This is a genomic window from Quyinboa mangrovi (genome assembly GCF_042219825.1).
In the GTDB taxonomy this organism is placed as follows: Bacteria; Bacteroidota; Bacteroidia; order Bacteroidales; family UBA5342; genus JBHJHP01.
Genome location: NZ_JBHJHQ010000002.1, coordinates 57672 through 115342, shown reverse-complemented (window position 1 = coordinate 115342; position 57671 = coordinate 57672). Strand labels below are relative to the sequence as shown.

Genomic DNA, 57671 nt, shown 5'->3' with positions numbered 1-57671 from the left:
GTGTAACATATTATTACTGTCTTCTCCGGGATTAACATTCATTTCTTTATGTATAATAATATTATCTTTATCGAGTACAAATGTCCAGCGACCGGCCGTTACCTTTCGGGTTAGCTCAACCTCATTCCCATCAATCTTCCTTGTTATGCTTCCTCCGTCTCCTGTTGGCACACCAAACATAGCAGCAACCTTTCCTTCCGGATCTGACAGTAGCGGAAAATTCAGGTCGTATGCCGTTTTAAAGATTTTCAGGTTTTTCACTGCATCTCCACTGATACCAACGACTTGCGCACTATCCTTTTTCAGATCATCTGAAACATCCCTGTACGAGCAGGCCTGTGTTGTACATCCTCCTGTCATGGCAGCGGGATAAAAGTAAACGATCAGATATTTGGCTGTAAAATCTTTAGATAAATCCCAGGTCTTTCCATTGTCCTCTTTGAGAGAAAAACCGGATATAGTATCTCCTACTTCAACCTGGGCATTTAATGCCAGGCTGATGAACGTTAACACTACGATATAAACAGCTCTGGAAAACATCATTGAGATTTTACTACATCAATCAAACAACGGGTATATAAAAAAGGTTCAACCCGTTTTTACTAAATCTTATTAAAACTCCAAAAACGCCAAACAACGCTTTTTATAAGCGATTCGAAGTAATTCAGGAACCTTGCTGCCATAGCATTTGCTATTTTGAATTTCCATTCGGAGTTATATTATTCCCGCCCTTCAAAAACTGAATTACGTGAAACGAATTCTTTCAAATTTCAAACGATAAACTCACAATAACTTACAGCCCCTTTTTCCCAATCAGACCAAATATAGTAAAATATATACATATTTAAAATTATATAATGCCAATTACAAAAAGAAAAGCACCTGTGAGAATTCCCACAGGTGCCCGAAATTAAATATTAATATATCCTAAGCTCAATTCATATTCAATCGTTAAATTTTAATATGCACAATTAATAATCCTCCCTATTATTCTTTCACAATTCTATGTATCTCTGTATTACCATCAGAAATAATTTTCACCAAATAAATTCCCTGAGGGAATCTGTCAAAACTTATTGCAAGAGTTTTATCATTTACGGCTACGGAATTATAAACAACCCTGCCGGATAAATCAACAATCGAAATATCTGCATTTTTCCAGGGCCGGTTAAAGTCCACATATAATGTTCCTTTTACTGGATTTGGATAGAAATTTGTAGTCGGCTCAGAAATATTGTTGATTGAAGTTGGTATATCTGTGACACGTAAAGTTCCGCCAGTTTTCATTCCGCTTATGTCCCAGTACAATCCTTCTCCCGGAGAAGCAGGATAAACGCCTGAAAACTCCCCTGTTTTTGATACTGATTGCATTACTATGAAGCTATCACCTTTTTTAAATGCAGAACCAAGGTTATTTATATAAAGCGTACCATTAAGGTTAACGGTACCAGTAGTGTTTAGCTTGTCACAAGTTCCATTATCACTATTGACCGTTACAAAGAAAGTTGATCCAGGGAAAAAGGTTACGTCATTATTTACCTGAATAGCAGTTCCCGTTGTACCTACGCCAGCCATCAAATATCCGCCTGTTTCAATGCTTACATCACCACTGATTATTCCTTTTCCGCTTAGCATGCCCCTGTTGTTGACCTTGACCTCTCCGGTTCCTGTTCCACTACCTGAAGTATTGTTAACTGTTAAACTTCCTCTTTCAACTACAGTACCTCCAGAGTAGGTATTGCTGTTTGTAATTGTCATTCTTCCTGAACCTGCTTTGATCAAAGCAGCTTTTGCCCCACTGTTTTTATACTGATCGTTACAAATTACACCATCAAAAGTAAAACTAGTATTATTTGCACCGATTCGCCATGTTATGGTATTGGATCCTTCTCCTCCCGCTCCAAGTCTGGAAGTTGACATACCAGTCAGCTCTCCTATGTCAAGTGTGATGTCCTCAGAATTAGCACGTATCACAGAAACTTTATCTCCAAGATCTATGGATGCCTTACCGTATCCGTTGCCATTATTCAGAATTAACATACCTCCATCATTGTCTGATGTTACACTTATCTTGCCTTCAAATTCAGACCAGTCTCCATCAATTTGTGATCTTAAATACGGAACATATAAGTTTAGTATTCCTGAACCAGTAAGTTTACTGTATATATTACAGCGGCCATCAAGCATCCAGGTGGCATTGAATGTTGAAGGAACTTCAATATCGTTAGTAAAATCGTTGTATGAACTATTATTATCGTACATGCTTAGTGTTGCAGACTTAAGTGTAATTTTTCCTGCCCCCAGTCCACTGGTATTAGCATTATCAGTAATAAGACTCAGAGTTCCTTCCTGAATGATAGTACCTCCCTGGTATGAATTAGCCCCAGATATTTTTAATGTCGCACTCCCTCTTTTAGTAAGAGAGCCTAACCCTGTCACCGTCCCATCTAAAGTTAGTGATAAAGCAGATGTTTCTATTATGGCTCCGTTTGATCCTAAGGTAAGTCCACGATTTGTTGATGCATCCGCACCGGAATATCTTAATATTCCACCATCAATAATCCAGTTTGCCGGATCAGATGATGCTGCCCCCAAACCTCCGGGATCACCGGCATTGGATACAGATGTTACATCCAAATAACCGGAATTAATTACAAGCGGACCTGTAAATGTATTTTTAGTCGCAATTTTCAAATAACCACTGCCATTTTTAGTAATTCCACCTGGCCCGCTGATTGTTCCACCACCGGAAAACACATAGGTTTGAGATGCATTAACTTCCATGTTTCCAATCGGCACATCATCGGAAACATTCACGTTTGCATTTCCAGAATCATCAAACAATACGTCATCATTTACTACAAAAATATCACTGGTGCCTGCATTCAGCCAGTTTGATGTCTTCAGTAAATCCCATGCATTGCTGCTTTCACCATCCCAAATCAGGGATACCGGATCTCTTGGTTTTGTGATTACCAAAACCAGTTTATTGTTATCAATCTGAAGCTCATACAGTAACTCGCGAATACCTGTTACCTCTACATTATTTAAATTGCCTGTAAAACTGCCTGTATACGAAATCAAAAAATACGTTCCTTCCAATAATTCACCGTCCGTTTTATTTACAGCAACTGTGGTTTTTCCCTGCAATACAAAATCTCCATCAATTTTCAGGGAGTCATTGCTTCCGGTTGTACCGTCTGGATCATTGGACAAATCAAAACTTAAGGTCACATCATCTAACGCCTGCATTCCCCCAATTACTGCAGTTGTTCCTGCTTCGCCCTTATGCCCGGCATAAAACAAAGCCCCCTCGGATAACTCAAGACCATTGCCGAATGTTCCGGTTCCACTTATTACACCATTACTCTCTGCAATAACTTTACTTGCAGAAAGTTCTCCATCCAGTTGAAATTCTCCCTGTGAAATCTCAGTTTTGCCGGTGTAGGCATTACTATTTGCTACAATCAGACTTCCTGTACCACTTTTAATTAATTCCATAGCACCGGACAAATCACCTGTACCAGAGAAGGTATAATCACCAGGACTTACAACAGAAACCTTCCCGGGAGTAACTGTTCCTGATATATTTATAGCGTTGCTGTTATTACCGGTTAATGAAAACAGCACTTCATCTCCGTTATTAAAAACAGAAACATCGCCATCCTTATTCTGCCAGTTTGCAGAAGAAGCAATGTTCCAGTCTGAGCCATCATTTCCATCCCAAGTAAGATCAGCTTGTACAATTGGAGCTACAGGCGGTTGTTTCATGCCATTACCCAGATAAAAGCCCGGATGAGGTGGTTGATTGTATCCTACATTTTGCCATGCAATAGCCAGGCGGTATTGCGGATCGTGCATCAGTGTTCTTATTTTAACATCTGTGGGATAAGGTGTCGTATAAATCCTTAATTTCTTATTGTCGGTTGTTCTCCATATAACCTCTTCACGCCAGTCACCAAAAAGATCTGCCTGTAAACAGGGCGTCCCTTTAGTATAGTTATTAGAATAGGTTCCATTAGCTGTCAATAGCCTGGTATCGGAGGAATGTTCATTATATTTTGTAATATTTCCGATTCCCAACCCCTGATTTGAATTCCAGTCTTTATCCAGTAGTTCACGGGATAAATCCCCATCCCACCAAATAAGGAAGTTCATGGATGGTTTATCACCAACCATTTGCTTATTGATATTATATGTTCCTGATCCGGCACCGCTCCACATCTCTGCACCATAATAGTTGGGATCAATATCACCGGCCACACCCCGGCCATTATCAAAACCTGCTTTAATCTGAAACAAAATCCGGCCATCTTCTGCAGCACGGAATGTCATACCGTCAACTGAGTTTTCATGTACGGCAAAAACTTCCAGACCTGGTCTTTCTGGATCAAAATCAGATACATGTAACGCATCACCATGACCGAGACCTGTATTATACAAACCTGAACCATCATCGTCGACAGTCATTGATCCATAAATAATTTCATCCTTGCCATCAAAGTCCACATCTGCCACACTCACCTGGTGATTTCCCTGATGTTGCCATGTGGAATAACCACTGTTATTGGTATCAAAGACCCAGCGCTGTTTCAGGTTGGTACCATCCCAATCCCAAGCTGCAAGTACAGTTCTTGTATAATAGCCACGGCACATTACTAAACTGGGATGAACACCATCAAGATAAGCTACACATGCAAGGAACCTGTCTACCCGGTTTCCGTAACTGTCTCCCCAGCTGCTCACACTTCCTCTTGGCGGTGTATAATTGACCGTAGCCATCTCGGCTCCTGTTTCACCGTTGAAAATGGTCAAATATTCTTCACCTGACAGGATATAACCACTTGAATTCCGGTAATCTGCTGCGTCATTATCACTGGCAGCCGGACCTTTACTAAGGTAAGCTCCTGTACCGTCTTTAGTGCCGGGCGCGGTTTTACATGCAAATTCAGCTTTTCCGTCTCCATCGAAGTCATAAACCATAAACTGCGTATAATGTGCTCCAGCTCTAATATTTCTGCCAAGATCAACCCGCCACAGAAATGTTCCATCCAGTTTATAACCGTCAATATACACATTACCGGTATAACCAGAGTTGGAATTATCTTTGGAATTTGAAGGATCCCATTTAAGTACTAAATCATACTGACCATCACCGTCAAGATCACCGGCAGATGCATCATTTGGAGAATACGTATAAGTCACATTATCCGGTGTTGTTCCGCCTGCCGGACGTTGCAAGGGAATATCCTTATAATTCGTACTCCAAACATCTACAGGATCAGACTTTTCCTGTTCAACACCATTGAGAACCGCCGCTACCTGATATGTATCATTTGAAGCTGTATTATCTGTATAATTGGTTAAAGCTACAGGACTATCATTCAGTTTTGTAGTACCTCTGTAAATATTAAACAAAATACTATCAGATTCATTACCAAGCCAACGCCAACTTATAAATACCTGGCTGGCTGATTTTCTTACTGCTACAATCCCTCTGTCCAGTGACTCAATCTGACGTTGAGCCTGCAACTGTGTACCTGTTGCAAAAACAATCAAAACCCAAATCCAAAACCTGAGTAAAATTCTTCCATTCATCCTTTTATCCTTGTACGTTCTAAACTCCAAATCTAATACTTTGTTCAGTTGATTACTAAGCTGTTAACTAACTTTTGATCACCAAACTGTATTTTTAACATATATATACCTTTATCTACGTTTCTTAAATCAACGGAACGCGATTCACCTCCATTCACCAAAGCAGAGTATACAACCTGACCGGTCAGCGTTTCAACCGTTAAATATCCTGTTTTACTATAACCGCTTAAGTCTACAGAAACCATACCTTTTGAGGGATTCGGAAATACCAATGCAGGCATGTTGGTAGCATTCTGAACTGCCAGGGTATTGGTTACTTTAACAATACCAAGATTGATAGATGAAAGGTCCCAGTACAATCCATCGCCAGGTGAAGCCGGCACTACTCCTGAAATTGTGCCGGTAATTTTTGTACATTGCAGTAATTTAAAATTGTTCCCGGCCGAATACGATCCGCTTATTTTATTCAGATATATTTTTGCACCGTTTAAATTTACTGTTCCGGCAACCGCTACAATATCAGAAGTATTATTTGTTGCGTCAACTTTAGCCAAAATATAGCCTCCTGATTCAACTGTCAGATTACCTCCAACAACCAGACTTCCGATACCTGTTGTATTACCCGGCGAAATATAAGCGTTTACATCTACATTCACATCACCAGAAACATATCCTGTTCCGCCTAACAAACCACCAGATTTTATCTCAACCTTTCCTGATCCGGTTGCACTTCCGCTACTGTTTTCTGCCAGAACAGAACCTTTTTCAATCACCGTTCCTCCGGTATAGGTATTGCTGTTTGTAAGAGTCATTCTGCCTGATCCGGTTTTTATGACAGCTGCCTGAGAGCCTAAGTTCTTATACTGATCATTATTAATCCTTCCATCAAAGGTAAAACTGGTGTTCTTTCCACCAATTTTCCATGTAATGGTATTGCTGCCCTGACCACCGGATCCCAGAACCGCTGCTGAGGTACCGGTTAATTCACCAATCTCAATAACGGCATCTTCGGAATTTGCATATAATGCTGTAACTTTGTCCTCCAAATGGATGCTTGTTTGCTTATATCCTAATGCATTGCCCATAATAAGCCAGCCACCATCATTATCTGTATTAACATTTACCAGACCGGAAAATTCTGACCAGTCACCAAACAAATCGGATCGAATGTAAGGTGTATAAATATTTAGAGTACCTCTACCTGTTAAATCTCCATACCAGCCACATCGGCCATCAAGATTTAGGGTAGCATTAAATCCGGCAGGAACTTCAAGATCCCAGTACATTTTTGTATCTGATCCTGTATTATTGAACATCTGTAGGGTTGCATTTTTCAATGTGACCTGACCTGACCCAAGCCCCTCAATTGTAGCCGTTTCTGAAGCCAGCTCAAGTATGCCATTATTGATAACAGTACCTCCTGCATGTGAACAGGCATTATAAAGCGACAATGTTCCGTCACCATCTTTAATTACTGCACCTTCACCTGTTATTGGACCTGTCATTTCAAGATGTGCAAGCGCATTAATAAATAACGTCCCATTTTTTGGGCCAAAGGTCATCCCTCTGTCTGTTGTTGAATTCAGACCGTTAATTCTCAATATAGAACCATTAATCACGAGATTTGATGGATCTGCGGAAGCAGCTCCCAGCGGACTTTCTTTACCGGAACCCGCAAGTTGTGCAACTTCGGTCATTCCTCCGTTGAGTACTGTTGGGCCTTCGTAGGTATTTAACAGTTTTATAAACAATTTTCCTGATCCGTTTTTAACTAATCCACCACTACCCGAAATTTTTCCGGGACCTGAAAAAGTATAACTGGATGTACCATCAACTACGATGCCGCTAACCGGAACATCTTCTGTTATATTTATACTATTCTGATTTTCACCTGTTTCATTAAATATCACTGTATCATTACCAAGAAACCAATCCTGCTGATCATCATTTAACCAGTTTTTATCACCAGCAAAATCCCAGACGTCGCTAACAGCACCTTTCCAGATCAATTCTGTTGGTGGTCTTACATCAAGAACTTCAAGAATCAAACTTCCATTATCTATTTTAATCAGACATGCAACATCCGGAATTCCGTTGATCGTAAAACTATCTGCTGTACCAATGAAAGTACCACTGAAGTTAATAAGCTTGTATAAGCCAGGATTCAGCTTACCATCCAAACGACTGAAATACAGATTGCTAATGCCGTTAACTACCATGTCTCCTGTAACATTAATCTGATCGTTTATTTTCGTGTTTCCGCTCGGATCATCGCTCAAATCAAAATATAAGCCTGACCCATTCTCTAACGATAATGTTTTATTTAAATCAATAGCAGCCGTATTTGCCTTTCCTGTCCCCGGACTGAATTTTCCATCGGTTTTAACCCAAAGTCCATTGCCAAGGTTTCCACTAGCGAAAAGCGAACCAAATTTACAAACAGTTACATGACTGGAATCAAGGTCAGAGTTTAGGATCATTGTACCGTAATAAACCATTGTTTCACCTGAATAATCATTTTTCGCATTAGAAATTTTCAGTGTCCCGGTTCCGGCTTTTAACAGTTCCATGGAACCACTCAATTTCCCGGTTCCATTAAACTCATAATCATTTTGAGATTGTACCCTTACACTATGCGGTTTTAATATTGTACTTAAATTAACGGGGACAGAATTGTCACCATTATAATCAAACAGAACATCAACACCGTCTGCATAAACCTGAGATGTTTCGTTTTCATCCTGCCAGTTAGCTGTTACCATATCCCAGTCTGAACCTGTTTTCCATGCCATTTCTCCATTGCTAAAAGGATATGGAGGAATATCCTGTGTTTCTGAGCCTAAATATATCCCGGGATGAGGCGGTTGATTATACGCATTATTCTGCCACGAGATTGCGATTCTGTACTGAGGTTCATGCATTAAAGTCGGAATTCTCTGATTCGTTGGCAGTGTTGTTGTATATAATCTCATGGCTTTATCATCAGTGGTCCTCGCAATAATCTCTTCGCGCCAGTCACCAATCACATCTGCCTGTAGACAAGGTGTCCCTTTTGTCCAGTTATTGGTTGCACTACCATTAGCTCTGAAAATGGAATAATTATCCTTTATTTCAGGATCATATTTTGAAATGTCCGGTACACCATATCCCAAATCCGAGGAAAAGTTTGCATCCGTCAAAAACTCCCTTGACAAGTCTCCATCCCACCAGATCATAAAGTTTTGCGGAACATTATTCGTACCCACCACATGTCCCGCAACATCGTACATGGGACACTCTGTAGCGGCCCATATCTCATATCCCCTGGAATCAGGATTGATATCACCAGCTGCGCATCTACCACAATCTCTGTTGGAATGATACCTTATGAGAATCTCACCTGTGCGTGCATCTCTGAAAGTTGCCCCCCAATCTGAGCTGTTTTCAAGACAATCCCATATTTCAAGACCCGGTCGGTCCGGATCCATATCCCCCACATGAAGTGCATCACCATGTCCGGTACGCACAGAATAAAGCCCTGTTCCATCGTTGTCTACTGTCATTGATCCGTATATGATCTCATCACACCCATCATCATCCACATCGGCACAACTGAGCTGGTGATTTCCCTGGCCTGTATAAGCTGTTATCGCACCACCAGGATTACTATCCCAGGCCCAACGTTTACTCAGATTTGTTCCATCCCAATCCCATGCTTCCAGTTTTATTCTGTGGTAAATACCACGGCTATTTACCATACTGGGATGTTTCCCGTCCAGATAAGCCACCGTCCACATACATTTAGTGGCACGGTGAGCCAATTGACCATCGTTCATCCCAGGAGTCCCCCACTGAACCAATGGATCACGTTCTATATAATTACCCCAGGCCAGTTCCTTTCCGGTTTCACCATCGAAAACAGAGATATAATCAGGTCCTGCAATTCTATAGTATGTTGAATTTAATTTTAGAGAGTATCTGTAATTAACTGTTCCGTCGTTGTCCCTGTCGCCAATGTTTACGCCAGTGCCGTCAATCATTCCGTCGGACGTGCGGGTAACTACTTCCGCTTTTCCATCTTCATCAAAATCATACACCAAAAAATTTGTTTCTACCGCATTGGCAATATTGGGTCCAAGATTAATCCGCCAAAGCATGGTGCCGTCCAGTTTGTAAGCTTCCAACAAATTATAATCTGTAGCCTCAGGCGCCGTATTTTTAGGAAGACGTTTTACAACAATTTCATATTCTCCGTCACCATCCAGATCACCAACAGAAGCATCATTAATCGTATATGTATCCCATCGCCCTCCTATGGAGCTAACAGGAATTTGAAGATACTGGCTTCCCCATACCGCAACTTCCTGTGATTTCATCTGTTCAATATTATCCTTTACAGCTGCAACAGCATAGTGTGCATCGGTAGTTCCATCAGCATCCGAAAAATTCGATGAATCATATATGGGTTCGCTATTAATTTTTGTTCCGTCCCTGTAAATATTAAACCCTACATTTCTGAGTTCATTTGCAGAAATCCTCCAGCTAAGGTAAACTCCGTTTCCCTTTTTAACAGCCACTACGCCGCGATCCAGCACTTCCATCTTACGTTGTGCAGGAAGTGTTATGGCTGTTAGAAAAAGAAATATCAGAGCAGAATACTTAAAAATTAATTTAGTTTTCATATTCAGAAATTGAGAAAATGTAAAAGCGAAAAAAACGGGAAAGCAAAAACAGTATTATTAAGAAAAAATGTCAAAAAGCAATCGAAGATAAGCCCACCCTAAACCAAAAACTGATTAAAAAATAAAGGAAAGCCCGACGGGCTTTCCTTTATAAGTTATTATTCGATGACCAGACTACCGACTTTAACGCCTTCGTCAGCCACGAGTTTTATGAGATAATAACCAGATTTATTGAAATCCACTTTCTGTGGTCCGTCAACCTGATTGTAAGATTTATTAAATACTACTGCTCCCTGCAGATTAACAACCTGTAATTCATAAGATTTCAGGCTTCCTCCATCCACAAAGAATGCATTTCTGGCAGGGTTCGGATAAACCGATACATTACCAAGATTTACTTTATCAATAGCAGTATAACCAACATTGAGTTGTACCTCATTACTATATATCACTACATCCTGACCATTATCATCTGTTGTAAGTGCTTCAAAAATTAAATAGTATGATGTTCCGTCAGCGTAATCCTCAGGAGAAGTAAATGGGGTATATGTTAAGTCTGATTGTGGAACAAAGAACGGAACATACCCTGAACCAGAAGTCTCAGAAAACTTCCATCCCTGACCGGTTACGCCTTCAGGCAACTCTACCGTCAATGTACTATTTGACCCAGTTGGTGAAACATACACTGGTCCTGCAGGAGTTACTTTTACTGAAATTGTATTTATGGCAATCGCATTACTTGATGCAACTGAACCATCAGCCAGACATCTTACAAATACAACTCCGGCAGTATCAAATGCAAATGTAGCAGTTTCACCAGTCTTAGGAGTTTCAAATGAAGACCACGGTCCGGCAGCACTTTTACTGTATTGCCACTCAAATGACGTATATGCAGACGAGTTAATCAGAGTTAAAGGATTAGTTTCCTGATTAAGGCCAACAATTTGTGTAATAGTCTGCTCAATAGCTAAAGCACTTAAATCACGTGCAGTAATCGTTGTAATGTCCTCCACAGGATCATACACCAGGTAAGGCTCAAATCCTTCAGGAGTCACAAACTTCTGATGGAATGTCGTATCTACCACAGTTGAGTCATTGCCATTTATATCAGGAACCGTTGAAACTGTAACCTGTGGTCTTAACATTGGCGTACCTGCACTTCTGTAATCACCCGCAAAAACATACTTTGCATTACCACTTAAGCGCATTTCACTGTAACCTTTGTTTGCAGAAATACGACCCGGCCATGCATTAAAGTAAACAATAGCATTATCTTCAATGATCATATTGGCTCCGTTTGCAGGATTATCGCTACCTCCTAATAGTATAGCAGTACCGTTTAATATTGCAACAGCATTATTTTTAACAGTAAAGGTTGTATTAAGATCATACAAACGGAAATAACTCTGTGTCTTTACAAAAACACCACCTTCAATCAGGTAAGAACCTGCAGAACTACCATGGTCAGCAGTATAAAACAATGTATCATTCAGACTTGGTTTATTAATAATAAACGTACTGTTTAAACCAACATTGAAATTGTGAACTGACTCATTTCCAGCAGTAGACAATACAGGATTCATATCAGAAGGTACTATTAAGTTATTACCATCTATATAAGCAGCCGGATCCCAGTTAAACATTACACCTGCATCGTCAGAAACAGTTCCGGTAAAAGTCAGGTTCATTGCCCCTTCGGTGGAAGCTAAGATATTAAACTGAACCTCCTTGGTTGTTGCAGTCTCTCCATCAACAGTAGATATACAAACAACGAAATAAGTACCCACTTCAGCAAAATCAGGTGTAAATTCAGTACCTGTAATAGCCGGATCAAATGATGTGTATGGACCACCGGGAGTTGTTGAATACTTCCATTCCCTGCCGGTAGAAGTACCATCTTCAGTAACTGTTAGCATTTCTGCCTGCTGCCCTAAACGGATATTCTGTGTGGTTTCAGGTGAAACTATAGCTTTATTTGACGCAACACCAATACTTACTTCATTTGTATAATATTGAGTACCACCTTTGGTACCTTCGAGAACCAAATAATATTCACCGGAAACAGGGAAATTAGGTACAATAGTATCACCGGTTTGTGCTGGTGTAAAGGTTTGGTCGTATGGTCCACCTGAAGTAGTACCATATTTCCACTCCAGACTTTCCATGCTGGCAAATCCGTCATTTTGAATGGCACGTATTACCTGACCATCTTCTCCGGCATTTAATATCTGTCTGTCAATTGGTTCAATAACGAATGCCGTTTTCAAACGTGTGTTAATATACGTCTTTGCCTCAACAGGATCATAATAAATTACAACATCTCTGTCTGGAGTTGATGTCAACAGGCCTGAATCCTTTGGTGTTTGAAGAAAATCATAGGCATCCCTGAAAATTACCATTTCTGCATCGTCTTCAATAATTAAACTTGGCCTTCCGGTAACCGCTGCGGATGTATTGACAGGAAAACGATCAATTCCGGTATAGGCAGGATACTCAAGTGTTGCATAAGTATGACCGCTTAATGTCCATGTAACACACATTTGTGAACTATTCTTTTTACCCAAAAGCGGATAACCTCTCATTCGGAATGTATCACAATCCACATTTAACCGGACATTGGCATTATCCATGTAATAGTTTTTGTTTCTGTTGTACAGATAATTTCCCCCGGTAATATTAATAATTCCCCGTACGTATTTGCTACTCCCCGGATCATTTTCGGTAAACCACTTACCTGTTGCCATATGAATGGTAACTTCTCCCGGAGCATGCTGAATAGTATCCGCTTCCGGAGTATCCGGATTTAAAATTTCCTGCGTAGCATCAGAAACAGTCAAACTGTTAACCGAAACGTCTACATCGGCATCAATAATACATGGATATGTATAACTGTCTGCATGACCGATCACCACATCATTCCCATCTATGTTTCCCTGCGGATCCCAGTTGGTCGGGTCAGAATAATCTGAACTGTTCGCACCAGTCCACGTAATTGTACTTTGAGCAAATAAGCCCACAGAAATGAACAACGCCATTACCGTTGTAACCATTTTTAACTTGCTAAAATAGAAATTCTTCATACTCTTTAATTTTGATTAATAATTAGCTTTCAAACTCTTACCCTTCTATCCCGGGCCAGGAATTCACTTTATTGTTTTGTGTTATTTATTATTCGTCAATGGCAACCACCAGTTTTCCTCATTACTTAATTTTACCCGCACAGCTTCTGCATCAGCATTACCCTCAGCAGCAAGTTTATCTGCTACTTTGTCTGCCAGATACGAGGGATCATTTCTGCGCAAAGCAATCCTAACCAAATCGCCCCAGCGTTGTCCTTCAAAAGCAAGTTCAAGTGCATCCTCTTCAATAATCTTGTCTTCGAGATAATCAATCAACCCTACAGAATCTATATTTTCCGGATAATAAGGAACATTATCCAGATAAGCTCTGTTACGTATTCCTTCGTTCCTGTACCACAGAGCACGTACCGCCGGTGGATTATCATTTATACTTGTGCTACGGGCATCGAAATCGAAAGGAAAAGGTAAATGCGTCTGGTGTCTCTGCGTAAAATCGTTCGACGGATCGTCCGTTTCAAAATTCGGTCTGAAACTGTTATTGAGTAAAGCATATGATACTTTGTACAAAGCCAGTGCTTCATTTGTTTGCCAGTTATCTGCTTCCAGGCTGTCAACAGTTAGGTTATCTGCTCCCATTTCCTGCGCATACCTGTTAGTTGCTTCACAAAACCTCAGGTGTAACCCTGCAGAACGCCACAGGAACCATTTCCCGTTTTTCTCATATGGATTACTTGGATCAAAATCTGAAATATACTTTGTAATCACCGGTTGTCCGTTAATGGTTTTATATGATCCGGAGTTTCCATCCTCATCCTCTATATCTCCCCTGAAATCACCCGGAAATCCGTTTTGTTGTATTTGTCCTTTCCAATCACTTACAATCAGATTAGATGGTTTAAAATAATAATTTCCATAGGTATTCGAGAACAGATCAATAAAAGGACTCGGGGTATAGGTACTGCTGTAATACATCACCCATATCCACTCATCATAATAATCTCCACTTCCATAAGTTGAAAACAATGTTCCCCAGTGATTAACCACACTATTCAGGTCATGTTCATAATACCGAATATAACCACAATGATAATGACTGAATGTAAAAAAGTCGGTTCCTACTTTATAGCGGTCAAAATTACCGACAGAACGTTCCATTATTCTTTTATAGTACTCTGCAGCCTGAAGATAATCGTTATTCCAAAGGTGTAGCTCCCCTAACAGAAATTCCTTGTCAATATAACTTATCTGCGGACTAAAACCATTATTTGATAACAATAGGTTCTGATCAGTGTACAACCCTTTATACGGAATTGATTCCATAAAGTTGACAAGTGTATCAACCATTACCTCAAGCGATAAAAACGGATACTCGCCCTGATCTATCTTAGAAATATCACTCAGCTGATCAATGGGCTCAGTGATATAAGGTACATGCCCATAGTGTATTGCGAGCTGAAGATACGTCCAGCTTCTTACCGCAGCAATATCAGAATATCTTGGATTAAACTCTTCTTTGGAAATCTTATGCTCATCAACCATTATTTTAAGATTTTTCATCACATCATTACAATTTAAAATCAGTGAGAAAAACGGTTGGGGATCAACCCAGGGATTATCGGCCGTTACATTATGGTTGGCAACTTCGCGCATGTAATGATCCGCATTTACTGTTACTGCCATTAAGTCTGCACGTAACTCATTCAGAACGACATATTGCGGGGCCAGTTCCTGAAGTTTACCATATACACCAATTACAGATGAATTTGCATCAAAAATGTCCCTGTAATTCTGATCCGGAGTCAGTACATCACTCGGATTAACCTCCAGCACATCTGAACAGGACCATGTGCCCAAAACCATGAGCATGATTCCTGCAGCTCCAAGTATATTTATAATTCGTTTTTTCATCGAGCCTGATATTACTTTATATTCCGAAACCAGAGTTAAATATGCTGAACCATGTTTAAATTCCGGGTTTTTCATAACGATCTTTTGTTTCATAACCTGTTTACTAAATCAATTTATTACAGTTTAACTCTTACCCCTACAAAAAATGATTGAACCTGAGGAGTCATTCCCACATCAATCCCCCGGGTTAGAGGTGAGTTGGACAAACTAAATTCAGGATCAAGTCCTTTATAGTCAGACAACGTCAGAAGGTTTAAACCTGTAACATAAACCTCTGAACCTTTAAGGAAATTAGCCTTAAACGGCAGTTTGTAAGTCAGTGTCACATCTCTCAGTCGTACATATGAACCATCCTCAATCCAACGATCAGAGAAACGGCTGTTTCCTATGGGATCAGCAAATTCAGCTTTCGGAATATCCGTCACCTGACCATCATAGGTCCATCTGTTTATAACCGCCTGGGTCTGGTTATTGAAATTCTGCATTGATTCCAGCTGATAACGCAAATAATTAAATACATCGTTACCATAGCTGAACGCCAGGGAAGCATCCAGTGTAAAAGCCTTCCATTGCAAACGTGTATTCACGCTGCCAAAGAAATCCGGCGTAGGATCACCAATAACCTGCATATCCTGATTATCTATTATCCCATCTGCCTTGTAATCTTCAAAAATAACATCTCCTGCTCTGAAAGCCATCGTACTTGTATTAGGCAACAGTGCTTCCAGACCGGCTGATTCTGCAGCTGACTGAGTAGCATAAACGCCGTTTGTCTTAAAGCCGTAGAAGACCCCAAGCGGCTGGCCTACCTCAGTTAAAATATTGGCACCATAAACTCCTGTTACATTGCGTCCGTCATTAACTGCTGTAACCTCTGTCTGGTATTTTGAATATGTTATGCCTAAATCCCATTTCAGTTTTGAATTGATGATGCGGGCATTTAATGTCAGATCCATACCTTTTGTGTTGAAACTTCCATTGTTGGCCAACACGTAATCAAAACCGGTAAAGTATTCAACCGGAATATACTCCAGCATATCATCAGTTGTATTCATGTAGTAATCAGCACTTAAAGAAACACGGTTTCTCAAAAATGCCAGATCAACCCCGAGATTTGTCTTTTTATTGGTTTCCCATTTCAGTTCCGGATTCCAGATATTTCCACGAACGAGGCCTTTGGCCGCCAACAATCTTTGTGTGGTATAATACTTTTTAGTGGCATAAAAGCCAATGTCATCATTGCCTGTAATACCGTAACTTGCACGAAGTTTAAACAAATCTAGCAGTGTCACATTTTTCATAAAAGGTTCTGACGTTATAAGCCATGCACCTGCAACAGATGGAAAGAAACCAAACTGATGGTTATGGAGCTTGATACCATCTGCCTGTGAACCAAACTTTGAAGATCCGTCCAGTGCCATGTTAACAGAGACAAAATATTTTTTCTTAAACGCATATTCGCCCAAAGCATAGTAAGTAATGTTATTCCAGTCTCCCATATAACCACCGTTATTTCTGAATTTTGCAGTACCTTGTCCGATGGTTCTGAACTGATCACTTGCCGAGTTAAAATCACTTCCCCAGTCTTCTTCGGTCTGATTCATATTAAGGCGTGCACCTACCACAGCAAGCAGTGAATGGTAACCATTAAAATCGTTGTTATATCTTATTCTGAAGTCATTGTTCACAGCAGAATGCTTCAGAACACGTTCCATCATTTTATTATATACTATACCAATCTCTGTAATTTCAGGTGAAATACCGTAACCGGGAATAAAAACCTTTTCCCTGCTTTTATTGAATGAAAGACCAATCAGATCACTAATGGTAAGGTGGTCGCTCAGTTTAACATTAAAATTAAATGAACCGAAAATTCTGTAATCCAGACTTTGCTGCTCCATCTCATTCACTATGGCAACGGGGTTACTTACACCAAGTGCATCATAATCAGCCAATACCGGTGTAATAATACCCCCGTCTATCTGGTTAGGATAGAAAAAGGGCGATTTTATCCGGGCTGTGAATAACGGATTATCACTTGCTGTAATACCAGAACCGCTTTTTAATTTCCGGTCATTATAATTAAAGCTGATATTGGCATTTAGCGTAAATATTTTGGAAATATTAATATCCGAATTAAACCGCATACTAAAACGCGAAAAGTCAGTATTTTTTAAGGTGCCATTGTAGTCCATATAATTAACCGACAAGGCATAAAGTGCTACATCATCACCACCCTTAATCAACACACCGTAGTTGCTGCTGTAGCTGTTTGCAAAAACTTCCTTCTGCCAATCCGTATTGTTATGGTATTTTGCATAATCATAATTCGAGAGATCGTTATTCATGAAAGGTAAACGGGATACTGAGTCTGTGCTAAGGCCTGATGACAATAACATTTCATTCAGGTAAATTCTATAATCATCGGATTCCATTACCGGGATATTCTTCGGGGCAATGTTTAGTCCACCATTCATGCTGAACGTAATCTGGTTGACCTGCTCAGTAGCATGATTTGTTGTAATGAGAATTACGCCATTACTTGCTTTAGCACCATAAATGGCTGCCGCATCTTTTATAACTGTTATATTTTCAATATCGTCTGCATCAATACCTGCGAATGCATTTGATCTGTCACCGCTGATTAGTGGTGTGCCGTACTCACCAATATCGTAAATCATACCATCCACAATCACCAGAGGTTTATTTGTAGCATTCAGTGACGAATACCCCCTTAAAAAAAGATCTGAGCCGGAACCCGGATTACCATCCCTGGTGAGCACGTTCAAACCGGCTATTTTACCATCAAATGTAGCTTCGGCAGATGTTGCTCCTTTTTTTGAGGCATCAAAATAGGATGTTTTATTTTCAACTATGCCAAGTGCATGAGTGGAATATGCCAGTGGTTTATTGTAATCCATAAGTCTTACTTCCTGATCAAATGAACGAAAACCTGTTTCATACATATAGATGTCAACAGATTCTCTTCCCCCCAGAATGATCTCTCTGGTTTGAAATCCTTCAGATGTAACGGTTAAAATATCATCATAGGATTTAACTTTTATTGAAAAGGAACCATCCCCCTTTGTTATTGCAGATGAGTAGTTTGCATCGTTTATGGATGCCACCTGTATGGGTTGCATTGTTTCTCCGTTAAACACCGTTCCGGTAACAGTAAAGGATTCCTGCGTATCTTTATTCTGGGCGGAAATACATAGTACGCCGAACATTACAAATAAAATAGATAGAATATTTCTTAAGTGTGTCATAATTACGGGTTATTTTTTAATTGAACACAGGAACCATTTTAATATAATCAACCACGACGGCCTGACCATTATTATTTCCAACAACCTGCAAAAAGCAATCACGTATGGTACTGAATTTAGTTGATCCAACCAATTGTTCTTTTGCTGTTACATATGCTGTATCGGTAACTAAAATAGTATCAGCACCATTTACCAGAGCCGGAGGACCAAAAACGGGACTACTTCCGTTATAACCTTGCAGAACTACAGTTCCCAAACCTTCGGATAAAATTCTTGATGAATTTGGATAGCGAAATCCGGAGTTAAAATCATTGATGGCATTGATATAAAAGTCATATTTAACAGAAGCCACTTCTCCGGCATATAAAATTAAACCGCCTAATTTTGATCCGGTACTAAAATTATCAAGTACATAATCGTAGCCACCCGAAGCGTGCTCCTTTATTCTTAAGTTTCCGGCAGGAGAACCACCTTCGGCAAACCATTTAAATTCGGTTTCGCCTTCAATAATTAGTGGTTGTATTTTATCGGAAAGTTCTATGGCGCAGTCACTCATCACAAACACATTCCCATTACTTACTTTGTAGGTTGATACTATGGCTGAAGGATTAACCGGAATTCTGACATTATCAGGCGAATATACTTCAGCAGGAATATTGTCCTTATTGTATGTTGTCGTCACAACGTAATCCTTCAGGACTTTCATTTTGGCTACTGCTACATTTTTAAGACTGTCGGTTACAGTTGAACCGGAAAACGCTTTAAAATAAGGTTTAAACTTATTATATTCTGAATCAAATACCTGGTCTTCCACAATAAACACAGTAAATGTTGAATCTTCACTTCTTAAGTCTGTGACAGTTTCCAGAAAAGGGTTCTGCCACACCAGACCTGAAATGGTATCATAAACCGGTCGCCCGTCATCCGTCCATCCAGTCTGTGTAGCCACATCGGGGTTGAAATATACCCCTGATAACGAATTGAGGTAAGCGGTTTGTTTGTATGTGGCACCTAACATTTCAATATACTGCCAGGCATTTAACCTTAGTTTTATCGGTTGATTAATGATATGCAGTACACCGTTCCTGGCCGGAATATTTTTATCACCTGATACAATCACGTCATCAATCATATCGTTTTCCTGATCGAGAAATAAAACCTTTCCTCCAAACATTTTCACTCTTTCTGAAGCATTACCACTATCATATACATATTTACCTAGGGTAAAATGGTTGCTCAGGAAAGATCGAAGACTGTCTGCATCACCTGTAACAGCCGGATCGGCCATTGCCATGGCATCGTTATCCGGTGCCCAAACAGTCATAATCTGCATTTTGGCTAATTCCTGATCCAGTCCTGTACTTTTTAATGCTGCCACAAAAGATGAAAAACGTGACTGGCCTTCTAAAATTTCAACTATTGTTTGTTTTGCTGTACTGTCGTTAACTTTAACATGACTTTCCCATGCATCTGTACATGCCCAGATACCGAGGATGAAAAGTAGCAGCAATGATTTTAACCTAAAGTTCATATTCTGTGTTTATTTAATGAATAAATAATTGAAATTTAAACTATTCGAATGTTCCCTGAGGTGGTAAATCTTCTTTATACACCATAGAGTTATCATCAGTATTTGGTTTTGGCCAAACCTGGTCTTCCTCGACCGGAATAATATGTATTTGATCCAGCCATAATTCATTGCCTGCATAGGCACTGATGGCAACAAACTTAATCCAGTGTCTTCCTGTTGTACGGAAATCGATCGTTCCTGCAAGCTGCCCCGTGTAACGTTGAGCTATAGTATGACGGGTATAATTTTGTTCCAGTGAATCTGCCGGATTATAGGGGTAACGTTTGAAACCTCTCAATTCCAGTTCACCATCGGATTCATTCTCATTTAATGTTTCACTGTTGTCGATTATAATTGGCAGTTTTTCATCATCCACATAGACAAAGAAAATTGGTTTTCTTCTTCCTGAAGCCGGATATACATTCCTTGTGCAAATCCATACTTTGTAGGTTCCTTTCACAACAATTGGTGTTCTGAACTGAATCCATTTGATAACTTCCGGTCGGATATAAGCCTGTAACCTGTCGTTAAGTACATTTCCATAATAATCACCGGCAGGAGCATTATAGTATATGGTATAATTCTCCGGATACCACTGAATGTCAGCTAATTGTCCCATTTCAAGATTTACGCCTTGTTTTCTGTATACCCCCGGAATTTTTTTAATTTCAAACTGGTCTGTAACCTCCCAATGTATCCTTGAAGGAAATCTGACCTTAATAAAAAAGTCAGCCGTCATCGAGTGAAAGACACCGTTATTGGCTGTATTATCCGAAGCGTCCCGATCTATGGCAAATCCTTTTTCCACTACCCCCCTGAATTCATCTTCGTTAACCAGTACCTCTGAACCATCAACTTTTATCGTTATCACCTCTAAAGGTGCCTTTGTAAAATAACCTGCAGTGGAATTTATGGATGCAAAATCAGAAACATACATTAATGTACTATCCAGAATGTGATAAGCCATATGAAGGTAGAGACTATCCTTGGGATTGGTTGGATCTCCGGTATCACTGTATTTGGCTTTTAAATCATCGTAACTGTTAATGCCTGATGCAGCAAAAGCATTGTTGGAAACAGCCATAACCGTGAACCAACGAGTCACTTTTATCTCGTCTCCCTGTTCATAATTAAAATTAAAATCATCTTCTGTTAATCGAAGGTTTAGCGTATCAAACCAGTTTGTTGCCTTCAAAGCTTCTGTAAAAATGCTGAAATCAGGATTGGCATCCAATTGCTCTGCAATTGTAGGTGTTATCGGATCAAGTACTGACTCAACAGAATGAACGATACCATTCAGCATTCTGTTATCTGCACTTTTTATGGTTGCATATTTATTAACCTTGTAAACTGACGATCCTCCCTCCAGGTATGTCTTTGTAGTTAAATATTGACCATACATATTTGCAGTCTGTAAACGGCCATCCACAAAATCAGTTGTCGGTATAGTATCAATAATGATGTGATAACGCACCAGATCCCTCATTTCCTGTGCAGTAAAATCATCAATTGACGACACCCCTTTTTCCTGAAAATATTTCTCGAATGCAGCATTGGTAGGTGCAAAACAAGTGTATGTACCATACGCCTTTAAAAAAGCAATGGTATTAGATTTTTCCAGTAAATCATAAAATGTGGAAAATTCACCGGGATTCTGCTCCAGATATTCACCAATTAGAATCTGATAATTCGTTCTGGTATTGTATTCAGGAAGACCGCAACTATTAAATATAGCCCCAGCTGCCAATGCTACCAGTAAAACTCCTATGCTGAACCAATTTTTAGTTTTCATTTCGTTTATATTTTGATTCATTTAATTATTGATCTTGATAAAATTTATTCTGCTCCAATATTGGATAACCCGCATCAATTTCCTTTTGAGCTATTGGAAAGTAATGGCTCAGCGTATCTCCGTATTTAGTTAGGATATTCAACATTCTCTCAGCCGGCGCACTTACTGATACCATTGTTCTTATCAGATCCATTCGAGCATAATTATCACGTCTTGCGTTTCTTAAAATATCAAACCAGCGTTTCCCTTCAAACGCAAATTCTCTTGCTCTTTCATTTAAAATGTAATTCACTAATGCATTCTTATCTGTAGGATTTCCTTCATCGGATTCCCTGGTTGCATGGGCTCTCTTCCTTATTTCTTTTATCAAAGCCAGCGATTCACTACCTCTGTCAACCTGTGCCAACGCCTCTGCCTTAAGTAAGAGAACATCAGCATAGCGGTAAACCATAAAATTATTCGTTGCTTCTTCCCTTTCCTTTGCCTCATACTTATTGCGCCCAATATATTTCCACAACGAAAAATTTCTGGAGGATTTGTAAGAACATCCGTCACCTCTGATATCTGCGCTATCAGGACTAGCATAAATATCTACAGGAAAGTAAACCTCCATCATATCACTGTTAGCCTTCAACTGGCCAACAGTCTCAAATAAATTAAAGAATGGATTAAGCTTGTCATCAGCAAACTGTAATTCAAAAATTCCCTCACTACTGTTACCCTTCACATATAAATCTTCAAACCAGAAATCATCTCGTGGAACTAATCCATATTTTCCAGAATCGATCACCTTATCACAAGCTTCAATGCTTTGCTGGTATTGTTCAGTCCATAAATATGCATCTGCCTGAATAGCATTTACTGCATATTTTGTCATTCGCCCTTTATTCAGTGCATTTATTCCATAGTCTTCACTGATCCACTGTTCTGCCTGATTCAGATCAGCAAAAATCTGGTTAAATATTTCAGTTCTTGTACTCTTGGCTTTTCTGAATGTTTGCGCATCACTTAAAGTCGCTTCAAGCACCAGCGGAACCTCATCGAAAGCACGTACCAGGTAAAAATACATCAGGGCCCTTACGGCAAGAGCCTCACCTTTATATGCATTTAAGGCACTTTCGGTAAAAGAATCATCAATATTCAATACTTCCGGCGCTTTAGCCAATAAAACATTACAATAGTTAATAGTTGTGTAAAATGCATCCCAGTACACAACCCTATTGGTTGGCAGAATATCTCCGTTCCTTATGTAAGTGAAATTGTCGAAACTTGAACGGTAAGGGCTTATCATCTCTGCACGTAGTTCACCCCAGTAGAACATACACTCCGGAATACTGTACGAACCACCCTGTGTGTTACCCAGCATTGAGGCATAAATCCCCATCATAGCCGAATGTACATCTTCCTTGGACTGCCAGAACTCTTCAACGATAATACCGTTTTCAGGTTCTACGTATAACCAGTCTTTACAGGAACTCACCGTTAGCAAAACTGTTAATATGAGTATTATGGATTTTATTTTATTCATGATTATTGCCTTTTTATTATATCCCGTAATTTAAAATACTACATTCAGGTTAAACGTAAACTGTCTTGATACCGGTGTATTGGAATCATCATACCCTACCGTGTAAATTGTTCCATCCTTGGAATTGATATTAATCTCAGGATCCTGCCCGCTGTAATTTGTAAATGTTAGTAAATTGTTCAACGTTGCTGATACCCTCATACTCTGTGCTCCCAACTTTTTAGCAAAATCTTTTGGCAGGTTATAGGATAATGAAACGTACTTAAGCCTCAAAAATGAACCATCTTCCACATAACGGTCTGAGCCTAACCAGTTGTAACCATAACCAATTAAAGAGCGGGGAATATCTGTCTGATCACCAGGCTTTCTCCATCGTCTAAGCACTGCCTTGGTCTGGTTATCATAAGAATACATGTTTTCACCTAACATTTTTGTGCGGTTGATGATCTCATTTCCTACCCTGAAGTAGAAGTTGTACCTGAAAGAGAAATTCTTATAACCGTATTCCTGTCCAAAGCCACCAAAGAAATCCGGATTAGCATTGCCCAGAAGTACAACATCACTTGCATTGATATTACCGTCATGGTTTATGTCTTCATACATGGCGTCACCCAACTGGAATTCATAATTGACCTTGTTGAAATTATAGACCATGTTAATGGGTTTTCCGTTAGGGTCATAGATTTTATTATCGTTTTTATCACGTGCAATAAGATCATCCTGTGTCGTATAGACCCCTTTATATTTATAGCCATAAAATGCTCCTGCAGGGTTATCAATCTGAATAATATTCATATATTCTCCATTTCCCGGAGATATATTCCTAACCAAAGGGAATTTATCATTCACTTCTCTAAGAATATTATAGTTTTTAGCCACATTCATATCAAATGATATCCGCCACTTTTTATTTCTTAAAGGCCAGGATCTGAAATTAAAGTCCCATCCATAATTATCCATAGTACCCGCATTCAAGACACTGGTTGTTGCGAAGCCCGAGGATGACTGAATGGATACGTTATATGCAAACATATCCTCTGTCCGGTTCTTATAGTAGTCAAAATCTACATGCAACCTGTTTTTATACAGTTCCACAGTTGCACCGACATTCGTTGTTTTTAACTGTTCCCATTTCAGGTTAACCAGCTTCATATCTGTTGTATAAACCGCCGGATCCCCCAAATATCCCCACGCTACAGTATTGTAATTATTAAAAAACATACCTGTATTTCTTGGCGCATGTCCGTTCTCTCCGTAGCTGTACCTGATCCTCAGATCATCCAGAAATGTAAATTGTTGCATAAACTCCTCTCCCGACAAACGCCACATCAGTGAAATACTGGGGAAGGTTCCCCACCGGTTATTGGCGTCAAATCGTGAATTACCTTCCCTGCGCAACCCTGCCATAACAATATATCTGTCCAGTAAAGAATAATGCATCATAGCCGTCAAACCTAGAGACCTGTCAATTCCTTTTGTAGAGCTGTTACCTAAACCACTTCCCTGAATATTGGACTCAACGGACGGATCCTGAAATAAAGATGAAGCAGAATTAGCTGTAGTTGCATTATAGCCATAACCTATGCCTTCCGTTGTCATAGCACTCAAAGATGCTGTAATCACATGAATATCATTGAAAGTCCTGTGATAACGTGCGATGGTATTAGTAAAAATATTATAGGAATCGTTATCATAGTCACCTGCCCGGTTTACATAAGTATTAGTCCAGCTTAAACCTGTGGCAATCTGTGGCAAAAAGATCTTTACTTTATTTGAATTCACATCCAGTGAAAGATCTGATGAAATTCTCAAATATTTATTTAAATCATAATATATTCCAAACTTGGATTGAATCCTGTCATTAATCGTAGTTTTTTGACCCACCAGTGCCATTGCAACCGGATTGTATGTACTCATTGCCGATCCCTGAATATTACGTTCCGGTGAAAAATAGTTACCTGTTAAATTGCCATATACATCATATTCATAGATAGACATATTTGGCATCTTCCTATACGCAACACTTCTGATATCAGAATAATTTCCATCTGTTACACCATGGGCATATGAAAAGTCTGCTTTTAAACGTAACTTATCTGAAATAAAATAATCCAGGTTAAGGCGTGTTGTTAATCGATTAAGTCCTGTTCCGATAGTTACCCCTTGCTGTGTCTGGTAGTTAGTTGAAAATCGGTAAGTTGCCTTAGATCCACCACCATCCAGCGCAAAGTCCATATTATGAATATAGCCATTGTGCTGAATAGCATCCATCCAGTCTGTGTTCTGTCCATAATTATAGTAATAATACGGATCTGTAGGTTGATACAGGAATTCTTTATGCAGTTGAACGTCCAGCGGCACATTATTGGTATTCATAACAGCCTCTTTAATTAAAGTAGAATATTCATCTCCTGTCAAAAGCGGTAATGCTTTAATTTCAGGAATATATGTCCCTCTGTAAGTTAAACTAACTCTAGGGGGCCTGCTTCTCACTCCACGTTTTGTAGTGATGAGTAATACACCATTTGCCGCTTTGGTTCCCCACATTGCTGTTGCTGCAGCATCTTTCAGTACGGTAATTTCCTTAATATCATCCATGGAGATATTCAGCATTTGTGAATACCCCTCTTCATTTGCTGTAGCAAAATTAAAATTCGGATCTATGTTGATTTCCAAAGGTACTCCATCCACAACAATCATTGGTTTGTTATCGGCTGATAAGGTACTCACACCTCTGATTCGAATAGACATCCCCGCTCCGGGATCACCTGAGTTTGCAGCGATATCAACCCCAGCCAATCGTCCCTGGATGGCTTCATCTATTGTTGAAGCCTGTACGTTTTCAAATTCCTCTGTTGAAATTTTTGAAATCGGTATTCCCAGATCCCTGTCCGGAATACTCATCAATCCCATATCCGTTCTCTTTTCTGCAATTACGTCGACACCGGTAAGTTCCTTAGCGCTGATTTCAAGAACAATGTTGATGGTATTACGGTCATTAATATCTATAGTCTGCTGCTTGTATCCGATAAATGAGAACTGCAACCTGTCGGTTTTATCCAGTACCTCTATGACATACTCTCCATCAAAATTTGATATGGATCCTTTCCTAATACGGTTATTGGCATCAATCTCCACAACGGTTACACCAGGTACGCCATTCGGTTCATCAGTAGACGTAATTTTACCCCTGATAAGAAATCCATCCTGTGCATTTACAATCTGGGATAGAAAAGCAACCTGAAATACTATTAACAATCTGATAAATTTCATCGTATAATTAATTTTGTGGATATCTTAAATAATTATCAATTTGATGGATAACCGCTCTGTTAGCCAGAATATTACTGTAACGGCTTACCGTGTTTGCTTCCCTGGTTTGTGAATCGATGATGGTAAGATCAGTGCCATCACTGGATATTGTAACATACGTATCGCCATCGGTATTTTTATATAAAGTCACTGCACCATCCTTAAAACCTTCCTGAGGCACAATAATTCGTTTCGGTAAAATGTGATAATTTATAAATGCAGCAACCTTTTCCTGCTCTGCCTGTGTGAAGTCGGCAATTGTAATGGGTGGTAAAAATCCGTCTTCAACTGCCTGATCTATAGCTTCATTGGTTGGGATCAAAATTGTGTTATTGTTTGTATTGGCAACATCCGTAATTACCTTCGTCTCTGTATCATACAGATAGCCCTGCATAGAGGCCCCTATTTCACTTAAAGAAGTAGCAGACTTTTCCAGGTAGCGGTAAAAATTACGAAATACAGAATTACTTTCAATTTGAACGCCAATATTATCAACCGAAAATTTTAACGGAGTGGATAATTTATAAGACTGCCCATTTGAAGGCTCACTATCCACAGCTCCGGCAATTCTTGAAAGCGCAGTCCCGTTTCCACTTGCCCATACATAATCTCTACGATAACGAATATATTCTCCCCTGTCATCAATACCCGTTCGAACAATGCCCTGTCCGCTAAAGTCCACATTTTCACCTTCAATCATATGCAAATACAATAACCTTTCCAGTGCATTGGTTGCATTGTCTCCCAAAGAACCATCATAATTTTCGGTGAATTCCCAGCGATTTAGATCCCCGTTCCAGAAAAAACCCATATTTGTCATCTGGTCATTATTTATGAGAAACAGTTGAAGATCCACCTCTGTATTTTTCAACAGACTTAAAATAGTTGGGAATGAACGGATTGCCTGAAGCATGATCACATAATCCGGATTAAGATTTATATCTCCCAGTACTGTATAGTAGAGATCAGTAGCCTGAACCTTATTCACACCGTAAAACATACCGTTACTGCATACCTTTTTATCCACCACGTCTGCAGATGGATCAAACCTGGCTTCCTCACCATATATATTCTGAGCCATGTTAAATTTTGAGGGCCATACAGTAGTCAGCCATAAATGAGCATTAACAAAGTCTGCAATCTGACTGGTAGTCATCTGGTCCAGCGAAGAATAGTACTTTAAGAATTTATTATCAAAAAACTGCTGAACGGCTTCATTTGTAGGAGCAAACATGGTCCAGCCATTTTTCTGATTATCATAATCCTCACCGCCTTCACCATACCTTAGAAAGTTTTCACAGTTAGGTGCAAATGCCATACCGGAGTATCCTTTAACATAAATATTCTGTGTTGAACCTGTAGCCTGTTCATAAAGAGAAGAAACCCACGACGGTGCAATGGTGTAATTTCTTAAATATCGGTTTATAATATCCCGGAACATGCTGTATTCTTCTTTCCCTGCGAGAAATTCCTCAAGATTCTGCAGAGGACTAAGCACTTTGTCGATGACATGAATTACTCCATTCTCTGCATAAATGTCACCTTCCGTAAGATGAGCATCTACAACATTAAAACTGTCAAGTGAAACACCCGGAAAAAAGTATTCATAATCGTAATCCGAAAGATTTTGTTCTGCGAGGTAATCACGTGTAAAATATGGAATATTCTTATAATTATAATCATCTGTTGCAGAATAATTACTATTGGATTCACCACCCGCTACTGCATTAACATCCAGCACTTTCTCCATCACACCATCTACAGTATCTTCGTAAATCCATTTGTAATAATTGGTCTGTCGTTTGAATGCTTCATTTTCGATCCATAATTCCTGAGCAGATGACTGGTAGTCATCAAGCTGGTCTTCGGAATACGCATTCTGTAACAGCAGATACTGCACAATATTCCGTGCTTTCACAGAATCCAAATCGCTTACTGAGGCATAGCCGTTGGCCGCAAAATACTGGTTAAAAGCTTCATCAGTTGGTGCGAATAAAGTGAAATATCCTGCAGCACCCAACGATTTTGTATAGCCGGCTTTTTCAATACATGCCAGCAGGGAGGTAAAATTACCCCGTTGTTCCAACTGCGTTAAAATCGGTGGTTCGAGCCATTCCGGACGTTCATAGTATTTTGCCTTCCTATCTTCACATCCACTGAACAACACCAACAGATTCAAAATAATAAAAGAAAATACAAAAAACTGTTTTTTCATAAGATACTGAATTTGATATAATTACAGATATACTGCATTCGTTTTTTCAAAATTTGTAAGTTATCTGTATAAACAACAACTGATAACTACAGTTAATAATCAGCGAATAATCAAAATTATGTAATGCAGGAATGACTTACGTATCAAATCCTGCCATAATTTATCATAAACTGACAAAACAAACCAAATCCAGATGAATGTATACTGCAGTGATTACTGCAATATTTAAGAAATAACCATTTCTTATTCAGAATTGCTGGGTTGGTTTTTTTCATAATATTCCTGATCAATTTAAAAGTTAGCGATTGACATTGATCTGACTCAGTATTTTTTAATGATTAAATTTAAGAATTTTTGATTATAAAACTTAATTATTTCTTGCTTTAAATACCCTAATATTCTTATTGACAAGAAATTAAATTAACATTTTAACTCAATACAATTATCAACCAAATCATAAAAAATGCTAATTTCAAAATTATGAATGTTAACAAGCATTTACAATACACAAACTGTTCAATTATTTACACATTATGACACAATTAATAAGTGTTCACTTTACACAATCAATCAAAACTATATGAAAATAAAAATCTCTATATCAAATATTTGCAGAACAAATTATTATTTGTAAACGATTTCATACATTCAGAAAAATTCATTTTATGACTATTTACACTTATTTCAAATAAAAAATAATTTTGCCATTCAGTATGGTAATACTTTCTATCCTTTTTATATTTTTGCACAATTGACAAAACAGGTAGTACAATGTTTGAAAATTTAACAGACAGATTAGAGAAATCCTTTCAGCTTTTAAAAGGACAGGGAAAGATAACGGAAATAAATATTGCTGAAACATTAAAAGATGTCAGACGTGCATTGCTTGATGCCGACGTCAACTTTAAAACAGCAAAGACTTTCAGCAACACGGTTAAAGAAAAGGCACTTGGTCAAAACGTACTGACGGCGGTAAAACCAGGACAGATGCTGGTAAAAATCGTCCATGACGAACTGGCCGAATTAATGGGCGGCGAAAGTGTTGATATTAATATTAAAGGAAGCCCGGCTGTAATACTTATTGCCGGTTTACAAGGTTCCGGTAAAACAACATTCTCAGGTAAGCTGGCGAATCAACTTAAACGGAAAAGAGGAAAGCAACCGATGCTTGTGGCAGGAGATGTGTATCGTCCGGCTGCAATTGAACAGTTAAAAGTGTTGGGATCACAAATTGATGTACCTGTTTTTTCAAATCTTGAGAGCAAAGAACCGGTTAAAATTGCAAAAGAAGCTATCAGAGAGGCAAAAATGAAAGGCAACGATGTTGTGATCATCGATACTGCAGGACGTTTAGCCATTGATGAACAAATGATGGATGAAATTGCTGCCATTAAATCAGCCGTAAATCCACACGAAATTCTGTTTGTTGTGGATTCAATGACAGGTCAGGATGCTGTAAATACAGCAAAAGAATTTAATGACAGACTTGATTTTGATGGTGTTGTCCTAACAAAACTCGATGGTGATACCCGTGGTGGTGCCGCTCTGTCTATACGTTCTGTTGTAGATAAGCCAATAAAATTTGTTGGAATGGGAGAAAAAATGGAAGCACTTGATGTGTTCCATCCTACCCGAATGGCAGACAGAATACTTGGAATGGGTGACATAGTTTCGCTGGTTGAGAAAGCACAGGAGAACTATGATGCTGACGAGGCACGTAAGCTTCAGAAAAAGATTGCCAAGAACCAGTTTAATTTTAATGATTTTCTTTCGCAAATCAACCAAATCAAAAAAATGGGGAACCTGAAAGATCTTGCATCCATGATTCCAGGTGTCGGTAAAGCCATGAAAAATATTGACATTGACGATGACGCTTTTAAACATATTGAAGCCATTATTCATTCAATGACACCTGAAGAAAGAGAATCACCACAAATACTTAACGGAAGCAGGCGGAACAGAATCGCACATGGCTCAGGAACAAATATTCAGGAAGTCAACAAACTCATCAAACAATTTGATGAGACCCGCAAAATGATGCGTATGATGACACAAGGTAAAAATGTGTCCCGAATGATGAATTCCATGAAATTCAAATAAAAAGATTATGACATTAATTGACGGTAAAGCAACCTCAGAACAAATAAAAACCGAAATAGTCGAAGAAGTAAAAAATATGCTGGCTGCAGGACATAAAGCACCTCATCTGGCAGCAGTACTTGTTGGACATGATGGTGGCAGCGAATCTTATGTAGCTCACAAAATAAAAGATTGCGAAACGGTAGGCTTTAAGTCTTCACTTATCAGGTATGAGGATGATGTTACCGAAAATGAATTATTGGAGAAAGTTGAAGAGCTTAACAATGATCCGAATCTTGACGGATTTATAGTACAGTTACCTTTACCGGATCATATTAATGAACAAAAAATAATTGAAGCCATCAATCCAAATAAAGATGTAGACGGTTTTCATCCTGAAAATGTGGGAAGAATGGTTGTGGGTTTACCAGGCTTTGTTTCTGCAACGCCTTATGGCATTGTTGAACTTTTAAAACGTTACAAAATTGAAACTTCGGGGAAACACTGTGTTGTAATTGGAAGAAGCAATATAGTTGGCAGACCGTTAAGCATATTAATGTCTCAAAAAGAGATGAATGCTACAGTTACCGTGGTTCACAGCCGTACAGAAAAGCTTAAGGAAATTTGTGCTGATGCTGATATTTTAATTGCGGCACTTGGCAGACCCGGATTCGTTACTGCTGATATGGTAAAAGATGGAGCTACGATAATTGATGTGGGCACAACACGTGTAAAATCCGATAAAACCAAATCGGGCTGGAAACTAAAAGGAGATGTCGATTTTGAAAATGTTGCGGAGAAATGCGCATTTATCACACCTGTTCCAGGAGGTGTCGGGCCAATGACAAGAGTAGCATTGCTTAAAAACACTTTACTTGCCGCAAAAAACAGGTAGAAGATTATACAATCAAAATATACATAATAAAAAACGGGATGAAATTTCATCCCGTTTTTTATTATACTGTCAACTAAATCAATCTTCAAGATTTATAGCGTAATATGCTTTCTTGCCGTTCGGATATACACCCGAAATGAATAATCCACCTCTTACGCGTTCCATTGCAGCACTGATATCGTCTACTTCATTAATCTGACGATCATTGATTTTTGTGATGACAAATCCGTCAGAAATACCTATTTCACTGAATTTTCCATCTCCTGCATCAGTAACCTGTACGCCATGGCTTAATCCAAGTTGCTGCAACAATTTCTGATCAGCCTTTTCAAATTCAGCACCAAGAATCAGATCAGCTGATCCATTCTGTATAATACTAGTGTCACCATGCCTGTTTTTAAGCGTCACTGTGAATTCCTTCTTGGTTCCTTTCCTGTTAACATCTACCGTAATTTTATCACCCGGTCTGTACCTGCTCAACTGTTCAAGCAACTGTGATCCGGAGTTCACTTCAGCACCATTAATTCCTACAATAACGTCTCCAGCTTTAATACCGGCTTCTTTGGCACCACCATCTTCTACCAGCTCATTTACGTAAACACCTTTCATATCCAACAAGTGGTTTTCTTCGGCAAAATCAGCATCAATGTCACGCATCATCACACCAAGAAATGCCCGTTGTACTTCCCCGTATTCCATGAGATCGGCAACCACCTTCTTTACAATACTTACGGGAACCGCAAAAGAATAACCGGCATAAGCTCCTGTTGGCGAAGCAATAGCTGAATTGATCCCAACCAATTCGCCACTTGTATTCACAAGAGCTCCACCACTATTGCCGGGATTTACTGCAGCATCAGTCTGAATATACGATTCAATTCCCATGTGAGTCGCATCTCCCAATATTCCTATACCTCTGGCCTTTGCACTTACAATACCTGCAGTAACAGTTGTTGATAAATTAAATGGATTGCCTACAGCCAAAACCCACTCGCCAAGTTTCAGATTGTCAGAATTCCCAAATGGGATTGCTGGCAAATTGTCAGCATCAACTTTCAAAAGTGCAATGTCTGTTGTTGGATCCGTACCTATCAAACGGGCATCATACCTTCTTTTATCATTAAGAATAACCTCTATATTGTTTGATTTTTCAATAACATGATTGTTGGTAACAATATATCCGTCCTTACTAATTATAACGCCTGATCCTGAACCCTCAAAAATTCTTTCCTGTGGTTCATTACCGCGTAACAAATCCCATAAATCAACATAATTTGATTTATAGCTCACTTTTACCTTAACATGTACTACCGCCTGAACACTGGATTCTGCTGCCTCCGTAAAATCTGTGTTTATGGCCGGTGATGCCGGTAAAGTTGCATAGGTAGGTTTTACGGTCTGTTCAGTCTGAATAACCTGTGCCTCATGAGTATTAATGTTGGTGTAGATTAAAATGGTTAGAACAGCCGAAACCACAGCAATAGTAACTGTCCCGATTGTGTTTTTCAATGTTCGTTTCATATCGCCTTAAATTTTAAATCATTATATTTTAGAACGATATTACCAAATATCATTCCATGTTTGATCAAACGTAATGCATATTTAACAATTATTTTTAGTGCTTAACAATGCATTGTAAATGAAATGATAATTTTTACCTTTGTAAACACTGTTTGTTGGTTTATGGAATTGAATATCAGAACTAACAAACACATATTAATTTTTCTGTAAATTTTATGCAACCTAAGCAAACGAAATTCACAATGCAGATTCCAATATTCAATAAATCATTATATTTTCTGCTCCTGATGATAAGTTTGCATCTCAATGTCAGCTCACAGGCTTTTGTTATTAGCAACGATTCTATCGCTCAAAGCATAGAAAAAAACATTGATCGTTATCCTGATCAGATCCGTATCAATCTGCTTTTCAAGCTTGCTACCTATTATTACGATTCCGATCCACGAAAAACATCGGAATTTGCAGCTAAGGCCATTTTTCAAATTAAAGATTTAGAAAATGCCAGGTATGACATTATCCTTGTTCATTCTTACTGGTTATCAGGTAAAACTTACAGTAAATTAGGTTCTGAATTCGCTGCAAGTACAGCATTTCTGAATGCCTATGAAACAGCAAAAAAGACAGATAGACAAAGTCTTCAGTTATTAACATTACAGTCCCTTTCAAAAAGCCTGATCAAACAATCCAATTATTTTATGGCAATTAAATACCTGCGAAAAGCAGAAAGAATTGCCAAAACTCTTGATAATAAAAAGGTCCTTAATAATCTGGAATCTCAACTAGCCCTGTCATATATACAAATGAATCGCCCTGATTCTGCCAAATTCATCTTAAACAATTTATTTCTGGATTTAAAGGACACCACTGATTTAATCCAAAACCACATCAGTTACAGCAAAGTAAAAATACTCGAAAAAGACTATGATTTTGCCAAAAGACATCTCAATGAAGCACTAAAACTTTCATTGAGCAGAAAAAATGACAGCCTGACTTATGAATGTTATACTGATCTGGCCAGGATATCTGCACTGGGGAACAATTTTTTTGATGCTGAATTCTATTTAGGTAAAGCATATGCATTAAAAAAGAAAAATGACAACCTGTCATCATTGATTTCATCCGCAGAAATACTTGAAAAAAACAAAAACTATAAGGAAGCCAACAACTATTACAGATTATTCTACATTGCCGCAGATTCTGTTTTGAAAGAAAAAGAAAAAATTGCAACTCAGAATTTCAGCAATCAGGTTGAACTGCTCAACAGAGCCAAAGAAATAAATAGCCTCAAGCTTTTAAATGCGCAAAATGAAAAGGATATAAAAAAGACCCGAATGCTTATTATTATTAGCTCAACACTTTTTTTGCTACTTGTGGTATCCAGTTATTTCATTGTCAATTATCAACGTGAAAAACATCACAACCTGCAACTCATTATGAAGCAGAATGAGGAATTATCACTCAAAAAACATAAGGAAGACCTTCGAAAGGTTGAGCTAAGGGCTGCAATTGCGCAATTACAGGGTCAGGAAATAGAAAGAGAGCGGTTGGCAAAAGAACTTCACGATGGAGTGGGAGGAACACTTGCCGGAATAAAGATGGAACTCGAATCTGTTTTTAGTAATTCTAAATCAGATAAAAAAGCCGTCTACCTGCTAAAATCTCTTCAGGATACTTACATGGAGGTCCGGTCAATATCAAAAAATCTCTCACTGCCAAATTTTGGTTCTGAATCGTTAAATGATAACATTATGAACCTGATTCAGTTTTTTCCTGGCAAACACGATCTTGAGATCAGTTTTAATGCATTCCCGATTGAAAACTGGGATGATATTGATATTAATACACAGAAAGAAATTTACAGAATGATACAGGAAGCAATTACCAATGTGATTAAACATGCAAAAGCTACCGAATTGGATATACAGATCGTAAATGACGGAACCTCGCTTACCATGATTATTGAAGACAACGGGATAGGTTTTGACACTAATAAATTATGGTCAGGAATCGGACTCAAAAACATGCGGTCAAGGGCGACAGTTTTAAAAGGTGAACTTACAATTGAGTCCGAGCCAAACGAAGGCACAACAATAAATTTAATAATTCCCCTAAAAAAATAAATATGAAAAAAAATGTAATCGTTGTTGATGATCATCCTTTTATTCTCAGTGGTTTAGGTAGTCTGATCAGTCAGTTTGAAGATCTGATTATTATCGGCAATGCATCTAATGGTAAAGAAGCACTTGAACTCGTAAAGGATAATAAAGTAGATATTGTTTTTACAGATATCGAGATGCCGGAAATGGATGGCAATGAGCTTATAGATGTTCTGAATGAAAAATATCCGTCAGTTAAAATTATTGTCATAACAATGCATTCACACCAGTGGATGGTAAAAAAACTTCTGCGAAAAAAAATCACAGCCATACTTTCAAAATCTGCTGGGGAAGAAGACCTTAAAAAAGCACTTGAGAACCTTAATAAGGAAGAAGTCTATATTGACACCAGTATAAAAGATGTTATTATTGAAGCATTGACAAATGAGAAAAAAACAGTAGAAAATGACTCTGTTCAGTTAACAAAAAGGGAAAAACAGGTTTTGCAACTTATATACCAGGGATATTCTACAAAAGAAATTTCTGAAATGCTTAAAAAAAGTCCTAATACTGTTGAAACACACCGAAAGAATATGTTTATCAAGTGTAATGTTAAAAATATAGCCGGCCTTATAAAATTCGGGCTTGAGAAAGGATTAATAGAAATGTAACTTAAGTGTGCCATCAGGCACACTTAAGTTTATTTGATTCCCAGTTTTTTACGGATTTCCTTTGGAATAGCATCTTTATGAACTACAAAATTCATGGTCTTCAATTTTAAATATGGTTCAGACATATACAAATAACCATCGTATATATTATTTGTGTTCCACGAATTTTTTACCTTATAATACACTGTTCCGTTCTGATCTCTTACCATGCCTGTAATGTGCATACCGTGATCATCAGTTGTCTGGTAATTGTCAAATTCTTCCTGCCTTATTTCCTGTGTTATTTTTTTCTCACTGCCTGGTTTATCAAAAGTATAAAGCTTTCTGTCTCTATCATTCTGTGACATATTCTCCCATTTTGCGCGTTCCAGATCACTCATATCCTCGGTATCAGCATCAGGGATTATTGCCATTCCATTTTTAAAGCTGAATCCCTTTTCACTTGTATCTCCTCCCCACGCAATGGTGTAACCATTCTCAACAGCATACCTGCAAATCTCTGCCATTTCATTCAGTGGCACATTGTACGATGCTCCCCAAAGCCAGTTGTCCGGAATTTCGAGTATGAATTTTTCATAAAACGGATGATGGGTAAATGAGGTTATTGAGACATAATCAGAAGGATCGACATCCACATATTTATGTGTAAAATCAGTTTCATCAGTTGTTTTACCATCGTATACAAATGATTCTGGTATTTTACCGAAATAGGCATCCAGTATTCCATCTACTGCACCTTTCCATGCTGTGGAAAGTTTTTTATTTTTATTGGTTTCTATCGACTTTACAAATGATTGTAACGCACCGTTTACTTCACCATGAACATGCTTATCTTCTCCATAATTCAAACCTTTATAGGCAGATTCCGGAAATAAACCATAATGATCCAGTACCCAGAAAACATCAAAAAATGCACCTCCAGCATCAAAGTTTATAGTTCCGTGCATACGAATATATTTCTCTGCTTTATAGTCATAACATTTCCGGACAACATACATTTCTGACAGATCCAGTGTATCCCCTCCTTTTCTCAATACTTCTGATTCGATAAATGATAATCCGGAAAAACTCCAGCAGGTTCCGCTTCTGTATTGATCCTTTACAGGCGTAGCCGGTAAATCCTTAATAGTTGTAAATACATAACCTGAGTCGGTCTGTGCAGAGGCTCCTGACGCTATGAACAGCACCATAATAATTTTGACTAAATTTTTCATTCGTTGTGTTTTTAGAAGCTTCAAAAATAAAAAATACAACATAAAAAAAAGCACCCGAAGGTGCTTAAAAAGCCAATACATGACATTAATCATAATTTGGAGGCCAGTTCAACTAATCTTAAAAATTCAGCCTTATAACCATCCCTATCTGCATAATCCAGATCTGTAAGCATATTTGCTACTGTGGAAAGATCGCCTTTTTCAACATAATCCGATTTTCTCAGAATCTGACCAAACATGGCTACCGATGCTGCCATCCTGAATTCGGGGTCAGAATTTCCATCTTTTAAAATAGAATCGTCAATTCTTCCGACAATCAACTTACTCACTTCTGAATCAGGATCTTTGTATCTTATTTTCACAGTACCCAATTCATTCATGAAAGCCTTTTCCTGTTTTTCCTTTTGCCCATAGCGCAACGGATCAACCACGGGCTTACCGTCAGAGTTAACAAGAGAAATTTCATAAAGTGCGGTAACCTGTTGATCGGCCCCCATCTCGCCGGCATCCTTTTTATCGTTGTTAAAATCCTCTGCAGCCAAAGCCCTGTTGTCGTACCCAACCAACCGGTATGATGCAACCCGCGCCGGATTAAATTCAACCTGTATCTTAACATCTTTGGCGACAACAAACAAGTTTGAAGAGAATTCTTTCATCAGTATTTTGTGTGCTTCCTGCAGATTATCGACGTAACCATAATTTCCGTTTCCATTGTCAGCAATAGCTTCCATCCGGTTATCCTTTAAGTTGCCCTGACCAAAACCTAAAATGGAAATACAGATTCCTTTATCACGTTTTTCTTTTATCAACTGTTTCAGATCATCTACCGAACTTGGTCCGACATTGAAATCACCATCCGTTACCAGGATAATCCTGTTATTCCCTTCTTTTATCAAGCTTTTTTCCGCTTCACTGTAAGCCAGTTTTAGTCCCTCGGCACCGGCTGTTGATCCTCCTGAAGATAAATTATCCAATGCACGCGTAATCTGTTGTTTGTTTTTAACAGACGTAGATTCCAGAGCGACTCTTGTACTTCCGGCATAAGTCACGATAGCTACCCTGTCATCATTTCTGAGCGTCCCTAAAAATGTTTTCAGACTGGCTTTTGCCAGGGGAAGTTTATCGGGTGAACTCATAGATCCTGAAATATCAATAAGGAACACAAAATTTGATCGGGGCAACTTTTCTGTTTTAATTTCTTTAGTTTGCAAACCAACTCTTACCAGATAATGATCCGGATTCCACGGACATTTATCTGCTGCAAGTGAAACTGCCAAAGGTTCCTTATTGTCCGGTTTGGGATAGTGATATTTAAAATAATTGATCATCTCCTCTACCCTGACTGAATTTGGAGGTGGCAACATTCCATTATTAATATGTCTCCGTGTAATTGCATACGATGCCACATCAACATCCACTGAAAAAGTAGATAACGGATGTAACCTTACCGCCTTAAATCCTGATTCTTCAAACTGACTGTATTCATCTGTATTCGATTCTGAATAAACCGGAGGAACAACATAATTTATTGCCATATCATAAGCAACTGCTTCCTGTAAAACTATTTTTTGTTCCGCTCTTGATTTGGTTACTCTTTTACCTGTTGCAACACCAGTGGTTTTAGGGGTGTACAATGTATTCATGTTATCTTCCTCATAATCCAACACCTGAGCAATCGGCTTTAACTTAATGGTATTAACACCATTGGATTTAGCTGGAAATGTTAACGTTTCGAATCCATCCTTTTGCAGGGTAATTATTGAATCTGAATCGTGAAAGAGCAACTGAAATTCTCCACCTTTATCAGTATAAATCAGCTCTTTGGCGGTTGTGATTTTAACCATGAAAACCGGAGAATTATCATTCTCATTTAAAACTTTCCCTCTGATAATATTTTGTGAGAGCAAAGGGGATACGCTTAAAACTGTCAAAATAACTGCAAATAACTTTTTCATAACTCAATGATTTTTATTTTACCATTGAGACTTAAAAAATGAGATATTCCATAAATATTTTTTAAATTTACCCGGATAGTATTTGTAAACTTTTTTAAACCAGCATGTTGAACATTCTGAAAAATACAGAAAATAACGACTCATTTTTCGTGGACAGTTACCGCGAGTCGGGAGATTCTGCTTTTCTTGGTCAGCTTTTCGACAGGTATATACATCTGGTTTACGGCTTATGCCTTAAATATCTTAAAAACCGCGAAGACAGTCAGGATGCAACCATGGAGATTTATGAAAAAGTTGCAAATGAATTGCGAAAAAGCGAAGTAAAACATTTTAAAAGCTGGTTATACATTGTTTCACGGAATCATTGCCTTTCCATTTTGAAGAAAAAACAGCAGTTGTCTGAAGTTGAGTTAATTTCTGAAAAAAGTTATTCCGAAATTGTGGAATTTGAAGATTTTTTTACTCATATAAACAAGGATGATTTTGAAAAGAACAAGGAAGGTCAGCTATACAAATGCATTGAGAATTTGAAGGAATTTCAGAAGGACAGCATAACACTGTTTTACTTCAAGGAAAAATGTTACAAGGAAATTGCTGACATATTGAATACATCTATTAAAAAGGTTAAAAGTTATTTACAGAACGGGAAACGAAATTTGAAGCGTTGTTTGGAAATTAATGAAGAAGCAGCATAGTCATAGTAAAAACAGGCTTACCTGGCAGATTCTGAGGGATTATTTTACTAATAGTCTCTCCTCAGGAGAAATGCATGAGGTTGAGAAAAAGGTTATGCATGATCCGTTCAGTAACGATGCGTTTGATGGATTGGAGAACTTTGCACCGGCATCTCTCGATAATGATATATCAAATTTAAAAGCACGATTAATCCGCAAAAGTGGTTTTGATGCAAACAAAAAACAGGTTTCATACGGTTTACTGATCCGTGTTGCAGCTGTTCTGATCCTGTTATTTGCTGCATCCGGTGTTGTAATTTACCTTACTCGTTCTTCTGATACTATCATGCCTTCAAAAGTTGCCCAGAGCACAAAAAAATTGGTTCAGGAAGAACCAAAACCATTATTTGGCAATGATATGGATACGGTAGTGCAAGAAATGGAGGATTCCGAAAATCTAGCCGAAGTTAAGGTTAACATTCCTGTCCAAACAACCCGCAGAGAAACGAGAAGAACTGAATCAGATGCAATGGAAGAACTGGAACCTAAGAAGGCATCCGCCACATTGAATTTAAAGGAAAAATCAAATTTAGAATCCGGTACTGTTTTGGAGATAAATGACGAGAGTGAAATGCAGCCAACACAAGTTACATCCGGCAACGCTCAGTCAAAGCCCATTTCACAACAGAACGATGTAGGATCAACAAAATTAGCTACAGATGCTGTAGAATTAAAAGAACCGCTATCTGATAAAGCGTCAGGTGTTAAGTCTGACAGCAATATGGCAAAAAAAGCTTCGAATGAAGTAATGAACCGTACTGTTCAAAGTGCTGTTGCTGCCAAACCTCCAACGGATCTGGATAATTACAAAGGCAAAATTTTCCGAAAAATCATGGAAGAGGAACCCGATGCAATGGGAGAGTTTGAAGTTTGGTTCACAATAAATGAGGAAGGAGAATTATCAGATTTTGAAGTCACAAAAAGTATAAACAGAAGAACAGACAGAAAAATTATTAAAGAGTTGAAAAATAGTGGAAACTGGACCCCTGCTTATATTTCAAGTGAGCCTACAACGTCCAGAGCTTCCATTCAATTAATATTTTAACAAATCAGATATGGCTAAAATCAGAGACTTAAAAAAAGATGTTAATTTCCTAACATCAGAAGTGATATCTCAGGCATTTTTTGTACAATATCTTTTCCCTGAAACCAGGGAAGAAAAGCTCAGTGCGGTTATTGAAAAAGCTGTACTTTTAAGAAATAATACCATAAAATCAATCAACGGCTACAAAAAGGAAGGTAAAGCCAAAGCTTTCTACAGAGAAATTCAGGAGAAATTTGTAAAGGAAGTCTTTGAATTATTTGATGCATTGAATAAACTTAAAAAATAGGTTAATTATGATCATTTCACATGATCATAATTCTCTGAACTGCTTCATGCTTGCTGTTTCTGACTTTCAGAAGATATAAACCAGCGTTATATTTTCGAAATTCGATACTGGTATTCGATGTTCCTGCCTGTAAATAGCAATTCTTCATTTCATCCACTTTAGCGCCCTCAATGGTAAATAATTGCATTGTTACCATCCCTTCTTCAGACTGAAAGACTTCAACTTCGAAACCGGAATTAACCGGATTTGGAAAAACTTTGAAATTGAGATTCATTGACGGGCAGTAGATTTCATGATTCCCCGTAACTTCGCCAGTCTGAATCTTCATAAATTCACTGCTGTCCAAAACAGCATGGGTTATTCTTATACGTTGAATTATACCGTTAAAGTAATTTACCTTATTCATCCGCATTCCAACAGACATCTTTGTCGCATCTGAAAATGGCAACAGTAAATGATCCCAATCTGCCTCAAGCTCTTTTTTGTAATTGACGTAAGTTTCAAAATGCCCGTTATTGTATATAATCGCCATATGCTGCCAACCATTAAGAAGATGCGTAAGTCCCTGTTCCATTAAGCCCAGCGAGTTAGCATCGGCCCTTAGAAAACCGTCAAAATACCATTCATGATTATTATTCAGTCTCAGTTCCATCGTGATGCGCCTGTTGCTGTTATTGGCATCTTCAATGTGAAAATATCGTGGTTCGGCATTAGCCGGATAAACATCATTTGGCTTTACAATTGTTTCAATGGTAAATACCTGGCTACTGCCAATTGGATTGTTAAAAATATATATGCCATCTCCCTCACCGTCAAATGCAGTTCCTTTTCCAATCTCTGTTTCCACAATCTGAGGATTCCCAAAAACCTGAATATCATAACCATTTAATGCATTCAGATTATCCAAAACAAATGTTTCATTCTCTTCCAGTATTTCTCCTGAATAAAGAAACTGACTGCTGTCCAAGGCCACATCCGCAAACCGGATTTCCCGTACAGCTCCGGTCATGTAATTTGTCTGATTCATTCTTGCACCTACCGAAACCGCTCCGTCTTCTGGTTTGACCCAATCCAGATAACCGGTATTTTCTCCTTTATAGTTAATATACTGGATAAACTTTTTATCCTTATACACAACTGCCGCGTGATACCACCGGTCTGCTTTATGTAATTTCACAGGATCCATCAAATGAATATTCTGGCTCTCACCACTCCCGGTTTGAATATAATTCTCCATGTACCACATACTGTCATTTTCAAACTGAATCTCAAACAAAATTCTTATATCCGGACTGGCCTGCATATGGACAAACTTTTGCTCCTCAATTCCACCTCTGTCTATCCTGAAAACAACTTCAAACGTAAACTCATCCATTCCAATCAGGGGATTAGCATCAACAACAATGCGATCTTCAACCCCATCAAACAAAACCGCTTGTGCAGTATTTATTGAAATGAGTTCAGGATTACCTTCCGGAGTCACAGAAACACCGCCAACAGTAGAAAGATTATCAAACTTCCAGGTCACATAATTTATACCTGATGAACTGGACGTGAATAAAGAGAGGTATAGTACTAATACAAAAAATACCTTAAGCAGATTTGAAATCATAACAGAGGTAGATTGAAAATAAAGTTATACAGTTCAAAACTAATTAAATTTTACGAAATTGAATAGATAGTTTTCTAACTGGCATCTGCTTAATGATGCAAAAACCTAATTCTAAATTTGTTCATTTGAGAAAAAAGGATTTATTTAACTAATATTTTTATCGTGCTTGAATTTCCATCCAACTTATGAATAAAATATTATAGCTATGAAAAAGATTATTGTGATACTATTATTGTTGTTGTTAGTAAATAATATCCAGAGTCAGGAAAAGTCAGTTAATGCATTTGATGAAGAATTTATTGACTGGTATAATAAAGATTACCAAACGGATAAAATTTTAGGGACAAGTGTTGATCTTTTATACAAAACCAAATTAAAGACAGTCATACCCAAAGATACTATCATTGTTGCGGTAATTGACGGAGGTGTGGATATTAATCACGAGGATTTAACAGGTAAAATATGGATCAATACTGATGAGATACCTGATAATCAAATTGACGATGATGAGAACGGTTATACAGATGATGTTTACGGTTGGAATTTTATAGGCAATGAAAAAGGAGAAAACATCAACTTTGAAAACTTTGAATATACAAGAATAATCAAGAACAAACAGAACAAAAAATATAGTGAAGCTTTGGAACTCTATGAAAAAGAATTAACTAAAAGAAGGGAAGACAGTGCGTTAATTATAAAATTCGATAAATCATATAATCTGGCAAAAAAGGTCATATTTGATAATACAGGCATCCGGGTTAAAACCAAATCCGATCTTAAAAAAATTGTCTCCTATGACCAAAGAGTAAATGGTGCTAAAAAGTTTCTTAAAAAATTATATTCAAAAGGATTTAATGAAAAGGAGCTGGAAAACCTTAAAATAAGGAATCACGAATTTCTGGCCTATTTCCTTAATACAGATTTTAATCCTAGGGAAATAATCAATGATAATCCAAACAACTTTGATATTAAGAACTATGGGAACAATAACGTAACAGGGCCAAAATCTGACCATGGAACCTCTGTTGCTGGAATTATCGCTGCGAACAGAGATAACAGAATAGGTATCAATGGAATTGCTTCCTGTGTAAAAATAATGAGTTTAAGAGTTGTACCAAATGGTGATGAGCGGGATAAAGATATTGCATTGGCAATTATTTATGCAGTAGATAATGGAGCCCGGATCATAAATATGAGTTTTGGTAAAAAAATATCACCAAATAAGGAATTGGTTGACCATGCTGTAAAATACGCTGAAAACCATAATGTATTGATCATTCATGCCGCAGGAAATTACGGTATTGATATTGACAAAAACAGAACCTATCCTTGCGACAGCTATATGGATAGCACCGTAGCTAAAAACTGGATTAATGTAGGTGCATCTAATATGTTTTGTAAGAAAGATCTGGCAGCAGAATTTTCGAACTTCGGAAAAGAAAATGTTGATCTTTTTGCACCAGGTATCAATCTGGTATCATTGGATTCAGCAGGATTATATAATCTGCACGACGGAACCAGTGTATCGGCTCCCGTTGTGACAGGGATAGCTGCATTAATATTATCGTATTTCCCTGAACTGACTTTTCAGGAACTCATAGAAGTATTAGAGGACGGATGTTTTGATATTAAAAAACCCAGAAAAGTCATAAAGCCAGGACTGGAAAACAAAAAAAAGGAAAAAGTTGCATTTAGTGAACTATCCAAGTTTGGAGGTATCGTCAATGCATACAGTTCTTATTTATCAGCAGAAAAGCTAATGAATAACAAACATACTGCAACATCAAGTCAGATGTGAAACTAAATCCACACCAATAAAAATGTTTAGTGAATTCATTCTGTTAATATAATCGTAATTTACCCATTCAGATAAAAACATCTAAAACTGAGGGGTATAATAAAATTGGATATTATGAAAAGGAGTATAATATTATTAATAGGAATACTTGTTGGAGTTAACTTACTTGCAGAAAATTATCCATACAGAAGCAATGTTTTATGGGTTACCACTCCGGATCATGATAATTGGATATATAAATTAAACGAGACGGCAAAAGTCACTATATCTCTTTACGAATACGGCATCCCTGTGAATGATAAAGAAATAAGGTACAGCATTGGTCCCGAATTGTTGGCGGCAGAAAAAAGCGGTACGATTACATTAAAAAACGGTCAGGCAGTATTGTCCATTGGCACCATGAAAGAACCCGGATTCAGAGATTGTAGGCTGGAAACCACTTTAAACGGTGTAACATACAAACACCATGTAAAAGTTGGTTTTGAACCTGATAAACTCAAACCTTATACAACGTTTCCCGATGATTTTTCTGCGTTTTGGGACGAAGCCAAAACAAAAGCAGCTAAATGTCCTGAAAAAAATGAAAAAACTTTTGTTCCGGAATTTTCAAGTGATAAAGTGGATTGCTATCTGGTGAAACTGCAGGTTTATAAAAAAGATCATTATGTATATGGTTATCTGACTATTCCTAGGAAAGAAGGTAAATTTCCGGTTGTATTTTCACCTCCCGGAGCAGGAATCAAACCGATGGATCCGATGAAGCATATCTTTTATGCTGAGGAAGGCTTTATTCGATTTGATATGGAGATCCATGGTATCAGACCTGATCTTGATACAGATACATATAAAGAGATCAGCAGGGCTTTTGGGAAAGGCAATAACAGCTATCTCGTAAATGGCCTTGACGACAAGAACTCCTATTATATGAAAAAAGTTTATATGGCATGCATTAGGGCCCTTGACTTTCTGACATCCCTGCCCGAATGGGACGGTAAAAACCTGATAGCTCAGGGCGGAAGTCAGGGTGGAGCTCTATCACTGATTACAACAGGACTGGATTCACGTATTACAGCCTGCGCAGCCAATCATCCGGCTTTGAGCGATATGATTGGCTATAAATATGGTCGCGCAGGAGGTTATCCGCATCTATTTACGAAATTCTCAGGCATGGACACTCCGGCCAAACTAAACACGCTTAAATATTACGATGTGGTCAATTTTGCCAGATTAATCAGGGTTCCGGTTTTTATGACATGGGGATATAACGATAATACCTGTCCTCCAACAACCAGCTACTGTGTCTATAATTCAATTACTTCCCAAAAAGAAGCATTAATTACACCAGTTAATGAACATTGGGTTTCAACAGAAACAAGGCATGTTATTCTTGACTGGATTAAAAACAATCTGAAATAGATTTATTCCAGATCAAGATCGAACATTTTACGTAAAAGGTTCAGATCAGGATTTTTGCTGATCATCCGCTGAAGCTTTTCTGAATTGGTGAAAAACTTTTTCTCCTCCACTGTTTCATCTACAGTTATAACCAAACGAATATCATCATTTTTCAGTTTTGACCTCAAATGATCCATAATCAGGCTTTGTTCCTCCACAATTCTTTTTTCCTGAATATTATTGTGAACCGTTAGCTTAATCGACACTTCATCAGAAGACAGGGCAGGTTGATGCGACTTAAGTGTTTCTGCCAAATGCACCTTATCTTCAGCGATCTCGGAGATCATATTGTTCCACTCCTTCAATAAAGACTCCTCAGTAAATTTTTGCCTCATTTTTGAAGTTGATTCACCTGAAGAACTTACCGATTCATTCCCGTCCTGGGATGCATTACCTTTAATGGATATTCCGATAGAACCTAAACCGCTAACGCTTTTGACCTTTTTAGGAATTTGTTTTTGTGGCTGAACTGAATCAGGTTTTTCAGAAACAGATTGATAGGTAGTTTCAACTTCTGACTTTTCCTTTTCTACTTTTGCAGGTTTCTGCTTAGGCTCCTCAGCATTAATGGGAGCCAGAATTTTTTCATCAACCTGTTCAGTTATTTTTTTTTTGGTTGGCTAACTGAGCCAACTTAATCAGGGTTAATTCAACCAATAACCGCTTATTTTTACTTAACCTGTAATTCAGATCGCATTCGTTAGACAATTCCAATGCTTTGTAGAGAAAAACCTGATCACAATTTTTAGCTTGTGTTATATACTTCTCTTTTATCGCATCACCTACCTCAAGTAAAGCTACTGTTTGTGTATCCCTGCATACCAGTAAGTCCCTGAAATGCGAACTTAATCCGTTAATAAAGTGACTGGCATCGAATCCTTTATTCAATATTTCATTAAAAATCAAAAGCGACTGGGAAACATTTCCGGAAAGAAAATGGTCTACAAGCTTGAAATAATAATCATAATCCAGAACATTCAGGTTTTCAATGACCTTCTCATACGTCACAGTGGTTCCGCTGAAATTTACAACCTGATCAAAAATTGAAAGCGCATCACGCATACCTCCGTCTGCTTTTTGAGCAATCACAGACAGTGCTTCAGGTTCAACTGTTACATTTTCCTTTTCAGCGACATATTCCAGATGATCTATGGCATCCTTTACACTGATACGGTTAAAATCGAAAATCTGACACCGGGATAATATTGTCGGGATAATCTTATGTTTTTCTGTAGTGGCCAAAATAAATATGGCATGCTTAGGCGGCTCTTCAAGTGTTTTTAAAAACGCATTAAAAGCCTGCTGCGACAACATATGTACCTCATCAATGATGTAAATACTGTATTTCCCGATTTGCGGTGGGATCCTCACTTTTTCAGTCAGAAGCCGAATATCATCAGTGGAATTATTCGAGGCTGCATCAAGCTCATGTATATTGTAGGAACGATTCTCACTGAATGCTTTACATGATTCACACTCGCCACAGGCTTCAATATCCTGAGTTGGATGAAAGCAGTTTAACGTTTTGGCAAGAATACGGGCACAGGTTGTTTTACCAACACCTCTGGGTCCACAAAACAGGTAGGCATGCGCAATGTGTCCTGTTTTTATGGCATTCTTTAATGTCCCCGTAATGGACTTCTGTCCAACCACGGTATCAAAACTCAGTGGTCTGTATTTTCGTGCCGATACTACAAAATTATCCATTTATTGTGCTGCTTTGTGCAAATATAATTAATTTTAAAAGTGTGTCCCTTTGAGTTCATGAATAGTTATTCACATTTAAAGAAACATTTTGGTATAAATTTTGCATACATTACGAAAAATCTAGAGCCATGTTACAGAAAAGTATTTTGTTCATTTTTGCATTATTGATCTCAGTACCGGGTTTTTCCCAAAACGATGAAAAAGTATATAATGCATCCGAAGTCACTGTACTTCCAATATTTGCGCAGGGGAAGATGAGTCTTGCCGATTTCCTCAAGTTTTATCAGCAGTATCCTGAGCAGGCCAGAGAAAAAAATGTCACTGGTACTGTTGAAGTCTCACTCATTGTTTCATCTGATGGTGAAATTCTTAATTCTTCCATTTCAAAAGGGGTTGAAGAATCTCTGGATAAAGAAGCATTGCGTCTGGTTGATCTTATGCCTGAATTTTCTCCCGCCGAAATAAACGGAAAACCTGTCAATTGTAAGATTAATATTGATATCCCTTTCCAAAGTACAGCTACAGCAACAATGATGCAGCCGGTTACAAAAAATACTGCTGTTCAGGATCAAACCGCTGAAACAGTGCAAAAGGAAGCCAAATCTGCTGTGCCTGTAAAAAAGAATCCACTGTATGTAATTGATGGTAAAATTGTGAATGAGGACATGAAAGTCAACGCAGACAATATCGAATCAGTGCGCGTTATCAAAGGTAAAAAGGCAATAGAAAAATATGGCCAGAGAGCCGCTGATGGCGTAATAATATTTACAACAAAGAACTTTACAAATAATTAAGCACATACTGCTCTAAATGCAAAAAAGTGCTGAAGAAATTCTTCAGCACTTTTTTTATTCCTGCATATCATTTAACAGGTCTATCTTCTTCTTCAAAATTTCAAGCCTTTCCTTAGCCTTTTCAATTTTTCGCTCGTAATCCTTGACAACTGAACCGGACTTTTTGCCCGTAGAAAGAAATCCGATATTGTTCTCCCAAACTGCAATGTCATTTTCAAGTGTTCTGTATTTATTAAGCAGCTTGTTACGTTCTGAATTCATCTTGTCATCAGAATTATGACCAACCTGAATATCCTCAATCTTAGATCGGTATTTTTCCACCTCGCGCTTGGTTTCATCCATATTCAGCTTATCAAAATGCCTGTTTATTGCATTACGATACTCGTTATATATGGCATCTTTATCGCGGAAGGGAACATGTCCAATATCATTCCACTTATCCTTATATTCATGAAGGATCCGAATTGTTTCCTCATTTTCTTCTCCCGGTTCAAATGCATTTATCTCATCAACAAGTTTTTTCTTCATTTTCAGATTATCATCCTGAACCTTATCAATATCGTGAAAAAATTCTTTCTTGCGGTTAAAGAAATGATCACATGCATTTCTGAATTCATTCCATATACTGTCTGAAAATTTTCTTGGAACCGGGCCAATTTTTTTCCATTCTTTCTGTATTCTGACCAGCTCATTGGTAGCCTTTTTCCAGTCCTCACTATCCTTTAATGCCGCAGCTTTATCCACCAACGCCTGTTTCATCTCAAGGTTTTCATCCTGTAGTTTTTTATATTCCTGATAAAACTTACGTTTATTATCAAAAAACTCATCACAGGCCTTTCTGAATCGTTCGTATATCTTGTTATTATATTTTCTTGGAGCAAAACCAATCGTTCTCCACTCCTTCTGAATGGCAATAATTTCCTGCGATTTCTTATTCCATATCTTAGGTCGCTCATAAGACTGACCCGCAATCTCTTCAACTTTTTCACAAAGAGAGGACTTTTTCTCAAGATTTTCCTTCTGATTTTCCTTTATATCATCATAATACTTCTGATGTTTTTTATTGATCTTAGCCGTAGCTTCTTTAAATCTTTCCCAAAGCGGTTCTTTAAACTCCTTAGGAACAGGACCTATTTCACGCCATTCCTTGTGTAACTCCTGCAGGTTATTAAATGCACTTACTGCATTTTCTTCGTTCAGAAGTTCTTCAGCAACCTCACATAAATGCTCTTTAGCTTCCTGATTCTTTTTCAGATCAAGATCACGAAGATCTTTATTAATCTTTATGTAATCATAGAACATCTCTATGCTATGGTGATAATTTTCATAAAGATTCCGGACATTTGCCTGAGGAACAGGACCGATTTCCTTCCATCGTTTTTGTAGTTCTCTGAAATTATTAAACGTATTATTGATAGATTCTTCGCTCTGGATCAACTCTTTAATTCCTGATATTACATCACGCTTAGCCAGTAAATTCAGTTCCTTTTCTGCTTCAAACCTTTTAAGTAACTCATATCTTTTTTTGCGGTAATCTGCCAAAAGCTCACTGAGTAGCTGTTCCTGGGGATCAGGTGGCATTTTAAAATCCTTTTCTTCACCGCCACCTGCAATAAATTTTTCATGGGTTACAGATACCTCATGCTGATATTTTTCGTAAAAGGTATTTTTTATTTTTTCCACCTCATCTTTCAGGTTCCTGGAGGTAAGAGGAATTGTTTCTATTAAATGCTTCAGACGGATAACAAGTTGTTCCTTGGTAAGAGATTCATGATCAACTTCGTCTATTTCTTCTTCCGTATCGTTCTCATTATCATCATCATCAATATCCTCAGATTCGTCGCTGCCTTCATTTTCCTCTTTCTGCAAGTCTACAGATTCAGATTCGTCTTCCTCTACAGGAGTAGATTCCTTTTCATCTCCAGCCACTGATTCCTCCGCAGATGGTTCTTCTTCTATAACCTTTCCGTCAACATCGGGTTTAATTTCTTCGTTATCTACTGAAATCTTTTTTTGATCTGTATCTTTTGATAAACTGGTGTTTTCTTCTGTATGAATGCCTTCTTTTTCAGGCATTTTTTCAAGATCATTGTTCATAACAAAACAATTTTGGAGCGTTACACAATTTTTATAAAATTAAAATAAAAATAGATAAAAACGAACTAAATACAGAAGTTTAGGGATTATCACGAAATATTATTCCTACTGACAGACATTATTGTTAAGCTCATCTTTTTATTATATATTAGTCTAAACTCTGTATTTATGGAAATTCCTCTGCTGAACACACTATACAAAAAACAGAAAACTGACCGTGACATTTTCCAGGAACTAATGCCATTTAAAGTTAAAGAAATCCTTTTGGTAGCTACACTTTATGATGCATTTTCGATAACCAGTGAAGGTCAGTTCTTTGACCGTATTGTGGGTGAGTATCTTCAGTTAAACCTTTATGCTGCTCCTCGAATCACAAGTGTTTCATCTGACGAAGAGGCCCTTTTAAAGCTGCAGTATAACAATTATGATATGATTATCTTGACGGCTGGACTCAACCGTCTTTCACCTATATCACTGGCTGCAAAAATTAAAAAAGTAACTCCTGAAGTTCCCATTTTACTGCTGGTAAATAATAATTCAGATCTGAAATACTTCAAAATGCAAGGTGGTAAGAGCCGGAATTTTGAACGCATATTTGTATGGAACGGGGATAGCAAGATATTCCTTGCAATGTCAAAATATGTGGAGGATAAAACCAATGCATCTGCGGACACAATGATTGGTAATGTGAGGGTCATACTATTGGTTGAAGATTCGGTCCGTTACTATTCCCGGTACCTTCCTCTTCTCTATTCAATCGTAATGAAACAAACTCAGGAGATTATTCATGAACACACAGTAGATGAACTTCATAAGATCCTAAAAATGAGAGCAAGACCTAAAATCTTGCTGGCAACATCATACGAAGAAGCCATTGAAATTGTAAATAAGTACACCGAAAATCTATTGTGCGTCATTTCAGATGTTTCCTTTAATAAGAACGGTATTCCATCTCAATATTCGGGAGTTGATTTGCTGAATTATGTTCGGGATAAAGTCGAGATTCCTATGTTGATGCAATCTTCCAACATGAAGAACAGGGCAAAGGCAGATAATCTTAACGTTGATTTCATTCATAAGGAATCCGAAAGCCTGGCGCATGACATTCAGCATTTCCTGATGTCTCGTTGTGGATTCGGGGACTTTATTTTTAAAGACATTGACGGTAATCCTATTGACAGTGCTACAAATCTTAAAGAATTTCAGAAAAAACTTGAGCTTATCCCAAATGAATCCTTATTATATCACGGAAGCAGGAATGGTTTTTCAACCTGGCTCATGGCTCGAGGAGAAATAAACCTGGCAAAAAAACTGAGGCCTGTCGATATAACCGATTTTACTTCTGTTGATGCACTAAGGCGGGCCGTACTTGATGCATTTGAAAATGTAAGGTTAAAGCGATTACGTGGTCGCGTTGTCAGATTTGACCCAAGTCACATTAATACAAGACGTTACATTCTAAGACTTGGCAACGGTTCATTCGGAGGAAAGGGACGTGGTATAGCTTTTCTGTCCGATTTTATTGAAAATATCAACTTTGAAAAGCTTATTCCCGGTATTCGTATTGCCGTTCCTTCCACGGCCATTATCGGAATAGAGGAATTCGAATATTTCATCGATAAAAATGACCTTTCTGAACTAATATATGGAGTGGAGGAAAGAGAGTATGATTTCATCAAAGATCGCTTTTTGCACAGCGAGCTTTCACCTGAATTAAAGGAAATTTTATTTGAATATGTCCTAAATTCCAGAAAACCTTTAGCCATTAGGTCCTCAGGATTATTTGAAGATTCCTTCATGCAACCCTTTTCAGGCGTTTATAACACATATCTCATCCCCAACAACCACAAAGATGTTACGGTACGATTTAACCAGTTGCAAAGTGCGGTTAAATTGGTTTATGCCTCCATTTTCAGCGATTCTTCCCGTAACTATTTTAATGCAGTGAACTACAAAATTGAAGAGGAGAAAATGGCCGTTATCATCCAGGAAGTAATAGGGAATACACATGAGAATTATTTTTACTCCGATATGAGCGGAGTAGCCCAATCCTACAACTATTATCCATTTGCCTATATGGAACCGGATGACGGATTTTCTGTTGCAGCAGTTGGACTGGGAATGTATGTAGTAGGTGGAGAAAAATCGCACCGCTTCTGTCCAAAATATCCAAAGCTTGAACTAAAATCATTAAGTGACCAGATTAAAGATTCACAGACCTACTTTTATGGGTTAAAACTTAATAACGTCAAACCGGAAGATATAAAAGTTGAACATGAAAATCAGTTTATTGAAAAATTAAGCACTTCGATAGCTGAAAAAGACGGAGTTCTGGAGAATTGTGCCGAAGTTTATGATTACCAGAATGAACGGCTGGAACATGATTTTGAGAAAAAAGGCCCCCGCGTAGTGAATTTTGCAAACATCTTACTTTATGACAAGTTTCCACTTGCAAATGCAATAGAAACTCTATTAAAGCTCTGCACCGAAGCTATGGGCTCTCCTGTGGAACTGGAGTATGTTGTTGATTTCGCATCGGAACCGGATAAAAAACCAACATTATTTCTGGTTCAGATAAAACCACTTATTCAGAAAGAACTGGACGTCAATATCGAAGATGAGGAATATGATGAATCCAAAGCCTTGCTAATTGCGTCCAAAGGAATGGGTAACGGAAAGTTCGGAAACGTAAAAGATGTGATTTACATGAATACCGATAACTTCGATCGTACAAAAACTGATGAGATGGCTAATGAAATAAAAATCATGAATCGTCAGCTTTCTGCAGAAGACAGGGAATATGTATTGATCGGCCCCGGAAGGTGGGGCACACGAGATAAATTCACCGGAATTCCGGTCTTATGGTCCCATATTTCCAAAGCGAGAGTAATCATAGAAATCGGATTAAAGGACTTCCCACTTGACGCATCGCTTGGTTCACATTTTTTTCATAATGTAACATCTATGAATGTGGGATATTTTTCTGTTCCTTTTAATTCAAAGGATAATTTTATTAATACAGAGATGCTGAACGGAGGGGAATTGATTTCAGAAACAAAATACTTCAAACATGTCAGGTTCGACAAACCGTTGCAAATAATTCTGGACGGTAAAAAAAGAAAAGCTGTTATTGTGGTAAACGAATAACAGCCTTTCCATCATCTTTTTATTTCTTTATGAGCAGCCAGACATCTTTATGCTCCGGATACATTTCCATGATGGAAGCAATTCTGTTTCTGGCATCCTTTTCAAAATCGGAAGAGTAAACTGCCACCCGGTAAAATCCGAGTTCACTCTTTAAGATAACAGGTGAAGTAAAACCTTTATTACTTATCTCTTCCACATAATTATTCGCATTTTTCAGATTCTCAAAACTACCCAATATTACATAATATTTGTATGAGATATCATTAGGCGAAGCATTAACAACTGAAACTACTTCTTCCTTAACAACGAATTTATGTGTTTTACACGATGTAACCGCTAACACTGCAACAATCAGTAAAAGAAAATATTTCTTCATCATATCAATTTTGAGGATTAAACGAATTGGCTTACAATGATACTTAAAAAAAAATAACGCATTCAAGCGAAATACGTTATTTTTTAATAAATATTGTGTTAGTAATTAAAGAGTCTTTTTAACTTCTACTTCTTTATATCCTTCAATAATATCACCTATTTTAATATCATTGAAATTCTGAATATTTAAACCGCACTCATAACCGGAAGCCACTTCCTTTACGTCGTCTTTAAAACGTTTCAGGGAACCTAATTCACCTGTATAGATAACTATACCATCACGTATAAGACGTATTTTAGAGTTTCTGTTTATTTTTCCTTCTTTCACCATACAACCGGCAATGGTACCCACTTTTGTAATTTTAAAGGTATCCCTTACCTCAAGTGTTGCTACTATTTCTTCTTTAATATCCGGCGATAACATTCCTTCCATTGCATCTTTCACTTCGTTTATTGCATCATAAATAATAGAATACAGGCGAATGTCAATTTCTTCTTTTTCTGCCAGTTTACGGGCACTCATTGACGGTCTGACCTGGAAACCAATTACAATGGCATTTGAAGCAGCAGCCAGCAAGATATCAGCTTCTGATATCTGACCAACAGCTTTATGTTTAATATTAACCTGAATCTCTTCTGTTGATAATTTAAGTAAGGCATCAGACAATGCTTCTATTGAACCATCCACATCACCTTTAACAATCACATTAAGTTCCTGGAAGTTTCCAATAGCAATACGACGTCCGATCTCATCCAGCGTAATGTGTTTCTGAGTACGTAGCCCCTGCTCCCTTTGCAATTGTTCACGTTTGGTTGCTATATCGCGAGCCTCTTTCTCTGAACTGAGTACATTGAAATCATCACCTGCCTGAGGCGCTCCATTCAATCCCAGAATTAATACCGGTTCTGCAGGTCCCGCCTCCTGTATCCGTTGATTTCTTTCATTGAACATGGCCTTTACATGACCATGATATGCACCGGAAACAATAACATCTCCAATGCGAAGTGTACCATTCTGTACCAGCACTGTAGCGACATACCCACGGCCCTTATCCAAAGATGATTCTACTACTGAACCAGAAGCATGCTTTTGGGGATTTGCTTTCAGATCCAGTAACTCAGCTTCTAAAAGAACCTTTTCAAGAAGTTCCGTAACATTAAGTCCCTGTTTTGCTGAGATATCCTGAGACTGATACTTACCACCCCATTCTTCAATGAGGTAATTCATACCAGCCAATGATTCCTTTATTTTTTCAGGATTCGCTCCTGGCTTGTCTATTTTATTGATCGCAAAAACAATTGGAACTCCAGCCGCTGCTGCATGATTTATCGCCTCAACAGTTTGTGGCATAACATCATCATCTGCTGCAACAATAATAATTGCAATATCTGTTACTCTTGCTCCTCTGGCACGCATTGCCGTAAAAGCCTCATGCCCCGGAGTATCGAGGAATGTTATTTTTCTTCCATCTTCAAGGGCAACACTATATGCACCAATATGCTGCGTAATTCCTCCAGCCTCACCTTCAATTACATTTGATTTTCTGATGTAGTCAAGCAACGACGTTTTACCGTGGTCAACATGCCCCATAACCGTTACAATAGGTGATCTTGGAGTATCATCTTCCAGATCTTCATCTGCCGTTTCTATTGCCTCAAGTACATCTGCACTTACAAACTCAACCTTGTAACCAAACTCATCAGCCACAATCGTAATAGTCTCCGCATCAAGTCTTTGATTAATAGACACAAACAAACCAAGGCTCATACAAGTACTGATCACATTGGTCGGAGCCACATTCATCATGTTAGCAAGGTCGCTTACCGTAACAAATTCTGTCAGTTTAAGAATGTTTTTCTGTTCTTCCTGACGTGCAAGATCCTGCTGATGTTTTTCAGAAACAGCATCCCTTTTATCTCTTCTGTATTTTGCACCTTTGGATTTACCTTTGTTGGTCAATCTGGCAAGCGTGTCTTTTATCTGTTTCTGAACATCTTCGTCGCTAATCTCCGGCTTATAGGATTTTTTTCCACCCTTGTTGACTTTCTTTTTACCAGCACCCTGCCCCTGTTTGGAATCTCTGTAGGCATGACTTCCAAGATTAACCTTCTCCTTGTCTTTGATGATACGTTTCCGCTTTTTCTTGCCAGACTGATCATCGTCATCACCTGAATCAGAGCCAGTTTTTTTGTCAACCTTAACAGGACCTCTTGAATCAACGCGTTCCTGATTAGCCCTCTCCTTTTTCTGATTTTTTTGCTTCTCTCTCTCCAGTCTTTCCTTTTTCTTTTCTTCTTTACTCTTCTTGGCAGGCCGCGTTTTCTGGTTTATCGTGGAAAGGTCTATTTTATCAACGACCTTTATTTTTTGCTCGATTTTAACGTCCGAAGGTTTAAAAACCTCAACCTCTTCCTTATTCGTATCCTCATCTTCGGTATCAGAATTAGAATTGGAATCAGAATCCGCTTCATCTTCCTGCTTTGCAGATTCAGCCACCTCCTCAACTTCTTCAGTCGTTTCTTCAACAACTTCATCCTCCACTTCTTGCTGCTGAACCATCTCTGGTTCTTCCTTCACAGTTTCCGGTTCCAGCTCAGATTCCGTTTCTGGTTCCGGTTCCGGTTCAACCTCGGGTTTTGCTTTTTTCTTTTTACCAATAGAATCCAAATCGATTTTATCAACAATCTTAAATGAAGGTCTTTCATCCTCAGGTATAAGTGTTGGAATTTCTTCCTCCTCATCTGTTGCTACGTTCTCATGAGGTCCGTCCTGTAAAGTTATTGTTGCTTTAGTTTTTTCTTTGTTATGACGCTGTTCACTTACTTTATCAGACTCTTTTTTGGCTGACAAATCAGAGCTGAATTCTCTTCTGAGAACTTCATAAACATCGTCATTAACCTTAGTGTTAGGGTTATTCTCAACATCCTCATAACCCTTTTTATGCAGAAATTCAACCATGGTTGAAATACCTACATTAAATTCTCTAGCAATTTTATTTAACCTTACAGCCATAAACAAATACGCCTAAATTAATTAATTGTAAATCCGAAAATCTTATTCAAACTCGGATTTTAATATTTTGAGTACATCTGCAACCGTTTCTTCTTCCAGGTCTGTACGCTTAACAAGCTCTTCAAATGAAAGTTCCAGCACATTTTTTGCAGTATCACACCCGATAGCTCTAAGCTCGTCGATTACCCATTCTTCAATTTCATCAGAGAATTCATCCAGAGAAACATCTTCCTCATCTACTGCA

Annotated in this window: 32 protein-coding genes (2 of these 32 cut by a window edge); 11 read left to right on the top strand and 21 right to left on the bottom strand. The window is 38.2% G+C overall.

Annotation, left to right across the window (positions count from 1 at the left end):
• The 11 genes from ACE1ET_RS03820 to ACE1ET_RS03770 form a co-directional block, all read right to left on the bottom strand.
• Positions 1-543, bottom strand: partial view of a peroxiredoxin gene (locus tag ACE1ET_RS03820; protein WP_375727037.1) — the 5' portion only. 21 nt of this gene lie to the left of the window's left edge; 543 of the gene's 564 nt are visible here — the first part of the coding sequence; its start codon is at positions 541-543; the stop codon falls past the left edge of the window.
• Positions 544-987: 444 nt separating this feature from the next.
• On the bottom strand, positions 988-5598 hold the full coding sequence (locus tag ACE1ET_RS03815; protein ID WP_375727036.1) for a rhamnogalacturonan lyase family protein: 4611 nt from the start codon (positions 5596-5598) through the stop codon (positions 988-990).
• A 44-nt stretch (positions 5599-5642) separates the two neighbouring features.
• Complete coding sequence (locus ACE1ET_RS03810) at positions 5643-10259, bottom strand: rhamnogalacturonan lyase family protein (protein ID WP_375727035.1); 4617 nt, start codon at positions 10257-10259, stop codon at positions 5643-5645.
• 158 nt (positions 10260-10417) lie between these two features.
• Positions 10418-13339 (bottom strand): T9SS type A sorting domain-containing protein, encoded by a 2922-nt coding sequence (locus ACE1ET_RS03805; RefSeq protein WP_375727034.1) that lies wholly within the window; start codon positions 13337-13339, stop codon positions 10418-10420.
• A gap of 81 nt (positions 13340-13420) precedes the next feature.
• Positions 13421-15340 (bottom strand): RagB/SusD family nutrient uptake outer membrane protein, encoded by a 1920-nt coding sequence (locus ACE1ET_RS03800; RefSeq protein ID WP_375727033.1) that lies wholly within the window; start codon positions 15338-15340, stop codon positions 13421-13423.
• Between the two features lie 23 nt (positions 15341-15363).
• Complete coding sequence (locus ACE1ET_RS03795; RefSeq protein ID WP_375727032.1) at positions 15364-18516, bottom strand: SusC/RagA family TonB-linked outer membrane protein; 3153 nt, start codon at positions 18514-18516, stop codon at positions 15364-15366.
• Between the two features lie 16 nt (positions 18517-18532).
• Entirely contained in the window at positions 18533-20047 is a 1515-nt protein-coding gene (locus ACE1ET_RS03790; protein ID WP_375727031.1) for a fasciclin domain-containing protein, read from the bottom strand.
• A 40-nt stretch (positions 20048-20087) separates the two neighbouring features.
• Positions 20088-21878, bottom strand: a complete 1791-nt coding sequence (locus ACE1ET_RS03785; RefSeq protein ID WP_375727030.1) for a fasciclin domain-containing protein — start codon at positions 21876-21878, stop codon at positions 20088-20090.
• Positions 21879-21903: 25 nt separating this feature from the next.
• The gene (locus ACE1ET_RS03780; protein WP_375727029.1) at positions 21904-23406 is read right to left on the bottom strand and encodes a RagB/SusD family nutrient uptake outer membrane protein; all 1503 of its coding nucleotides are present in this window, start codon (positions 23404-23406) and stop codon (positions 21904-21906) included.
• Positions 23407-23436: 30 nt separating this feature from the next.
• On the bottom strand, positions 23437-26679 hold the full coding sequence (locus tag ACE1ET_RS03775; protein ID WP_375727028.1) for a SusC/RagA family TonB-linked outer membrane protein: 3243 nt from the start codon (positions 26677-26679) through the stop codon (positions 23437-23439).
• A gap of 7 nt (positions 26680-26686) precedes the next feature.
• Positions 26687-28933: a fasciclin domain-containing protein gene (locus ACE1ET_RS03770; protein WP_375727027.1), complete on the bottom strand. Its 2247-nt coding sequence runs from the start codon at positions 28931-28933 to the stop codon at positions 26687-26689.
• Positions 28934-29704: 771 nt separating this feature from the next.
• Here ACE1ET_RS03770 and ffh point away from each other — a divergent pair.
• Positions 29705-31033 carry a signal recognition particle protein gene (gene ffh, locus ACE1ET_RS03765; protein WP_375727026.1) on the top strand — a complete coding sequence of 443 codons (1329 nt, stop codon included), beginning with the start codon at positions 29705-29707 and terminating at the stop codon, positions 31031-31033.
• Between the two features lie 7 nt (positions 31034-31040).
• The gene (locus tag ACE1ET_RS03760; protein ID WP_375727025.1) at positions 31041-31907 is read left to right on the top strand and encodes a bifunctional 5,10-methylenetetrahydrofolate dehydrogenase/5,10-methenyltetrahydrofolate cyclohydrolase; all 867 of its coding nucleotides are present in this window, start codon (positions 31041-31043) and stop codon (positions 31905-31907) included.
• A gap of 78 nt (positions 31908-31985) precedes the next feature.
• Here ACE1ET_RS03760 and ACE1ET_RS03755 read toward each other — a convergent pair whose 3' ends face one another.
• Complete coding sequence (locus ACE1ET_RS03755) at positions 31986-33428, bottom strand: trypsin-like peptidase domain-containing protein (protein WP_375727024.1); 1443 nt, start codon at positions 33426-33428, stop codon at positions 31986-31988.
• 242 nt (positions 33429-33670) lie between these two features.
• Between ACE1ET_RS03755 and ACE1ET_RS03750 the strand changes: the two genes are divergently transcribed.
• Both ACE1ET_RS03750 and ACE1ET_RS03745 read left to right on the top strand, forming a co-directional pair.
• On the top strand, positions 33671-35548 hold the full coding sequence (locus tag ACE1ET_RS03750) for a tetratricopeptide repeat-containing sensor histidine kinase (protein ID WP_375727023.1): 1878 nt from the start codon (positions 33671-33673) through the stop codon (positions 35546-35548).
• A gap of 2 nt (positions 35549-35550) precedes the next feature.
• Positions 35551-36195: a response regulator gene (locus ACE1ET_RS03745; RefSeq protein WP_375727022.1), complete on the top strand. Its 645-nt coding sequence runs from the start codon at positions 35551-35553 to the stop codon at positions 36193-36195.
• A gap of 29 nt (positions 36196-36224) precedes the next feature.
• On the opposite strand, the gene ACE1ET_RS03740 is transcribed toward ACE1ET_RS03745, so the two are convergent.
• On the bottom strand, positions 36225-37409 hold the full coding sequence (locus tag ACE1ET_RS03740; RefSeq protein ID WP_375727021.1) for a C1 family peptidase: 1185 nt from the start codon (positions 37407-37409) through the stop codon (positions 36225-36227).
• 89 nt (positions 37410-37498) lie between these two features.
• A complete protein-coding gene (locus ACE1ET_RS03735) occupies positions 37499-39364 on the bottom strand; it encodes a vWA domain-containing protein (protein ID WP_375727020.1) in 1866 nt (621 codons plus the stop codon).
• A gap of 104 nt (positions 39365-39468) precedes the next feature.
• Between ACE1ET_RS03735 and ACE1ET_RS03730 the strand changes: the two genes are divergently transcribed.
• From ACE1ET_RS03730 to ACE1ET_RS03720, 3 genes are read left to right on the top strand one after another with little or no spacing between them, the layout of a single operon-like run.
• Entirely contained in the window at positions 39469-40059 is a 591-nt protein-coding gene (locus ACE1ET_RS03730) for an RNA polymerase sigma factor (RefSeq protein ID WP_375727019.1), read from the top strand.
• On the top strand, positions 40043-41143 hold the full coding sequence (locus ACE1ET_RS03725; protein ID WP_375727018.1) for a hypothetical protein: 1101 nt from the start codon (positions 40043-40045) through the stop codon (positions 41141-41143). The genes ACE1ET_RS03730 and ACE1ET_RS03725 overlap by 17 nt, the downstream gene beginning before the upstream one ends.
• A gap of 10 nt (positions 41144-41153) precedes the next feature.
• On the top strand, positions 41154-41429 hold the full coding sequence (locus ACE1ET_RS03720; RefSeq protein ID WP_375727017.1) for a hypothetical protein: 276 nt from the start codon (positions 41154-41156) through the stop codon (positions 41427-41429).
• Positions 41430-41445: 16 nt separating this feature from the next.
• Here the strand turns inward: ACE1ET_RS03720 and ACE1ET_RS03715 are convergent, their stop codons facing one another.
• A complete protein-coding gene (locus ACE1ET_RS03715) occupies positions 41446-43041 on the bottom strand; it encodes a LamG-like jellyroll fold domain-containing protein (protein ID WP_375727016.1) in 1596 nt (531 codons plus the stop codon).
• A gap of 205 nt (positions 43042-43246) precedes the next feature.
• Here ACE1ET_RS03715 and ACE1ET_RS03710 point away from each other — a divergent pair, with 205 nt between their 5' ends.
• Together ACE1ET_RS03710 and ACE1ET_RS03705 are read left to right on the top strand one after the other, a co-directional pair.
• Positions 43247-44839, top strand: a complete 1593-nt coding sequence (locus ACE1ET_RS03710; RefSeq protein WP_375727015.1) for a S8 family serine peptidase — start codon at positions 43247-43249, stop codon at positions 44837-44839.
• A 114-nt stretch (positions 44840-44953) separates the two neighbouring features.
• Complete coding sequence (locus ACE1ET_RS03705) at positions 44954-46255, top strand: acetylxylan esterase (RefSeq protein WP_375727014.1); 1302 nt, start codon at positions 44954-44956, stop codon at positions 46253-46255.
• 2 nt (positions 46256-46257) lie between these two features.
• Here ACE1ET_RS03705 and ACE1ET_RS03700 read toward each other — a convergent pair whose 3' ends face one another.
• Together ACE1ET_RS03700 and ACE1ET_RS03695 are read right to left on the bottom strand one after the other, a co-directional pair.
• Positions 46258-46629, bottom strand: coding sequence for a hypothetical protein (locus ACE1ET_RS03700; protein ID WP_375727013.1), 372 nt, complete (start codon positions 46627-46629; stop codon positions 46258-46260).
• A 262-nt stretch (positions 46630-46891) separates the two neighbouring features.
• The gene (locus tag ACE1ET_RS03695) at positions 46892-48001 is read right to left on the bottom strand and encodes a DNA polymerase III subunit gamma/tau (protein WP_375727012.1); all 1110 of its coding nucleotides are present in this window, start codon (positions 47999-48001) and stop codon (positions 46892-46894) included.
• A 128-nt stretch (positions 48002-48129) separates the two neighbouring features.
• Here ACE1ET_RS03695 and ACE1ET_RS03690 point away from each other — a divergent pair, with 128 nt between their 5' ends.
• Complete coding sequence (locus tag ACE1ET_RS03690) at positions 48130-48795, top strand: energy transducer TonB (RefSeq protein ID WP_375727011.1); 666 nt, start codon at positions 48130-48132, stop codon at positions 48793-48795.
• Positions 48796-48849: 54 nt separating this feature from the next.
• On the opposite strand, the gene ACE1ET_RS03685 is transcribed toward ACE1ET_RS03690, so the two are convergent.
• Positions 48850-50892, bottom strand: coding sequence for a DUF349 domain-containing protein (locus ACE1ET_RS03685; RefSeq protein WP_375727010.1), 2043 nt, complete (start codon positions 50890-50892; stop codon positions 48850-48852).
• Between the two features lie 168 nt (positions 50893-51060).
• On the opposite strand from ACE1ET_RS03685, the gene ACE1ET_RS03680 reads away from it, so the two are divergent.
• A complete protein-coding gene (locus tag ACE1ET_RS03680; RefSeq protein WP_375727009.1) occupies positions 51061-54039 on the top strand; it encodes a PEP/pyruvate-binding domain-containing protein in 2979 nt (992 codons plus the stop codon).
• Positions 54040-54058: 19 nt separating this feature from the next.
• On the opposite strand, the gene ACE1ET_RS03675 is transcribed toward ACE1ET_RS03680, so the two are convergent.
• The 3 genes from ACE1ET_RS03675 to nusA form a co-directional block, all read right to left on the bottom strand.
• Positions 54059-54418, bottom strand: a complete 360-nt coding sequence (locus ACE1ET_RS03675; RefSeq protein ID WP_375727008.1) for an SPOR domain-containing protein — start codon at positions 54416-54418, stop codon at positions 54059-54061.
• 102 nt (positions 54419-54520) lie between these two features.
• Positions 54521-57427 (bottom strand): translation initiation factor IF-2, encoded by a 2907-nt coding sequence (gene infB, locus ACE1ET_RS03670; protein WP_375727007.1) that lies wholly within the window; start codon positions 57425-57427, stop codon positions 54521-54523.
• Positions 57428-57469: 42 nt separating this feature from the next.
• Positions 57470-57671 carry the 3' portion of a transcription termination factor NusA gene (gene nusA, locus ACE1ET_RS03665; RefSeq protein ID WP_375727006.1) on the bottom strand. It continues 1037 nt past the right edge of the window, so the window shows 202 of its 1239 coding nt (coding positions 1038-1239); the start codon falls outside the window, past its right edge; the stop codon is at positions 57470-57472.

Bases quoted from the DNA above. Each gene is read 5' to 3' on its own strand.
- ACE1ET_RS03815 (WP_375727036.1), bottom strand. From the start codon at position 5,598: ATGAATGGAAGAATTTTACTCAGGTTTTGGATTTGGGTTTTGATTGTT.
- ACE1ET_RS03810 (WP_375727035.1), bottom strand. From the start codon at position 10,259: ATGAAAACTAAATTAATTTTTAAGTATTCTGCTCTGATATTTCTTTTT.
- ACE1ET_RS03805 (WP_375727034.1), bottom strand. From the start codon at position 13,339: ATGAAGAATTTCTATTTTAGCAAGTTAAAAATGGTTACAACGGTAATG.
- ACE1ET_RS03800 (WP_375727033.1), bottom strand. From the start codon at position 15,340: ATGAAACAAAAGATCGTTATGAAAAACCCGGAATTTAAACATGGTTCA.
- ACE1ET_RS03795 (WP_375727032.1), bottom strand. From the start codon at position 18,516: ATGACACACTTAAGAAATATTCTATCTATTTTATTTGTAATGTTCGGC.
- ACE1ET_RS03790 (WP_375727031.1), bottom strand. From the start codon at position 20,047: ATGAACTTTAGGTTAAAATCATTGCTGCTACTTTTCATCCTCGGTATC.
- ACE1ET_RS03785 (WP_375727030.1), bottom strand. From the start codon at position 21,878: ATGAAAACTAAAAATTGGTTCAGCATAGGAGTTTTACTGGTAGCATTG.
- ACE1ET_RS03780 (WP_375727029.1), bottom strand. From the start codon at position 23,406: ATGAATAAAATAAAATCCATAATACTCATATTAACAGTTTTGCTAACG.
- ACE1ET_RS03775 (WP_375727028.1), bottom strand. From the start codon at position 26,679: ATGAAATTTATCAGATTGTTAATAGTATTTCAGGTTGCTTTTCTATCC.
- ACE1ET_RS03770 (WP_375727027.1), bottom strand. From the start codon at position 28,933: ATGAAAAAACAGTTTTTTGTATTTTCTTTTATTATTTTGAATCTGTTG.
- ffh (WP_375727026.1), top strand. From the start codon at position 29,705: ATGTTTGAAAATTTAACAGACAGATTAGAGAAATCCTTTCAGCTTTTA.
- ACE1ET_RS03760 (WP_375727025.1), top strand. From the start codon at position 31,041: ATGACATTAATTGACGGTAAAGCAACCTCAGAACAAATAAAAACCGAA.
- ACE1ET_RS03755 (WP_375727024.1), bottom strand. From the start codon at position 33,428: ATGAAACGAACATTGAAAAACACAATCGGGACAGTTACTATTGCTGTG.
- ACE1ET_RS03750 (WP_375727023.1), top strand. From the start codon at position 33,671: ATGCAGATTCCAATATTCAATAAATCATTATATTTTCTGCTCCTGATG.
- ACE1ET_RS03745 (WP_375727022.1), top strand. From the start codon at position 35,551: ATGAAAAAAAATGTAATCGTTGTTGATGATCATCCTTTTATTCTCAGT.
- ACE1ET_RS03740 (WP_375727021.1), bottom strand. From the start codon at position 37,409: ATGAAAAATTTAGTCAAAATTATTATGGTGCTGTTCATAGCGTCAGGA.
- ACE1ET_RS03735 (WP_375727020.1), bottom strand. From the start codon at position 39,364: ATGAAAAAGTTATTTGCAGTTATTTTGACAGTTTTAAGCGTATCCCCT.
- ACE1ET_RS03730 (WP_375727019.1), top strand. From the start codon at position 39,469: ATGTTGAACATTCTGAAAAATACAGAAAATAACGACTCATTTTTCGTG.
- ACE1ET_RS03725 (WP_375727018.1), top strand. From the start codon at position 40,043: ATGAAGAAGCAGCATAGTCATAGTAAAAACAGGCTTACCTGGCAGATT.
- ACE1ET_RS03720 (WP_375727017.1), top strand. From the start codon at position 41,154: ATGGCTAAAATCAGAGACTTAAAAAAAGATGTTAATTTCCTAACATCA.
- ACE1ET_RS03715 (WP_375727016.1), bottom strand. From the start codon at position 43,041: ATGATTTCAAATCTGCTTAAGGTATTTTTTGTATTAGTACTATACCTC.
- ACE1ET_RS03710 (WP_375727015.1), top strand. From the start codon at position 43,247: ATGAAAAAGATTATTGTGATACTATTATTGTTGTTGTTAGTAAATAAT.
- ACE1ET_RS03705 (WP_375727014.1), top strand. From the start codon at position 44,954: ATGAAAAGGAGTATAATATTATTAATAGGAATACTTGTTGGAGTTAAC.
- ACE1ET_RS03700 (WP_375727013.1), bottom strand. From the start codon at position 46,629: ATGAGGCAAAAATTTACTGAGGAGTCTTTATTGAAGGAGTGGAACAAT.
- ACE1ET_RS03695 (WP_375727012.1), bottom strand. From the start codon at position 48,001: ATGGATAATTTTGTAGTATCGGCACGAAAATACAGACCACTGAGTTTT.
- ACE1ET_RS03690 (WP_375727011.1), top strand. From the start codon at position 48,130: ATGTTACAGAAAAGTATTTTGTTCATTTTTGCATTATTGATCTCAGTA.
- ACE1ET_RS03685 (WP_375727010.1), bottom strand. From the start codon at position 50,892: ATGAACAATGATCTTGAAAAAATGCCTGAAAAAGAAGGCATTCATACA.
- ACE1ET_RS03680 (WP_375727009.1), top strand. From the start codon at position 51,061: ATGGAAATTCCTCTGCTGAACACACTATACAAAAAACAGAAAACTGAC.
- ACE1ET_RS03675 (WP_375727008.1), bottom strand. From the start codon at position 54,418: ATGATGAAGAAATATTTTCTTTTACTGATTGTTGCAGTGTTAGCGGTT.
- infB (WP_375727007.1), bottom strand. From the start codon at position 57,427: ATGGCTGTAAGGTTAAATAAAATTGCTAGAGAATTTAATGTAGGTATT.